The organism is Microbacterium faecale (genome assembly GCF_014640975.1).
In the GTDB taxonomy this organism is placed as follows: Bacteria; Actinomycetota; Actinomycetes; order Actinomycetales; family Microbacteriaceae; genus Microbacterium; species Microbacterium faecale.
The window spans coordinates 2,127,595-2,185,146 of the sequence record NZ_BMHO01000001.1 but is presented as its reverse complement, the minus strand read 5'-3'; the positions used below and the strand labels follow the sequence as shown (position 1 = coordinate 2,185,146).

Sequence of the window (57,552 nt, the reverse complement as noted above, 5' to 3'; positions counted from 1 at the left end):
CCGAGCCGCGTCGACGACCGGACACGCTCGCGGTCGAGGAGCCGCTCGAGATCCGGGTCGCGGGCGAACCCCTGTCGGTGACGATGCGCACGCCCGGGCACGACGTCGAACTCGCGACGGGGTTCCTGCTCTCCGAGGGCGCGATCCGCGCCGGATCCGACGTCGTCGGCGCGATTCACTGCGGCGGCCCCGGAACGGGGGGTGCGGACAACACCTACAACGTCCTCGACATCGCGCTCGCGCCAGGCGTCCCGCTTCCCGGGGCGGAGATGGCTCGCCGCGTCTATATGACGAGCTCGTGCGGCGTGTGCGGCAAGGCATCGATCGACGCGGTGCGCACGGAGTCGGTGTACGACGTGTCGACGGATCCGCTGGAGATCGACGCCGCGATGCTCGCGACCTTTCCCGACGCGCTGCGCGCGCAGCAGGAGGTCTTCGACAAGACCGGCGGGCTGCACGCGGCGGCGCTGTTCGACGGCCGCACGGGCGAGCTCATCGTCCTGCGAGAGGACGTGGGTCGCCACAACGCGGTCGACAAGGTGGTCGGTTGGGCGGCGATGAACGACCACGTCCCCTTGGCGGGGCACATCCTGATGGTCTCGGGGCGCGTGGCGTTCGAACTCGCGCAGAAGGCGGCAATGGCAGGAATCCCGATGATCGCCGCGGTGTCAGCGCCGTCGAGCCTGGCCGTCGAGCTGGCCGCCGAAGCCGGCATGACGCTCGTGGGCTTCCTCCGCGGCGATCGCATGAACGTCTACGCGGGCGCGCAACGCGTGCTCACGCCCGAGGTTTCATCGACGCGTCACGAGCTCGTCACCTGAGCGCGCGTCGACGTTAACCCCTCCGGAGGAGGGTGAGCGAACGGTTCGGATGGAACCGCCCGTCGCTCGCTACCGGAGGACCGATGCCGCACGACGACGCGCCGCTGGCGTGGGTCGAATCGCCCCTGCAGATGATCGGCGCGGCGGAGTGGGCCGCGGCCCATCGCACTCGCGTCGACCTGGCGGCGCGACTCGCACCGCAGGTCGAGAAGACGGCAGGTGTGCTCAATCGACTCGATGCCCTGTTCGGTGAGCAGGCCGGCTATTACGGAATCCCGTGGCGAACGCTGCGTCGTCACGACCATTGGCTTGTCGGTGACGGATTCTCGGGGCAGTTCCGGCTGGCGGTCACCGTGCTGCGCCCGCGCCGACTCACGTTCCTCGACGACGGGCTCGCCACTCTCGACTTCGTCGACGCCATCGCTGGAGCGCGCCCGCTCACGCGCCCGGGCGTTGCCGAGCGCGCTGTGGCACGACGCCTCGCGCCGCTCGCGCTCGACGCGATCCGGCTGCGGGCCGTCGCTGGTGACGCCAGGATCTTCACAACGTTCGACCTGGGCGAGGGGCGCGCGGGTCGGCTGCGGGATCTCGGCGTCCGAGTCCAGCTCCACGCGTTCGAGTGGCTGCGCGCGGCGGCCGCAAGGACTCCAGCGGCTGCCGCAGTGCGCGAGGATCGCGTGATCCTGGGTAGCGCACGCGTCGTCGACCGGCATATGCCGCGAACAGAATACTTACAGTGGGTGCGAGACAGCGCGCGCGGTGCCGACACGGCGTATCTGCCGCACCGTCGCGAGGAAGAGGATGTGCTCGCGGCGGTCGCGGCGCTTCCGCGCGTACGGGTCGTGCGTACGGGACTCCCCATCGAACTCGTTCTCGCCGGTCGACGCGTCCCGCGCGAGATCGTGACGCTGCCGACGAGCGCCGCGACGACGCTGCGGCGAGTGCTCGAGGGATCGCCGGTCGTCGTTCGCGAGCGGCCATTCGTGACGCCGGAAGGGGCGGTGCGATGACGTCGGGTGTCGTCGCGATCATTCCCGCGCGCGGGGGGTCCCGGGGCGTTCCGGGGAAGAACGTCGCCCGCGTCGGCGGCATTCCGCTCGTGGCGCGCGCCGTTCGCTCGGCCCGCGCCGCCGGCATCGATCACGTCGTCGTGTCGACCGACGACGAACAGATCGCGCAGACCGCGCGTGCATGGAGCGCGGAGCTGGTCGCGCGACCCGCGGAGCTCGCGGGGGACGCGGCGACGTCGGAGTCCGCGCTGTTGCACGCACTCGACGTGCTCGCTGACCGCGGCGTACGTCCGCAGGTCCTGGCGTTCCTGCAGGCGACGAGTCCCTTCATCCCCGCAGCCGGCTTGCGCGACGCCGTGGCGCGCGTCTCCTCCGGCGACGCCGACAGCGTGTTCTCCGCGCGCGCATCTGGCGAGTTCGTCTGGACGAGGCGCGGGGGCGCGACAGTGCCAACCGGACACGATGCCCGTGACCGTCCGCGCCGCCAGGACCGGCCGCCGCAGCTCGTCGAGACGGGGGCGTTCTACGTCATGGACGCCGCGGGATTCCGCGCCGCAGCCCATCGGTTCTTCGGACGCCTCGACGCGCAAGAGGTGCCGGCGGAGACGGCGATCGAGATCGACACTCCGGCACAGCTCGAGGTCGCGCGCGCGATCGCGCACCTCGAGCCGGATCCCGCCGACGCGCTCATCGACGTCGACGCCGTCGTCACTGACTTCGACGGTGTCCACACCGACGACACCGTGAGTGTCGACCAGCACGGCACCGAGTCGGTGCGCGTCAGCCGGTCGGATGGGATGGGTGTACGGCTGCTGCGGGAAGCAGGCATCTCGGTCCTCATCCTGTCGACCGAGCGCAATCCGGTCGTCGCGGCCCGCGCGGCGAAGCTCGGCGTGGAGGTCATCCACGCGGTCGAGGACAAGGGCCGCGCGCTCGTGCAATGGGCGGAGCGAGTGGGCGTCCCTCTCGCGCGTATCGCGTACGTGGGCAACGACATCAACGATGCTTCGGCGCTCGATCTCGTCGGATGGCCCGTCGCGGTTCCCTCCGCGCACCCCGAGGCGTCAGCGCGGGCCCGGCTGATCCTCACACGATCGGGCGGCGACGGTGCCATCCGTCAGCTCGCAGAGTTGGTCCTGGCCGCACGCGTCGGAGTTTCGGCGCAACCAGAAGGGAGACGCCGATGAGCGTCATGATCGGTTCTCGTCAGATCGGCGGGGGCGCGCCCGCCCTCGTCATCGCGGAGATCGGGCTCAATCACAACGGGTCTGTCGAGCTCGCCAAACAGCTCATCGACGTTGCCGCGGACGCGGGGGCGGATGCGGTGAAGTTCCAGAAGCGCACGCCGGAGATCTGCACGCCCGAACACATGCGAGACGTCCCGCGAGAGACGCCGTGGGGAACGATGACCTACCTCGAGTACCGACACCGCGTCGAGTTCGGGCGCGACGAGTACATCGAGATCGGCGATCACGCCGTCATGCGCGGTCTCGAATGGTTCGCCTCGCCGTGGGATGTGCCGAGCGTGGAGTTCCTCGAGGAGCTCGATGTCGTCGCGCACAAGGTTGCCTCGGCCAGCGTCACTGACCTGGAGTTGCTCGCCGCGCTGCGCGACACAGGCAAGCCGATCATCCTCTCGACCGGGATGTCGACGATGCCGGAGATCGATCGAGCTGTCGACACTCTCGGCACGAGCGACCTCACGATCCTGCATGCGACATCGACCTATCCGCTCGAGCCGACCGAAGCGAACCTGCGGATGATCCCGGTGCTGCGCGATCGGTTCCCTGGCGTTCCGATCGGCTACTCCGGGCATGAACGTGGCCTGCAGATCTCGCTGGCGGCGGTCGCACTCGGCGCCGTCGCGGTCGAACGTCACATCACTCTCGATCGGACGATGTGGGGATCCGATCACGCCGCCTCGCTCGAGCCCGGCGGTCTCGCGACGCTCGTGCGTGACATCCGCATCATCGAGGCCGCGCGCGGCGACGGTGTCAAGCACGTCTATGCGAGCGAGGAGGCCCCGCGGGCCAAGCTCCGTCGTGTCCTGTCGTGACGTCGCAACGCGGACGAACCGCGGCGGGGAACACAGCGATACGCGTCGTGGCGGTCGCCGACACCGACTCCTATGTGAAGTGGGCGGCCGCCCTCGTCGCGGATCGACGCATCGACGGTGAGCTCGTGGTGCTCGATACGGAGGTCGCCGTCAGCGACGTGCAGCTCCGTGCCGCGCTGACCGGATCCGGGCTGCCCCCCGAGCGGGCGCGACGCGCGTCGTTCACCGACCTGCCCGCCCGGCTTGCGCGCGCCGACGTCGTCGTCGCGGCGGCGCGCGGTCCGGTCGCGCGCGTCGTCGCACGGGAGGCCTCGCGACGAGATCCGTGCCCCGTGATCGTGTCCGGACTACCGGGAATCTCGGTACCCGCGACGTGGCGCGCGCTGCACTTCCGGCGCCGATGCGACCTGATGATCGTGCACTCCCATCGGGAGGTGCGTGAGTTCCGTGCCCTAGCGAAGGAACGCGCCATCGACCAGCGGTTCGCGCTCGCGACGTTGCCGTTCGCTCGCAGGATCGCCGATGCTGATCCGGCGGGCCGGGGTGGCACCGACCTCGTCTTCGCCGCCCAGGCGATCGTGCCGCGAGCGCGAGAAGATCGAAGGCGCGTGGCACGGATCCTCGTCGAGACGGCGAAGGCGACGCCGGATGCCCGCGTCGTCGTCAAGCTGCGCGGGCGTCCGGGGGAGCACGAGACGCATCGCGAGGAGGACGGATACGTCGATCTCCTCACCGAACTCGGACCGCTGCCGGCAAACCTCGTCGTGTCGTACGAACCGATGTCGCGCGCCCTGGACCGCGCCGAGGGGTTGGTGACGGTCAGCTCCACGGCCGCGATCGAGGCGGCCGCACGTGGCATCCCGGTAGTTGCGCTTGATACGTTCGGCGTCGACGAGACCCTCATCAACACGGTGTTCCGCGGAAGCGGACTGCTGGGGACCGCCGACGACGTGATTGCACGCCGGATGCGTCACCCGGATCCCGGCTGGCTCGGCGACAACTATTTCCATGACGTGGAGGACGACACGTGGATCCCCATGCTGCGCGACCTTGTGCGGTGCCGCACCGCGGGAGATCTTGCGCCACGTGCGGTGTCGGAGCCGGTTGGTGGCGCGCTGCGGGACGCATGGCACCGTCGGCTCGCGATCGGTAGCCGTGACCGAACCTTCTCGGGCGCCGTCGCGGTTGCCATCGGTGTCCCCGCGCGGTACCTTATGCACGCGGTGCGCGCGCTCCTCAGGCTTCGCGCGTGAGGACTTCCTCGCCGTCCGCCCGAGGTGGAGAGATCCTCACCTCGCGTGAGTGATCCCACGGCTCTTCCCAGCCGAGCTCCGCGAGCAGGCGATCGATGATTCCGCCGGTGAAGCCCCAGACGAAATAGTCGGTGTCGTGGACCGAGAGATTCCAGGCGGGGCCCCTCAACCTGTCTCCGTCGTGGCTGACGACGCTCGAGACGCGGTTCGCCGGGTCGATCAGGTCGGCGACGGGTGCACGGAAGACGGCCTCGCTCTCCGCCACGTCGACCACGCCGACCGGGGACGGTTGGCGCCACCAGGCGATCACGGGAGTGACGCGGTGGTTGGAATACGGGAGGATGAGCTCGCCGAGCGCCCCGATCACCTCGACGCCTGACGTGTCGAGACCGGTCTCCTCGCGCGCTTCGCGGAGCGCTGCGGCGATCGGGCCGTCGTCCTCGGGATCCACGCGTCCTCCCGGGAATGCCACCTGGCCCGGGTGCGAGCGCAACGTCGAGGCACGGCGCAACAGCAGGAGGTCGAGGTCCTTCGACACGGCCGCGTTCTTCGCCTCGTGCTCGGCGGGGATCGCGTCGAGCATGCCGAAGAGAATCAAGACAGCCGCGGGACGCTTGTTCGTCGCGCCTTCGCGCGGACCGGGCGGGTTCCAGATGGGATCCGAACCCGCCCGGCTCACGAGATCGCGCAGTTGCGCATAAGCGACACGCATGCCTTCGATGCTACGACGACTCCGTGGGGTGGGGCGCCGTGGCCACCGGATCAGCGGAACTCGAGGCTGCCACCCGGGCGGTTCAGGAGCACCACCGGCGTGATCGTCGGGTGACCCGCCTCGCGGATCTTCGCGAGATCGACCCGCACGAGGGGGGTGCCCTCATCGACCAGGTCACCGGTCTTCACGAGGGGCTCGAAGCCGTCTCCGCCCATGCCGACCGTCTCGAGGCCGATGTGTACAAGAATCTCGACGTCGTCGTCGGTGACGATCGCGACCGCGTGGCCGGTGTCGAAGATGTGCCCGACACGACCGGGGGCGGGGGAACGCACGGTGTCTCCGGTCGGCTCGATGGCGAGCCCTGGGCCCATGACCTCGTCGGCGAACGTCGGATCCGGCACGGCGCTCAGGGGCTTCACCTCGCCATCGATCGGCTGCAGCAGACGCACGACCGCGGTGTCCGTCGCGGCAAGCGTCTGCACGCTGTCGGTCGCGGGCGTCGCGGCCGGGACGTCGCCACTCGAGGGAGCGACGCGGCCGGACATGACCTGCTCCATCGCGTCCTTCACGAACTGCACGTTGAGGCCGTAGACGACCTGCACCGAGTGCCCGCCCGGCTTCATGGTCCCGGCGGCTCCGGCACGTTTGAGTGCGCTGTCGTCGACGCGTGAGACGTCGTCGATCTCGAGGCGCAGGCGCGTGGCGCAGTTATCGAGTCTCGTGATGTTCTCCGTGCCGCCGAGGGCGTCGATGAAGCGGCTCGCGGTCGCGACGTACTTCGCGTCGACGTCTGTCTCGTCCTCTTCGTCGGCGATCTCGTCGTCGTCCTCGCGACCGATGGTCTTCAGCTGCCACTTCCGGATGACGAAGGTGAACACGAGGAAGTACACGACGAACCACGCGATGCCGAGCAGCAGGAGCATCCAGGGGTTCTGGGCGAGCGGGTTGTTCCAGCCGAGCCCGAGGTCGATCGCGCCGGCCGAGAACCCGAAGCCCATGCGCGCAGGCAGCAGCGCCGTGATCGCCATCGAAATGCCCGTGAACAGGGCGTGAATGCCGTAGAGCACGGGCGCGAGGAACATGAAGGAGAATTCGAGCGGCTCGGTGATGCCGACGAAGAACGACGCGAACGCGGCGGAGAAGAGGATGCCGCCGGCGACCTTCTTCCGGCTCGAGCGTGCCGTGACGTACATCGCGAGTGCGGCACCCGGCAGTCCGAACATCATGATCGGGAAGAAGCCGGACGTGTACATCCCGGTAATGCCGGGTTCTCCCGTGCCGTTGAGGAAGTTCGAGATGTCGTTGATGCCCGCCACGTCGAACCAGAACACGGAGTTGAGGGCGTGGTGCAGGCCGAACGGGATCAGCAGACGGTTGAAGAAGCCGTAGATGCCAGCGCCGGCGGCGCCCAGGCCGACGATCCACTCGCCGAACGATACGAGGCCCTGGTACACGAACGGCCAGACGAAGAACAGCGCGGTCGCGAGGATGAGGGAGATCCCGGCGGCGACGATTGCCACCGCACGCTTGCCCGAGAAGAATGCGAGCCAGTCCGGGAGCTTGGTCTCGTGGAACCGGTTGTAGGCGAACGCACCGATGAGTCCGCACAGGATGCCGACGAACGCATTCTGGATGTTCGCGAACGCCGGATCGGCATCGGCGACGTCGACGCCGCTGAGGTCGGCAACGCTCTCGGGCGCGAGAAGAACCGTGACGACGAGCCACGACACGAGCCCCGCGAGGGCGGCCACGCCGTCGGACTTCCGCGACATGCCGAAGGCGATGCCGATCGCGAAGAGGACGGCGAGATTGTCGATGACCGCGCCGCCCGCGGCCGAGAGGAATGCACTGACGACATTGACGCCAGCGGTGTTCTCAATCCAGTTGCCGATCCCCATGAGGATTGCGGCGACGGGCATGACGGCGATGGGTAGCATCAGCGACTTGCCGAGGTTCTGCATGAATTTCATTCGGGATCTCCGACGTTCTGTGAGATGGATCGCAGTGACACTACCCCGTCACAAGACCGCCGCGACAGAGGGTGCGCGGAACGACGCGTCGAGGATCTCCTCGCGCAACCGGCCTGAGCGTTCGGCGAGGGCGCGTTGGCGGCGCACGTACTCGGCCTTTCCCTCGGCGGTCTCGATGCGCACGGGATCGACGCCGAAGTCGGAGAGATCGTACGGCGCCGCGGCCATGTCCAGCAGCCGGGCGTCGCTCGCGAGCTCGAACGCGTCGAGCAGGAGTTCGCCCGGAACGAGCGGTCCAAGCTTCACCGCCCACTTGTAGACGTCCATGCCGGCATGCAGGCAGCCGGGCTGTTCGCGCTCCGCCTGATCCTCGCGTTGCAGCGGCTCGCGATTGCGTGGCACGGCCTCCGCGGTGAAGAAGCGGAAGGCGTCGAAATGGGTGCAGCGCAGTTCATGCGCGTCGACGACGGCATCGGTGCCGCTCGTGCCGAGGCGCAGCGGCTGCGGGTGTCGGTGCTCGCTCTGGCGGTAGACCATCGCCCACTCGTGCAGCCCGAAGCAGTCGAACTGCCCTGGCCGTTCGGCGGTCCGTCGCAGCATGATCTCCGCAAGACGCACGATCTGACGCTTCTCGCGCCGGAACGCCGCGTCATCGACGGTCAGGGAACCGGAAGCCGACCCCGTGACGTACCAGCGCCAGGACCCGCGGGCATCGTCGGCGGCGCCCGCGAGCTCGACGCTCGCGCCAGGATGCCAGCGCTCGAGGAGCGAGGGCCGATACCCGTAATAGGTGAACAGGAAGTCCCACACAGGGTGCTTCTCACCGCGCTGACGCCGCGCGCGGTGCTCGCGCGTCAGTTCGCGTGCGCGCTCGATGTGCGCGGCCTCGCGAGCGTGCCAGGCGTCCCGCGTGAGCGTGATCATGTCAGCGCGCGAGCACGGATCCCATCGCGCGCGACAGATACCACGGGTCGAGCACGCTGGTGAGTTCGCGGGCGGAGTGCATCGAGAGGATCGGCACGCCGACATCGACCGTCCGGATGCCGAGGCGCGTCGCCGAGATCGGACCGATCGTCGACCCACACGGCAGTGCGTTGTTCGACACGAACTCCTGCGTCGGGACATCCGCCGACTGACAGGCGGCGTTCCACTCGGCGGCGCCGTGCGCGTCGGTCGCGTAGCGCTGGTTCGCGTTGATCTTCAGGATCGGACCGCCGCCCGCGACGGGCTGGTTCGCCGTGTCGTGACGGTCGGCATAGTTCGGGTGGATCGCGTGTCCGACGTCGCTCGAGATGTGCAGTGAGGCGGCAAAGCTGCGGGCGCGGTCCTCGGCCGTCGCCCCGAACGCCGTGAGGATGCGCGTGAGGACTTCTTCGTGGAACGGTCCGGCCGCGCCGGAGCGCGTCGCGGATCCGATCTCTTCGTGATCGAACGCGGCGAACATTGCGATGGTGTCGGTCGGCCTGATGTCTGCGATCGCGACAAGCCCGGCGTGCGTCGAGAGCAGGTTGTCGAGGCGACCACTCGCGAACAGTGCATCATCGGCGCCGAACGTGCGCGGCGGCTGCGTGTCGGCCGCCACCACGTCGATCCCGCCGATCTGAGCCGGATCCACGTCGGCCTCGCGCGCGAGGACCGCGAGGATGTCGGCGCTCTCGGCCTCACCGAGACCCCACACGGGAGCGGTATGGCGCTGCTTGTCGAGCGTGAGTCCCTCATTGACCTGGCGGTCGAGGTGGATGGCGAGCTGCGGGATCCGGGCGAGTGGGCCGGTGCGCACGCGGTGCTCGGCGCCGTCGAGCATGACGAGGCGCCCGGCGAGGCACAGCTCGCGGTCGAGCCATGAGTTCAGCAGCGGGCCGCCGTACACCTCCCAGCCGAGCTGCCACCAGCCGCCGGGTCCCGTCGTCGTCGGGCGCGGCTTGAGCTTGAACCCGGGGGAGTCGGTGTGTGCGCCGACGATGCGGAACGGCGTCGTCGGCGCGACGGCGGCGGGAAGCGCGAACGCGATGACGGACCCCTCGCGCACGACGACGTAGCGGCCGCCCGCGGACAGCTCCCAGGCGTCGGCCTCGGCGAGGCGGGCGAAGCCGCCGGCCTGCAGCCGGCGCGCTGCCTCCTCGGCGGCGTGGTAGGAGGACGGCGACGCCTCGACGAAGGCGGCGAGGTCGTCGATGTGCGCGCGGGCGTCAGCGGGAATCTCGTGGGTCACGCTGTCCATTGTCTCCCACGTGCACAGGCGCGCCCATCAGGCCGGATCGATGAGGCTCGGCTCGTCGTTGCGCACATTGCCGACAGCCCGGCCGACTTCGTGCCATGCGAAGGCTTCGGCGACGCGCGGGGCGTCTTCGATCGCGGCGTCGAGGACGTCGCGTGGCTCGTCGAGATCGGTGTCGAGCCATGCGTCCGCATGGTCGGCGTCGAGGAACACAGGCATCCGGTGATGGATCGAACCGAGGCCGCCGACGCTCGAGCGCGTGAGGATCGTGAAGCTCAGCACCCACGCGTCGTCGGGGTCGCGCCACCACTCGTACAGTCCCGCGAAGAGCAGCGGATCGCCGGCCTCATGGTGGACGAACAGCGGCACCTTTCCGTCGTCGTCCTTCTTCCACTCGTAGTAGCCCGTGGCCGGCACGACGGCGCGGCGCGCACGGAGCGCGGAGCGGAACATCGGCTTCTGCTCGAGCTCCTCCGATCGCGCGTTGAAGGCGCGTGAGCCGATCGAGAGATCCTTCGCCCATCCCGGAACGAGCCCCCAGCGGGCCGACTCGAGGCGGCGCGTGGGCGGGGTCGTCTTCGCGGAATCGACGACGATCGCAGCGCTCTGCGTCGGGGCGACGTTGTACGAGGGCGCGGGCAGGTCGTCACTGACCAGATCCACCCTGAGCTCGCTCACGAGCTCGCTGCCGACGCGGGCCACGACGAATCGTCCGCACATGCTTCGAGGCTAGGGCACGACCACGCGTTGTGGCAGCCCCACCGCGCGCGGTGGCGACTCCGATGATGCTGGGCGTTCTCGAAATAACGCCCGTCGGTTCGCCTCATACTGCGGCGTTCGCACCTCTCACCGCGGGGTTCTGGGCATAATGGTGAACAGACGGTGAACACCAGGTGACGGCAGCGTGTCGTTGGCGCGGACGGAGGCGATATGGCGATGGCAGTGGCACACGCCGCGACAGCGCGTCTCGGCTCCCCGCGCAGGGCGCTCCGCATCACGCTGCGCGTGATCGGTATCGCAGCAGCAGCTGGTGCGGCCATCGGCGTCGTCGCCACGATGCTGTTCGCGGCGCTCGGTCTGACGCCACGGATCGTCGTGTCCGGCTCGATGGAGCCCGGTCTGCCGATCGGCAGCGTGGTGGTGTCGGAGCGTGTGGACGCGACGGCCGTGTCGGTCGGCGACGTCGTCACGACTGATCGCTTCAACGGGCCGGGCACCGTCACCCACCGCGTCGTGGATGTCTCCCCGGGCGGCGGCCAGACCGTGCTCACCCTCAAGGGCGACGCCAATGGCGGCGTGGATCGCGAGCCGTACGAGGTACGGGAGGTGGGCGTCATGCGCTTGGCGATTCCGTACGTCGGCCTGCCACAGCTCTGGGCGCAGGACCTGCTCGGCATCGATCCGCTCACCTGAAGTCGCGCGATCGGTGATCGACGCCGACGCGCAGATCTTCAAATCCGTCGGCGACGATGTTCACGACCCCCTCCGGCGACCGCTCGAGAATGCCGCGCGCGATGAGCGCTGGCGCATCGCGAACCAGGTGACGATAGCGCTTCCACGCTCCCGTGGAGCAGATGACGTTCACGAGACCGTGTTCGTCCTCGAGATTGAGGAAGGTCACGCCCGATGCGGTCGCAGGGCGTTGCCGGTGCGTGACGAGCCCCGCGACCTCGACGCGACGGCCCGACTCATGCGTGCGCAGCTCGGATGAGGTGAGCACACCGCGCGCATCGAGCGGCCCACGGAAGTGCGCGAGGGGGTGGTCGTCAGTCGAGACGCCGGTCGCCCACAGGTCGTTCGCGAGACGTTCGTAGCTCGAGGGATCCGAGAACAGCGGCGGCTGCACTGAGAGCGCCGTACCGTCGAGGACGTCCGGCCGGTCGTCGGCTGCGGCTCCCGCGAGCCACAGCGCCTCCCGCGTGCCGTGTCCGAACGGGGCGAGTGCGCCGGCCGTCGCGAGCGCCTCGAGCTGCTTCTCGGTGACCCCGGTGCGACGGACGAGGTCGTTCATCGATCGGAATGGCGCGCGGGAACGCTCCTCGACGATCCGCCGGGCGGTCCCCTCGCCGATGCCCGTGACGCCTGCCAGCCCGAGGCGGACGGCGAAGCGGCCGTCTCGCCGATGAGAGCCGGAGCGGTCCGGTGCGGTGCGGTCGAACACGGTCGGCGCGCCCTCGTGGTCGGCGAGACACGCGGCTCTCCCCGTCGTCTCCCGCGCGTCAGGCTCCGTCGGCTCGAGTGTCTCGGTGACGGAGGAGGCGACGATGTCAGGACGGAGTACCTCGACGCCGGCCCGCCGTGCGTCCGCGGTGAGCGTGGCGGGAGAGTAGAAGCCCATCGGCTGCGCCCGCAGCAGGCCGGCGAGGAACGCCGCCGGGTAATGCAGCTTGATCCAGGAACTCGCGTAGACGAGCAGCGCAAAGGAGAGCGAGTGGGATTCGGCGAAGCCGAAATTCGCGAATGCCTGGATCTGTTCGTAGATCCTCGCCGCATCCTCTTTCTCGATCCCGTTGCGCGCCATCCCATCGAACAGCTTCTGTCGCAGGGCGTCGATGCGCTCCCGGCCGCGTTTGGATCCCATCGCCCGCCGCAACAGATCGGCGTCTTCGCCCGTGCAGTCGCCGACCGCCATCGCCATCTGCATGAGCTGTTCTTGGAACACCGGGACGCCGAGGGTGCGCTTCAGGACGGGTTCGAGACGGGGGTGGGGATACGTGACGGCCTCAGCGCCCAGCTTTCGCCGCACAAAGGGGTGGACGGCGCCGCCCTGGATCGGGCCGGGGCGGATGAGAGCGATCTGGATGGCGAGATCGTAGAACGAGCGGGGCTGCAGGCGGGGGAGCAGCCCCATCTGTGCGCGTGACTCCACTTGGAAGACGCCGATCGAGTCGGCCCGGCAGAGCATGTCGTACACGGCCGGCTCCTCACGAGGCAGCTCACGCAGGTCGAAACTCTCTCCCGTCGCCTCCCGGATGAGATCGAAGCAGTGCTGCAGGGCGGCGAGCATCCCAAGCCCGAGCAGATCGAACTTCACCAGCCCCATCCAGGCCGCATCGTCCTTGTCCCATTGGATGACGGTGCGTCCCGGCATCCGGGCATGCTCGATCGGGACGACCTCGCCGACGGGGCGGTCGGTGAGCACCATGCCGCCGGAGTGGATCCCGAGGTGGCGGGGCGCCCCCATGATCTCGGCGGCGTACGAGAGCACCTGCGGGGGGATGCTGTGGCCGGCACTCGACTCGATCGACGCACCCCAGCGCTCGACCTGGCGCGCCCAAGCGTCCTGCTGGCCGGGGGAGAAGCCGAGGGCGCGGGCGACGTCGCGCACGGCGTTCTTCGGTCGATACTGGATGACGTTCGCCACCTGCGCGGCGCGATCGCGACCGTACGTCTCGTAGACGTACTGGATGATCTCTTCGCGCCGGTCGCTGTCGAAGTCAACATCGATATCGGGTTCTTCGTCGCGCATCGCCGAGAGGAAACGTTCGAACGGCAGTCGGAAGAAGATCGCGTCGACGGCGGTGATGCCGAGCAGGTAGCAGACGGCGCTGTTCGCGGCGGATCCGCGGCCCTGACAGAGAATGCCGCGCCGGCTTGCTTCGGCGACGATGTCGTTGACGATGAGGAAATAGCCGGGGAAGTCCTTCTGCTCGATGACGTCGAGTTCATGCGCGATGCGGTCGCGATCCTCGTCCCGCAGCGTCGGGTACCGGTCCGGGACGGCGCTCCAGACGAGCTCGCGCAGGTACGACATCGGGGTGTACCCGTCCGGAACGTGCTGCCGCGGGAGCGCGGGTCGGGCCGAACGGAGGGGGAACGCGAGCTGATCGGCGAGACGCGCCGACGCCTCGACTGCACCGGGGTAGCGCGCGAACAGGCGAGCCATCTCATCGCCGGATCGCAGATGGGCGCGATTCGTCGCGGGGAGCCAGCCGTCGAGGTCGTCCATGCTGCGCGTGGCCCGGATCGCCGCGACCGCCTGGGCGAGCGGCGCTTTCGCCGGCCGGGAGTAGTGCACGTTCCCGGTCGCGATGAGCGGCAGCCCCAGGCGCTCCGCGAGATCGGCGAGGAGGTCATTGCGACGATCGTCTGCGGGGTCGCCGTGGTGGGTGATCTCGACGTGCACGTGATCGCGTCCGAACAGGTCGATGAGTCGCCGCAGCTCGCGTTCTGCCGCGCTTGGCGAGTCGTGTGCGGCAAGCGCCCGGCCGACGGCTCCCTTGCGGCATCCCGTGAGGACCTCCCACGCGCCGCCCGCCTCGTGCGCGAGATCGTCGAGATCGTAGAGGGGGCGGCCACGCTCTCCGCCGCGCAACTGTGCGCGCGTGATGGCGCGAGAGAGGCGGTGGTACCCCTCCTCGCCGCGCGCGAGCACGAGCAGGTGCTGGCCCTGCGGATCCGGGTGCCCTTTCTGCGGCGCGGTGAGGTCGAGTGAGAGCTCGGCGCCGTAGACCGTCTTCAGCGACGTGTGCTCGGCTGCCTCGGCGAAGCGCACGGCACCGTAGAAACCGTCGTGATCGGTGAGGGCGAGTGCCTCCAGTCCCAGCTGTTCCGCCTCTTCGACGAGTTCTTCCGGTGACGAGGCTCCGTCGAGGAAGGAGAAGGACGAGTGTGCGTGCAGTTCGGCGTAACGAGTGCGGTTTCGTTGGCGGACGAGCTGCGGCGGTTCGTAGGCTCCCCGCTTGCGGCTCCACGCAGGGCTATCGCTGCCGTCGGCGTCGGAGGGTGCGGCGGTCGGGCGGCGCCCGCTGAGGGTGCGTTCGAGCTCGTGCCAGGAGATCGGAGGGTTGTTGAAGCCCATCAGGCATACCTCCCTTCGAGGTGCCAGGTTTCGTCTTCGAGGACGGCGAGCCACGCGGAGCGGCGATCGTCGACCAGCTGAAAGCGGTGTGTCCGGCGTGCGCGCTGCGGGTCCCAGCCGCGTTCGACGAGCGGCCAGGGACCGGCCCACGAGATGATGCCGCGCCCGTCGATCCGGGCAGGGTCTGCGGAGACGAACCCGCGTTCGTCGACCGTGACGATCGTGCCGTCTGCGGCGGTCACGCTCACGCGGTGCGGGTCGCGATACACCTCGGAGGGCAGCGGCGGGGGAAGCGCCCCCGGCCAGGGGAGGTCACGGGAACGGGAGGGCACGGCGGCCTCACCCCAGGGGACGAGTTCCTCGCGATCGGCCGGGGTCCGTCCGCCGCCGAGTGCAGGCGTCAGCACGCCGCGGTGCCCGAGCAGCGTCTGCACGCGAGACATCGCGTGGTGCGAGCGTTCGTCGGGCCCCTGCCCGATCAGCGCGGGCTGATGCGACGCGGCATCGTCGACGGCGTCGGGCTCGATGACGATGCGCGAGACGCCGCCGGTGAATGCCGTTTCGCCGGGTGCAGGCTGCAGCTGCCAGCGCACCCGGTCGACGACGCTCGTCGCGTCGAAGCTCGCCGGGTGTTGCCACACTCGTTCGCTGCGTTCGTCGCGGTCGGTCTCGAGCGTGATGCGTACCGCCGTGCACACGAGGGACTGCGCGCCGATGCCGTCACAGAAGGTCTCGGCCGTCTGACGCACAGCGAATGCCACCTGATCGGCGATCTCGAGCGGCGGCTCGAGATCGAGCACGCGGGCCGTCTCGGGAGGCGGGGTGCGGGGGGTGACGGTGCGCGAATCGCGTCCGGACGCGAGCGCCTGCAACCAGGATCCGCGTACCCCGAGTCGTTCGTGCACGCGCGCGGCGGGAATCGCGGCGAACTCGCCGAGGGTCTGTACGCCGAGCCGAGCGAGCAGGAGTGCGAGCTCCCGGTCGCCGAGCGAGAGGGCGGGGAGCGGCGAGAGGAAGTCGGAAGCGCCTCCGGGGGGAACGAGGGTGACCGGCTCGCCGGAGGGTGCTCGCGCCGCCTGCTCTGCCGTGAACAGTCCATCGGCGACCCCGGCGCGGGCGGTGAGGCCGATGTCGGCGAGGGAGCGCAGGAGGGATTCGGCGGCCTGTTGCTCTCCGCCGTAGAAGCGTGCCGGGCCGCGGGCGCGGATTGCGGCGAGGCCGGGACGGAGGGGCTGCACGCCGGGGACGAGTTCTTCGAGGTGCGTCAGGACGTCGTGGAACGCTCTGCTGTCGCGGGCCTCGTCATGGGGGAGGAGTCGCAGCTGCGCGCATGCTCCCTGCGCGTCGCGCCGTCGCTGTCCCTTCGTCACGCCGTCCGCGCGCGCTGCCGCGGAACAGGCGACGACCTGGCCGTCGTGGATGATCGCGAGCGGACCGTCGGCGTGCACGCGATTGGCGGCGGACACCTCGCGCGCCTGTGTGCGCAGGAAGGCCGTGATGGGCCAGTCGGGGAACCACAGTACGATCGTGCGCTCGGGGAAGGGCGTCATGCGCTCACCGCCGTGAGGTGGCCACGCTGCGTGGGGATGCTGGCCGACGGGAGCGATTCGACTCCGCCCGTCGGACCGGGCAGGAGCAGTCGTACGCGACGCGCGACGGGGCTGATTCGGCCTGAGGCCGCGACCGTGACGACCCGTGAGCTGAGGGCCCCGTGTCCGCTGCCGATTCCGCGCCACTCGGGTTCGCCCATGGTGAAGGACAGGTCAGCGCCCGGCCAGGGGCCGATCGCGAGGAGCGCGCTGCCACGTTCGCGCAGCCGCGCGGAGAGGCGCGCGGTCTCCGCCGGCGCTGCGGTGCGAGGAATCCGGGCGGCGACGAGGGGGAAGACGTCGGCAGCGGCGGAGATCGTCTGTCGCCACCTGTCGCCCGGTCTCGGGATGTGGGCCAGCCGATTCGGGGCCACGCCGTAGCCCTCTGCGGCCTCGAAGGAGAGGTCGGGAAGGCCGATGAACGCGCACCACGCGCCGTCGCGCGAGGCGGAGCCGAGGAGGGCGAAGAGCAGCGCGGGGGAGTCGGGGAGCGCGTAGGCGGCGCCCGGGCGCAGCCCACCGGAGGGGAGGAGAGGCGCCAGGGCGTCATCGACCGGCAGCGCATCGGGTTCTGCCGTGCGCCGCTGCATCCGACTGATCTCCGCGCGTAGCCGCGTGATGTCGGACAGCTGCTCGTATGCTGCCATCGCCACACCCCCAGGATAGAAACTATGTTCGAATATGCCAAGTGGCACTCGAACACTAGTTCGAACCCCCGACACGAGAACCCACCGCCGTGCCGCCACGTCGCCCTGCGTCGCCTCCGCGAGGGCGCGCCCGACCGCGCGCCCGTTCGAGAGTGCTTTCCTGCCCCGTTTTCACGTGGAAAGGGCGTGTCGACACTCGCGAACAGGGATGGAGTGTTCACCGCGCACCGGCGTGACGGCGCCGCGGTGCACGTCGGCACTCGCGAAGGTGTGGCCTGTGGATAACCTCTGCGACGAAGGGCGCGCTCTGCGAGGGTCGTCGCATGAACCCGCGATTCGCGCTTCCCGATCAGCTCGGCGAGGCATTCTCGGTGCGCGCGGCGCGCGAAGCGGGCGTCAGCGAGAAGCGACTCCGCGGACCACAATTCGAGGTTCCCTTCCGTGGAGTGCGATCGCGTCCCGTCGCGGCGGCGTTTCCCACGACTGCCGAAGCCGAACGCGACGACGCGTGGCGACGGATCCGCGCGTACAGCCAGATCATGCCCGAGCACGCATTCTTCGTCGGTCCGACGGCCGCGCTCATCGGCGGCGTTCCGCTGCCAACCGGCTTGCACCGAGACCTCTACGTCGGAGTCGAGTTCCCCCGCACTCCGCCCCGCCGTGCGGGAGTCCGTGGTCGACGGGTCAGCACGTCCGGGCATACCGTGACCGTCTCTGGCCTCCGCGTCGCCGACCCGATCCTGACGTGGGCGACACTCGGTGAGCACCTCGGCGAGTACGACCTCGTCGCGGCGACGGACCACATCATTCGAGTACCGCGGTCTCCTGGCGGGCTCGTGCGGCTCACGCGCACCCGACCGTATGCGACCCGCGAGCGACTCGAACAGATCCTCCTGGCCAATCGATGGCGCGCGGCGCCGAAGCTGCGTCGAGCGCTTGCCCGGGCGCGGACGGGCGCGTCGTCCCGTCCTGAGACGTGGACGCGGCTCCTCATCGTCGATGCTGGTCTGCCGGAGCCCGTGCTCGATCACGACATCTTCGACGAACGCGGCACCTTCGTCGCGTGTGGCGATATGGCGTATCCGCATCTCAAGGTGCTCATCGAATACGAGGGGGATGGGCACCGGGAGCGTGCCCAGTTTGAGCGCGACATCGACCGCTATTCGGACGTGATGGAGCTCGACTGGCGCGCGGTCCGTCTCACGTCGGCGCACGTCTTCCGCGCGCAGAGCGAGGTGGTACGGCGGGTCTGCGCCGCCGCGGCCTTCCGAACGCCGATCGGATGACCGCATCACGCGGTCACGTTGCGTCGCTCGTGCCGCTCATCTGTCTCGACGCCGTCGGGCCAGGTCCGCTCATGTGGCGTGGCGAATGAGAAGATCGCCGAATGCGACGAACCGCTCTCGTGATCCGGATGCCTCGCGTGGACGCCATTGTCGGCGCCCAGCGCGGCAGGTTGGCGAGCGACGCGCCCCTGGGCGTCCCTGCCCACTTCACGGTGCTCTTTCCCTTCATGCCGCTCGACGAGATCGATGACGATGTGCGGCGGCACTTGTCCGTCGCGCTCGAAGCCATTGCCCCATTCTCAGTTGAGTTGGCCCGCACCGCATGGTTCGGCGACGCTGTGCTGTGGCTCGCGCCGACATCGGACGCGTCGCTTCGTGCTGTGATCGAGGCCGTCGAGGGCATGTTCCCGTCGCTTCGCCCATACGGCGGGGCGTATGACGAGACGATCCCGCACCTCACGATCGGCGACGGAAAGCCACGCAGCGTGCTCGCCGAAGCGGAAGCAGCCGTGGCCAGGTTGTTGCCCATCACCGATCACGCCGATGCGGTGACGTTGCTCGCCGAGCGTTCAAATGGAACATGGCGCCCCATCGACGTCTTCCCCCTCGGTGGATAGCGCTCGCGTTCACCACCTCCGCGAGTGCCCATCTGCCCTTCCACCGCCTGGAAAGGGCGCGTAGGCACTCGCGACCGCGTCGAGAGGCGGTCCCGCACTCGCGGACGCCCACCGCGCGCACCGGCGCCCACCGGTGCCCGCGCGCGGGCCCTTGCGTTAGGACAGGAGACCGAGGCGCTCGAGGCGCTTGGCGAGACCGGCGCCGTCGACCGACGAGACCCAGGGAACGCCCGCCGCCGAGTGGTCGTCGACCGACATGCGGCCCCCCGCGAGCACGGCTTCCGCGGCGGTCAGACGGCGGATCGCGACGCCTGCGACGGACGAGGGATGCTCGGCGGTGAACGTCGTGTAGATCTCATCGTCGTGCTGGCCGTCGTCGCCGATGAGCAGCCAGGTGATCTGCGGGAACTCCTGGGCGAGCCGCCGGAGGTTCGACTCCTTGTGGGCGCGTCCACTGCGGAACCACCGGTCGTGCGTGGGGCCCCAGTCGGTGAGCAGCATCGAGCCGCGCGGGAACAGGTTGCGGTGCAGGAACCGGTTGAGCGTCGGCGCGACGTTCCACGCGCCCGTGGAGAGATAGATCATCGGCGCCCCGGGATTCTCGCGCATGAGCCGATCGAGGAGCACCGCCATGCCGGGGACGGGCTGACGTGCGTGTTCGTTGACGACGAACGAGTTCCATGCCGCGAGCAGCGGACGGGGGAGCGCCGTCACCATCACCGTGTCGTCGACGTCGCTGACGACGCCGAAGCGCACGTCTGGATCCACGATGAACGCGTGGGCCTCGACGCTCGAGCCCTCGACGGTCATCTGAAACGGCTGCCATCCCGGCGGCAGATGGGCTGGCAGAGTCACGTCGATCACGCCGCCGCGGTCGGCGACCACGTTGTGCGTGTTGTCACCGATCGTGACCGTCACGGTCGCGTATCCGACGGCGATCCCGACGAATGAGCGCCACCCGCGCACGCTGTCGCCGCGCCTCTTCGACCGCACGGAAGGCAGGATCAGAACGCGCCCGACGACACGCACCCACCCATCGCCGCCGTAGCCGGGGAACGGAAGGACGGTCGGCGTGCGCCCGCGCTTGCGCGCCATACGCTCACGCCATGCATGGAAGCGGCGTTCGAAGCGTGCGATCCACAGGATTTTGCGGGCGGGATCGTGTGCGGGCTGCGCTGGTCGGGATGCCATCGCGCTCAGTCTTTCATGTGCCGGCGCTCGAACCAGCCCAACAGCTTCTTTCCGGCGAAGACGAGCAGCAGTCCGGCGACGATGATGCCGATGAAGGCGTAACCGGCCCAGTGGGCGCTGCCCGCGAGCTCTCGGTAAGTTTCGGCGGCGCCTGCGGCGATCGAGATGTAGATGGCGGACCACAGCACGCACGCGGGTATCGTCCAGGCCACGAACTTGCGGTACGGGTATCCCGACATGCCCACGGTGAGCGGCACGACGGAGTGCAGCACCGGAAGGAAACGCGACAGGAAGATCGCGATCCCCCCTCGCCTCTGCAGATAGGTCTCGGCGCGGTCCCAGTTGCGGCGCCCGATCCAACGGCCCAGGCGCGACTCGCGTAGCCACGGTCCGGCCCAACGCCCGATCGCGTAGCCGATGCTCTCGCCCGCGAACGCCCCCGCGACGACGAACGCACCGAGGATCAACGCCTCGGGGACCGAGGTGACGCCGGTTGCCGCGACGATCACGATCGTGTCGCCGGGCACGATGAGTCCGATCAGCACGCTCGTCTCGAGCATGATTGCGATGCTGGCGATGAGGATCCGCAGCCACGGCGCGACGCTCTGCACGACGTCGAGAATCGTGGACAGGACCTCGTTCAGCACGTTGTCGATCCTACGGCGGAGATGCTGAGGAGCGCGCGGTAACCTGGAACCATTCGTTTCCTCGCGCGCTCGCTCGCGCGATTCCCTCATCGATTGGCTTCCTTCGACGTGTCAGAGCCCACCGCCCCCGAGACCAGCGCCGCCGAGAGCGACCGGATCCACGAGATCCAGCAGAAGTGGCAGCAGTACTGGGAAGAGCACGGCACCTTCCACGCGGGCGGATCCGCCGACGACCGGCCACGCAAGTACGTGCTCGCGATGTTCCCGTACCCCTCGGGCGACATGCACATGGGGCACGCCGAGAATTACCTGTACAGCGACATCGTGGCCCGATTCTGGCGTCACCGCGGCTACAACGTGTTGCACCCGATCGGCTGGGATTCGTTCGGCCTCCCCGCCGAGAACGCGGCGATCCAGCGCGGTGCGGATCCCCGCGAGTGGACGTACGACAACATCGCGCAACAGCGCACGAGCCTGAAGCGCTACGGATCGTCGTTCGACTGGTCGCGCGTGCTGCACACGTCGGATCCCGAGTACTACGAGTGGAATCAGTGGCTGTTCCAGCAGCTGTACGACAGAGACCTCGCCTATCGCAAGGAGAGCCCGGTCAACTGGTGCCCGAACGACCAGACGGTGCTCGCGAACGAGCAGGTCGTCGATGGCGAGTGCGATCGCTGCGGTGCCGCGGTCATCAAGCGAAAGCTGACGCAGTGGTACTTCAAGATCACCGACTATGCCGACCGCTTGCTCGACGACCTCAACCAGCTCGAGGGCGCCTGGCCGAGCAAGGTGCTGCAGATGCAGCGCAACTGGATCGGCCGTTCGATCGGCGCCGACATCGACTTCGTCATCGAGGGCCGTACCGAGCCGGTGACGGTGTTCTCCACGCGTCCGGACACGCTGTACGGCGCGACGTTCATGGTGGTCGCACCCGACAGCGACCTCGCCGCCGAGCTGGTCGCCGACGCGTCACCCGAGACGAAGACGCGGTTCGATGAGTACCTGACGCGAACGCAGAAGCAGACTGAGATCGAGCGGCAGTCCGTCGACCGGGAGAAGACGGGCGTTCCGCTCGACCGCTTTGCAATCAACCCCGTCAACGGCGAGCGGCTGCCCATCTGGGCGGCCGACTACGTGCTCGCGGACTACGGACACGGTGCCGTCATGGCCGTCCCCGCCCACGACCAGCGTGACCTCGATTTCGCGCGCACTTTCGACCTCCCGGTGCGCGTCGTCGTCGACACGACCGCTCCCGTCACCGGCGTCGTCCCCGTCATCGAGACCGATGCCGACGGCGCTGCGATCGACCCGGATCCGCTGCCCGACCCCGTCGTGACGGGCGAGGCGCTCGCGGGCGAGGGCCGGATGATCAACTCGGGCGAGATCAACGGCCTGTCGAAGCGCAACGCCATCGCGCGCGTCACCGAGATCCTCGAGGCCAAGGGCGCGGGCCGCGCCGCGAAGCAGTTCCGCCTGCGCGACTGGCTCATCTCCCGCCAGCGTTTCTGGGGCACGCCGATCCCCATGGTGCACACGGAGGACGGCCGCATCGAGAAGGTCCCGGCGGAGCAGCTCCCGGTGACGCTCCCGGTGGCCAAGGACATCGATCTCACGCCGAAGGGCACCTCGCCGCTCGGCGGTGCGACCGAGTGGGTCACTACGACCACAGCCTCCGGCGAGCCGGCGCGCCGCGACCCCGACACGATGGACACGTTCGTCGACAGCTCGTGGTACTTCCTGCGCTTCCTGTCGGCGCGTGACGAGACGGTCGCATTCGACCCGGCCGAGGCGCGACGCTGGGCGCCCGTCGACACGTACATCGGCGGCGTCGAGCACGCGATCCTCCACCTGCTGTACGCGCGGTTCATCACCAAGGTGCTGTTCGACATGGGCCTCGTCGACTTCACGGAACCGTTCTCGAGCCTGATCAACCAGGGCATGGTGCTCCTCGACGGGGCGAAGATGTCGAAGTCGAAGGGCAACCTCGTCTCGGTGTCCGAGCAGCTCGACGAGCACGGATCCGACGCGGTTCGGGTCGCGCTCGCATTCGCCGGTCCCGTAGAGGACGACAAGGACTGGAAGGACGTGCACACCGCGGGGGCGAAGAAGTTCCTCGCGCGGGCGATGCGCGCTGCCGAGGACGTCGCGAGCGCTCCGGGCGTCGACTTCTCGACGGGTGACGAGGCGCTCCGGCGCGTCACGCACCGCGTGCTGGCCGACGCGCCAGGCATGATCGAGCAGACGAAGTTCAACGTCGTCGTCGCTCGGCTGATGGAGCTCGTCAACGCGATCCGAAAGACGATCGACCAGGGCGCGGGCGGAGCGGATCCGGCCGTGCGCGAGGCCGTCGAGACGGTCGCGGTGGTGCTGGACTTGTTCGCCCCGCACACGGCGGAGGAAGTGTGGCACCGCCTTGGCTTCGAACCGTCCGTCGGGCTGGCTCCGTGGCGTGAGGCGGATCCCGCACTGCTCGTCGAGGACACCGTCACGGCGGTCGTGCAGGTCAATGGCAAGGTCCGCTCGCAGCTCGAGGTCTCGGCGACGATCGATCCCGAGGAGCTCGAGCAGCTCGCTCGCGCGGATGAGAAGGTGCAGCGCTTCGTCGGCGACGGACAGATCGTCAAGGCCATCGTGCGGGCGCCGAAGATCGTCAGCCTCGTCGTGAAGTAACGAGCCGACACCGCGCGGCGACACGCGCGGTGTCGGCTCGTCCACAAGCAGAGATCTCCGCCCGTTCTCTGAGGATCCGGGAGCGGGCGCCCCCGCGCGTGCGCGGTCGGTGCCTAGCCTCGCGGCATGTCGGATCTCGATGCCTACCGCCGCGCATCCCCTCGCGCGCGGCTGGGAGTGGGGGCGGCGATCGTCCTCGTGCTCGTGGCCCTCGCGGCAACGGTGGGCATCGGGATCTGGCGGTCAGCGGCAGCTCCCGCCCAGCCGGTCCCGCCCCAACCGATCGTCACGGATACCCCGGCATCGGCCGCCGTCGCGGGGGAGCTGTATATCCACGTCTCCGGCGCCGTCGAGCGTCCGGGGCTCTACGTCGTCGCCGCCGATGCACGCGTGATCGACGCCGTATCGGCGGCGGGTGGGCTGACCGATGACGCGGCCGGGGAAGGGGTCAATCTCGCGCGGCCCGTGACCGACGGCGAACAGCTCGTCGTGCCGCGTGAGGGAGAGGAACCCTCGGCTCCCGGCCCCGACACGTCACCCCTGATCGACCTCAACACCGCAGACGCCGCGACTCTCGAGACCCTCACGGGGGTCGGCCCGGCGCTCGCATCGCGCATCATCGACTGGCGCGAGACCGAGGGTCCGTTCGGATCCGTGGAGGACCTGCTTGCGGTCTCGGGGATCGGCCCGAGCGTCTTGGGGTCGGTGCGCGATCAGGTGACGGTGTGAGCGTGCCGTCAGCGAGCGCGGCGATGCTGTCGCGGGCGACCGACGCCGAGAGCCGGGTGTCGCGGCTTCCCGCATCGCGCGACCTACGGCTTCTGCCGGTGGCGATCGCGACCTGGGCGGGGGCTCTCGCGTCGATCCTGTGGCCCGACGCTGCGTTCGCGATCGCCGGCGGCGCGTGGGCGTCCGCGGTGGGTCTCCTCATCCTCGTCAGCGGGCGACGCGGCTGCCGGAGGCCAGGGCCGCGCGTCAGACGGGCTGCGTTCCCTCGCGTGCGTGCACCTCGCCCGCATTCGAGCCGCCGAAAACCTCCTCGACCGCGGATCCGTTCGCCCGATTCGTTCCGCGGACCGAGCACGCGTCCGCCGCACGGGATCGCGTCGCGCGCCGCCCTTATCGCCGTCGCGTGCGCAGCGGTGGGCACGGTCGCGGCGCACGTCGCCGCGGCGCAGCCGGGGCGCGAGGCCGCACGCCAAGCTCTCGACACCGCCGCGGTCGAGGTCGTCGTGGAGGTCGCGACGAAGGTCGAGCAGACACCGTGGGGCACGCGCTTCGCGGGAAGCGCCCGCACATCTGCGGGCGAAGCACCCGTCACGGTCCAGTGGCGTGGCGATGACCCGCCCATCGGCCTCGACCTCGGCGCGCGCGTCGTCATCACGGGCGAAGCCGAGGCATCGGGTCCGGGCGAGGCGGCCGTCGCGACGGTGTTCGCCGACGAGGTGAGCGTCACGGAGTCGCCGGCGCACGTCTTTGGCGTCGCGAGCTCCCTGCGCCGCGGCTTCGTGGCTGACGTCTCCAGCTCCCTCCCCGGGGCGGGAGGCGACCTGCTTCCGGGTCTCTCGGTGGGAGAGACGAGCGCTGTGACGCCGGAACTGGACGCCGCGATGAAGGCCTCGTCCCTGAGCCATCTGACCGCCGTCTCCGGCAGCAACTGCGCGCTCGTGGTCGGCCTCGCGTTCGCCGCGAGCGCCGCGTGCGGAGCGGGACGGCGCACCCGAGTCGTGATCGCTCTGGCGGTGCTGGGGCTGTTTGTGCTGCTCGTCACGCCGGAGGCAAGCGTCATCCGCGCGGCGACGATGTCCGCCATCGCGATGCTCGCGCTACTGCTCGGGCGACGAGGATCCGGCGTCGCGGTCCTGTCGCTCGCCGTCGTCGTGCTGCTGGCGATGGATCCGTGGCTCGCCGCCTCTTACGGCTTCCTGCTGTCCGCAAGTGCGACGGGAGCGCTTCTGCTCCTGACACCGCCTCTCGCGCGCGGTTTCGAGCGATGGATGCCCCGTGTGGTCGCGCTCGCGATCGCCGTTCCGCTCGCCGCCCAGCTGGTCTGCGGCCCGATCATCGCGCTCTTCGCTTCCGAGGTCGCGCTCTACGGCGTCGTCGCGAACATCGTGGCCGGCCCCGCCGCGCCAGCGGCTACCGTTCTCGGTCTCATCGCCTGCCTGGCGCAGCCCCTGCCGCTCCTGGCCTCGGGGACGGCGGCGCTCGCGTGGTTGCCGTCGGCGTGGGTTGCGCGCACGGCAGAGACGTTCGCCGGGCTGCCGTCGGCGCGACTCGGCTGGTGGGAAGGCGCGCTCGGAGGAGTGACGCTCGCGCTGGTGGGCGTCATCGTCACCGTCGCGATCGCCGGGCTCCCGGCGTCACGCGTCGGCGAGCGGTCACGTTCCCGATGGGTGCGGCTCGCCGTCATGGCGCAGCGTCTCAGTGCGGGTGCGGTCGCGCTCATCCTCGGCGTCGGTACGGGAACAGCGGCGTTGGGAGGAATCGCTGCGCCGCTCACGGCGCCCCGCGAGTGGAGCATCGCGTTGTGCGACGTCGGACAGGGAGATGCGATCGTCATCCGATCGGGGGCGCAGGTCGCGCTCATCGACACCGGGCCCGATGCGGCGGCGCTGCGACGGTGCCTGTCGCGGCTCGGGGTCGACAGCATCGACGTGGCGTTCATCACCCACTTCGACATGGACCACGCCGCGGGGCTTCCGGCGCTGGAGGGACGCGTTGCGACGATCGTGCACGGGCCGGCAGAACGGGAGGCCGATCTCGCCCCGGCCCGCGCCGCCGCCGACGACGTGCGCGCGGGACATGCGGGCATGCACGGCCGCGTGGGGGAGGCGTCGTGGCGGATCCTGTGGCCGGCGGGCGAGACGCGCGCGTTCCCGCCGGGAAACGACACCAGCCTCGTGCTCGAGATCGGTGGCGGCGCGGTGCCGCGAACGCTGCTGCTCGGAGACCTCGGCGCCGACGCACAGCGGATCCTGGTGGACGGAGGCACGGTCGCCGGCACGTTCGACGTCGTCAAGGTATCGCACCACGGCAGCCGCGACCAGTTCCCGGCGCTCTACGAGCGAATCCGGCCGCGTGTCGCACTCATCGGCGTGGGGGAGAACGACTACGGCCATCCGCACCCCGATGCGCTCGCCGTGCTCGCGCGATCCGGGGCGGTCGTCGCACGCAGCGATACGGATGGCCTCGTGCTGGTGAGCGACACCGAGCGCCTCGCCGTCTGGCGGGATGAGCCCCCGCCCTGACGCGGCGCGGCGGGCGGGCGCACCGTCGCGTGTCGGTGCGCCCGGCTACGCTGGAACCATGGCCGCGCGACGCACATCCGGATCTTCGAAGGCGACGGTCATTCCGCAGCTCGATTGGCGGGAACCCCGCCCCGCGCCCATTGTGCTCGTGTTCGGGCCCGAGGAGGTGCTGGCGGAGCGCGCGACGGCAGCGATCCGTGAGCGGCTGAAGGCCGACGATCCCGCGGTGGAGGTCTCCGACGTCCGCGCCGATGACTACACCGCGGGCACATTGCTCAATGTGACGTCCCCTTCGCTGTTCGGCGAGCCCCGTCTTGTACGGGTGGGCGGCGTCGAGAAGTGCACCGATGCGTTCCTGCAGGAGGCGCTCGCGTACCTCGATGCCCCGCAGGACGGCGCGACGCTCGTGCTGCGGCATACGGGCGCGAGCGTGCGGGGAAAGAAGCTCCTCGAGGCGGTCCGCGGGGGCACGGGCGGCGGGGTCGAGATCCCGTGCGTGGCGATCAAGCGTGACCGCGACCGCGAAGAGTTTGCGGCGGGGGAGTTCCGCCACGCGAACCGGCGCATCCGGCCGCAGGCGCTGCGCGCGCTCACCCAGGCCTTCTCCGGAGATGTGACGGAGCTCGCGGCCGCCTGCCAGCAGCTCATTCAGGACACCGAGGGCGACATCGACGAGAAGATCGTCGATCGCTACTATGGCGGTCGCGTCGAAACCACGGCGTTCGAGGTGGCCGACGCGGCGATCGCGGGCGACCACGGTCGTGCGCTCATCGCGCTGCGTCATGCACTCGATTCGGGCGCGGATCCGGTGCCGCTGGTCGCGGCGTTCGCGATGAAGCTGCGGACGATGGCGCGCGTCGGCGGTAAGCGCGGTCCGTCGCGACAGCTCGCGCGCGACCTCGGAATGCCGGACTGGCAGGTCGAGCGCGCACAGCGCGACCTCGCGGGGTGGACGGGCGGCACGCTCGGGCTCGCGATTCAGGCGGTCGCCCGTGCCGACGCCGAGGTCAAGGGCGCGTCCCGCGATGCGGTGTTCGCACTCGAGCGAATGGTGACGGTCGTCGCGACCCGCGCGCCGTTCGCCGCGACACGCTGACGCGACGGCCGGACACCGCGCCTGTCGCTGGTTCACGAGCCAACCGGATCCGCGCCCAGACATGCGAAAAGCCCGCCCCGAGGGGCGGGCTCGTCACGCGTGCGTCAGAGCGCGGCGATCTGCTTCGCCAGGGCGCCCTTGCGGTTCGCGGCCTGGTTCTTGTGAATCACGCCCTTCGACACGGCCTTGTCGAGCTTCTTCGAGGCCTTCGCGAAGGCGGTCTCAGCGGCGCCCTTATCGGCGGCGGCGATCGCGCGCCGCGTGGCGCGGACGAACGTCCGCAGCTCGCTCTTCACGATGCGGTTACGCTCGCGCGCCTTCTCGTTGGTCTTGTTGCGCTTGATCTGCGACTTGATGTTTGCCACGTTTATACAGGCTTTCGTTCTGGGTGTGCGTCGGAAGGTGTCGCCGGACAGTAGAGGGGCTGGCCGGAAACGTGTGCGGGCGTGGGAACCCGCACGCAAGCCAAGAAGCAATGTTACCAGGTGGCAGCTGAGCGCACGGCTTCCGCGATGGCCACGTCGATGACGGCGCTCATCACGCGCGGACGCATCGCGGTGATGAGGTGCGTGGTGCGCGGCACGACGATGAGCTCCGCGCCGGGCACGAGTCGCATGAAGGCACGCTCGTTCAGACGCAGCTGATCCCACTCGCCATTGACGAACCACACCGGGATATCCCGCTTCTGCAGGCGTGCGAGCGCGCGCGGAATTGCGAGCGAGGCGAGACTGGCGAGCGCCTCGTCCTCGGCGGCGAGGGCGTACCCACCCGCACCGAAGTCGCGGCGTGTCTCCGGCGGCAATTGCGCTGCGAGTGCGCGCCGGACGAACCACATTCCGTTTCCTGGAAGACGGCGCATGCCCGTGAGCAGCGCGCGATAGGCGGCGACTCCGGCTCCCAGGGGGAAGGACGTGGCACCAGCCGCAACGAACGCGCGCACCGGCGGAGCGTCGCCGGTGCGGCCGAGATACGCAGCCGAGAGGAGCGCGCCCATCGAATGCGTCGCGAGGACGACCGGGCCACGCTCCGCTGCACGGAGTACCGCGCGATCGATAGTCGCGAGCGCCTCGTCGACAGACCAGGGCTCTCCCATGCGCGACCCGTGACCGGGCAGATCCACCGCTTCTGCCGCGATACCGCGCTCCTGCAGGTGCACGACCTGCGCGCGCCACATGGTCGCCGACGTGCGGATGCCGTGCACGAACACGAGCTGAGGGTCCATGGCTCCACGATACGAAAGCGGGGCCGGTGCACGATGCACCGACCCCGCGTTCAGGAACGGGCGATTACTCAGCAGCCCACCCGAAGTTCTCCACCGGCTGGATGCCGAAGAGGTCCAGGCCCGTGTAGGGCTCGGGGGTGAGGTTCGCCAGGCCGTTCTTGACCGTGCTGATCGACGGACCCGAGTACAGCGGGAAGATGCCCCACGTCTCAGCCATGATCTCGGCCTCGAGCTCCATCGCGGCCGGGATCTGCTCCTCGGCCGTCGGCAGCGCCTCGACCTCGTGAATCCGCTCGTCGATCGACTCGTCCATCGTGCTGGACAGGTTCAGCTGGTTGTTGCCGTCGGAGTAGCAGTAGAGCTGGCACATCCACATCACGCCGAAAGCGTCAGACGAGCTGAAGCCGAGCATGACGATGTCCCAGTCCTTCGACGTCAGCACGTCGGAGAACTCGTTCGCGGCGCGCTGGTCGACCTGCAGGTCGAAGCCGATCTGCTTGAGCTGCTGCTGAACGACGCGCACGCGCGCCTCGGCGATCGGGTCGTCGCCGAAGTTCGGCAGCGTGCCCTCGAAGCGCACACCATCGCGGGTGCGGACCTCGTCGTCGCCCATCTCCCAGCCGGCCTCGTCGAGGATGGCGTTGGCCTCTTCGACGTTGAACTCCCAGCCGGCGTTCGACAGCGCGTCCTCGTAGCCGTCCTGGAACGGGTAGAGGTTGAACGAACCTGCGGGCTCCTCGGTGTAGCCCAGGCCGTCCCAGACGACGTCGGTGATCTGCTCGCGGTCGATCGCCATCATGACGGCCTTGCGCGTCTCGAGATCAGTGAACTGCTCGCGCTCGGCGTTCAGCTCGAGGAGGTTCGTCGCCGTGCGCGCCGCACGGTAGGTGGTGACGTCGTCCATGTCCGCGACCTGCTCGAGGCGGTCGGCGGTGCCGGTGGCGACCTGGTCGATCTCACCTGCACGGAAGGCGTTCATCGCCGCCGTGGGCTCCATCACGCGGAACGTGACCGAGTCGAGCATCGGCTCGTCGCCCCACCACTTCTCATTCGGCACGAAGGTGGCGACGCCGCCATCGAGATCCATCGTCTCGATCTTGTACGGACCGGCGCCCCAGTCGGGGTTCGCCTCCTCGACGTATGCCGTGTTGAACTTCTCAGCCGAGTCGACCGCGGGGTGCGTGACGTTGAAGAACAGTGCGTCGACCCATGCGAAGGTGCCGTCGAAGGTGACGACCGCCTGCTTGTCGGTCTCGCCCGCCTCGACGGAGGCGATGTTGCGGTAGCCCTCCGTGCTGTTCGGTGCGTAGTCGTCCTGGCTGCGGTTGGCGATCCAGGTGTTCTCGATCGTCTTCCAGTCCATCGGCGTGCCGTCATTGAACTCGGCCTCATCGGTGAACGTGAGAGTGAGGACGGTGTTGTCGTCGACCGTCTCGACCGTCTTGTCGGAGATGTACGCCGGGTTCGGGTACGCCTCGCCCTCGGGCGTCGAGAGGATGATCTGCGGGTTGTACCACGTCCAGATCATCTGCGTGTCGACCGCGCCGTCTCCGTGCATGGCGTTCATCTGCTCGGTGAGCTCGCCGATCGGGAGCGTGACGTCGCCGCCCTGCTGCATCTCCTCGCGGGGAACGGGGTTGTAGTCGGCACCCGTGATGCCTTCCGCCTGGCCTTGCTCGGCCGAGCCTCCGCCGTTGTCGGTGTTACCGTCGTCGGTGCCACCGCCGCACGCCGTGAGAACCAGCGAGAAGCTCGCCACAAGTGCGGCGGCCCCCAGCCACTTCTTCTGCTTACTCATTGGTGCTCCTTCCGCGCTTTCGCGCTTGTTAGGGATCAAAAGGGGGAGATTACCGGTAGTGGCACGCGTTGGTGTGAACACCCTCACGGCCCGTCAGCTGTGGAACCTCACCCTCGCAGCGAGCCTGGCTCGCCGTATCAAGAGTCTGATACAGCGGGCACCTGCTCACGAAGGGACAGCCCGAAATCTTGTCGGTCGGGCTGGGTAGATCCCCCGTCAGGACAATGCGCTCTCGTGTGCGTTCCACATGAGGGTCCGGGACGGGGATGGCAGACAGCAGCGCCTGCGTGTACGGGTGCTGCGGGTCGTCGAAGACGGCATCGACGTCCCCGAGCTCGACGAACTGGCCGAGATACATCACGGCGACGCGGTCGGCGAGGTGTCGGACGACGGAGAGATCGTGCGCGACGAAGAGATAGGAGATGCCGAGCTTCGCCTTGAGTTCGTCGAGCAGGTTGATGACGCCGGCCTGGATCGAGACGTCGAGTGCCGAGACCGGTTCGTCGAGCACCAGCAGGCGCGGCTCGGTCGCGAGCGCGCGGGCGATGCCGATGCGCTGGCGCTGGCCGCCCGAGAACGCCTGGGGGAACCGGTCGCCGTGCGCGGGATTCAGGCCGACGAGGTTCATCAGCTCGTCCACGCGCTCGTGCGTGCGTTCCTTGCCCGCGCGAATCGTGCGCAACGGCTCCGCGATGATGTCGAAGACCGTCATGCGCGGGTCGAGCGCGCCCATCGGATCCTGGAACACGATCTGGATGTCGCGCCGGATCTTGCGCTCCTGGCGACGCGAGCGGATATCGGCGACGCTCGTGCCATTGATGACGATGTCGCCCTCGTGCTGCTTCGCGAACTCCATGATCTCGAGCAGCGTGGTCGTCTTGCCGGATCCGGATTCGCCCACAATCGCGAGCGTCTCGCCTTCGCGGATGTCGAACGAGACGTTCTTGACGGCGTGGACCTCGCCGACCTTTCGCTTGGCGAGCGCGCCCTTCAGAAGCGGGAAGGTCTTCGTCAGGTTCTCGACCCGCAGCGTCTCGGTCCGCTCCTCGCGCGGACGCGCGGCCAGCGGGCTCTCCGGGATTGCGGGCGGGGGATAGACGGGGGAACCGTCGATTTCGCCGTTGCGGATCTCGTCGGTACGAATGCACGCTGCGACGTGATCGGATCCGCCCTCGTCGACGGGCAGGAGCTTCGGCTCGCCCTGTCGGCACGCCGCGACCGCGATGGGGCATCGGTCGACGAAGGGGCACTCATCAGGCAGGTCGATCAACAGGGGCGGGTTGCCCTTGATCGGGATGAGCGGTTCCTTCTCCTTCTTGTCGACGCGCGGAATCGCGCCGAGGAGGCCGATCGAATAGGGCATCCGCGTGTCGCCGAAGAGGTTGTCGACCGGAGCGTGCTCGACCGGCTTGCCGGCGTACATCACGAGGACGTCGTCCGCGACGGAAGCGACCACGCCCATGTCGTGCGTGATCATCATGACGGCGGCGCCCGTCTCCCTCTGCCCCTTCTTGATGACGTCGAGAATCTGGGCCTGGATCGTCACGTCGAGAGCCGTTGTCGGCTCGTCGGCGATGATGAGCTTCGGGTCGTTCGCGATCGCGATCGCGATGACGACGCGCTGGCGCATGCCGCCGGAGAACTCGTGCGGGAAGCTGCGCATGCGCGCCTCGGCGTTCGGAATGCCGACCGTCTTCAGCAGCTCGATGCCGCGCGCCCAGGCTTTCTGACGCGAGACGCCGCGGTGGGCGGTGATCGCCTCGACGAGCTGGTCGCCGATCGTGAACACGGGCGTGAGTGAGGTCAACGGATCCTGGAAGATCATCGACAGACCGTTGCCGCGGATCCGCGACATCTGCTTGTCGGACTTGCCGAGCAGCTCCTGGCCATCGAACATCACGGATCCGCCGATGCGGGCGTTCTCATCGAGGAGGCCCATGATCGCGAGCGACGTGACGGACTTGCCGGAGCCGGACTCGCCGACGATGCCGATCGTCTTGCCGGGGTGCAGGTCGAAGCTCACGCCGCGCACGGCATCGACGCGGCCGGCCTCGCTCGCGAAGGAGACCGTGAGGTCGTTGACGGAGAGAATCGGATCGGTCATGCTCGGCCTCCCGCGGACGAAGTCGGGTCAAGGGCGTCGCGCAGGCCATCGGCGACGAACGCCATGGACACCGTCAGCAGCGTCAGGATCGCACCGGGGAACAGGAAGATCCACGGGGCGGAGGTGATGATGGTCGCGCCGGCCGCGATGAGCGTACCCAGGGAGATGTCGGGGATCTGCACACCGAACCCGAGGAAGGACAGGCTGGTCTCGGCGTTGACGGCGGTGACGAGCCCGAGGGTGAAGTTGATAATGAGCAGCGACGCCATGTTCGGGAGCATGTGACGCAGCACGATCTGGAAGCTGCCCACGCCCATGTAGCGGGCCGCCTGCACGTACTCGCTCTCGCGAATCGACAGGGACAGCGTCCACACGGTACGAGCCAGCACCATCCAGCCGATGAGGATCAGCATGAGGGCGAGCACGAGCCATTCACCGCCGGACCCGACGGTCACCAACGCGACGATGAGGAAGCCGGGAACGGCCATCATGAAGTGGATCACCCAGAGGATCACGCGTTCCGACCAACCGCCGAAGTACGCGGCGGCCGCACCGAGGACCGCAGAGATTACGGTGGTGCCCGTGGACACGGTGAGGGCAATGAGCAGCGAACGGCGCAGTCCCTCGACGGTCATCGCGTAGAGGTCGTTGCCGGCGCCGGTCGTGCCGAACCAGTGCTCGGAGCTCGGGGGATCCGACAGCGCGAAGAAATCGAGCTCGACGTGGTCCCACTTCTGGAACAGCGAGCCGAACAGGGCGAACAGCACGAGTGCCACGAAGATGCCCAGGCCGATCGTGGCGGGGACGTTGCGGAAGAAGCGGCGCGTGTAGAGCCGCGTCTTCGACATCGGCTTCGAGCGCTGCATTTCAGAGGTTTCGGTGGTCGTCATGTCAATTCACCCGCACTCGTGGGTCGAGGGCGACGACGGCGATGTCGGCGAGCAGCGCGCCGATCGCCGTGAGGAACGCGCCGAACGCCGCGATCGCGACGGTGCCGTGGACGTCGCTCGAGCCGATGGTCTGGACCAGGTACTCACCGAGGCCGTGCCAGGCGAAGATCGCTTCCGACAGCACGGCGCCGAGGAAGACCGTGGGGATCGTGAAGGCGATCTGGGTCGCGATCGGGATCAGCGAGGTGCGGAGCGCGTGGCGACGGATCGCGGTGCGCTTGGTGAGACCCTTGGCGCGGGCCGTGCGCACGTAGTCGGCGTTGATGTTGTCGAGCAGCAGCGCGCGCTGCAGGAAGTGTGTCGTCGCATAGCCGACGAGCGACATCGCGAGCGTCGGGAGGATCAGCCGGTGCAGAGTGTCGAGCACAACCTCCCACCAGTGATCGAGTCCGACGCCGGTGGGCCCCGTCACGTAGAAGATGCGCGTGCCGACGACATCATTGAGCCAGATCGCGATGAGGACGAACCCGAGGGCGGCGACGACCGGGGGGATGTTCATCGTGATGGTCGACGTGAAGTGTCCGATGCGGTCGGCGACCTTGTACTGCCGGTTGGCGGTGTACACGCCGAGCGCGATCCCGGCGACGGTCGTGATGACGGTGGCGCCCGTGACGAACTCCGCCGAGATCCACATCCGGTAGGCCATCTGACCGTTGACGCTGCCGCCCGTGGGGGAGACGCCCCAGTCCCAGCGGAGGAGGACGCCCGTGAGCCAGGTCCACCAGCGTTCGAGCAGAGGCACCGAGTCGCTGAGGTTTCGAGGCTCAAGGAGTGCGGTGATCTGGTCCGGGGACAGGGGCGGACGCCGACCGACGTAATTGCTGCGTGGATCCATGAAGTTCCACGCCAAGAAATACGTAATGTTGGTCGACACCACGATGATCACTAGCCACGAAACGACGCGGCGAGTCAGATATCGGAACAAGGTGTCAGTTGGCTTTCTCAGAGGAGCACAGGCTGAGAGGTGACTCTAACCCGCACTCGGGCGCCTCCGCCACAGTGGGTGCCCGTGGCGATAAAGCGTTATCAATCTGTGTTGGTTTCTACGTTTCTTTCGTATGAGTGCCTGCTGGCTGAGCAGACTGCTCACCGGCTTCGTTGCTGGTCCGTTCTAGTGTGCACACTTTTCCTCCAGATGTCATGCACACCTCGCCGTCGTGTCTCGGTCCTCCTCGTTCGCGGCGGGCCACGTAGACTGTCTCAGATATGTCGCCCCGTGCCTCTCAGCCGCTCGCGCCCGCCGCAACGCCGCCCGAGCGACTTCGTAACTTCTGCATCATCGCCCACATCGACCACGGCAAGTCGACCCTTGCCGACCGCATGCTCCAGCTGACCGGGGTCGTGGCCGATCGCGAGATGCGTGCGCAGTACCTCGACCGGATGGACATCGAGCGCGAGCGCGGCATCACGGTGAAGAGCCAGGCCGTGCGGATCCCGTGGGAGCTCGACGGCGACACGTTCGCGCTGAACATGATCGACACGCCGGGCCACGTCGACTTCAGTTACGAGGTCTCGCGCTCGCTTGCGGCCTGCGAAGGGGCGATCCTGCTCGTCGACGCCGCGCAGGGCATCGAGGCGCAGACGCTCGCGAACCTGTATCTCGCCCTCGAGAACGACCTCACGATCATCCCCGTGCTCAACAAGATCGACCTGCCCGCGGCCGACCCCGAGCGGTTCGCGAAGGAGCTGGCCGACCTCATCGGTGGAGATCCGGCCGACGTGCTGCGCGTGTCGGGCAAGACCGGCCAGGGCGTCGAGGAACTTCTCGACCGCCTCGTGAGCGAGATCCCCGCGCCGACCGGCGACGCCGATGCGCCCGCGCGTGCCATGATCTTCGACTCGGTCTACGACACGTACCGCGGTGTCGTGACCTACGTGCGCATGATGGACGGCGCACTCTCCCCGCGCGAGCGGATCCAGATGATGTCGACGCGAGCGACGCACGAGCTCCTCGAGATCGGCGTGTCGAGCCCCGAGCCGGTGGAATCGAAGGGGCTGGGCGTCGGCGAGGTCGGCTATCTCATTACGGGCGTGAAGGACGTGCGGCAGTCGAAGGTCGGCGATACCGTCACGGGTGCCCGCATACCGGCCGCCGAGGCGCTGCCCGGCTACGTCGAGCCGAAGCCCATGGTCTTCTCCGGCGTGTACCCGATCGACGCGAGCGACTACCCGGTGCTCCGCGATGCGCTCGACAAGCTGAAGCTCTCCGATGCGGCGCTCGTCTACGAGCCGGAGACGTCGGTCGCGCTCGGTTTCGGCTTCCGCTGCGGGTTCCTCGGTCTGCTTCACCTGGAGATCATCACCGAGCGGCTGCGCCGCGAGTTCGACCTCGACCTCATCACGACCGCACCGAGCGTGATCTACGAGGTCGAGACGGAGTCCGGTGAATTGATCACGGTGACGAACCCGAGCGAGTATCCCGACGGCAAACTCGCCGCCGTCACGGAACCGGTCGTCGACGCGTCCGTCCTCGCGCCGAAGGAGTACGTTGGCGCGGTGATGGAGCTGTGCCAGTCGCGCCGCGGGACGCTGCAGGGCATGGACTACCTGTCCGAGGAACGGGTCGAGCTCAAATACACGATGCCGCTCGGCGAGATCGTCTTCGACTTCTTCGACCAGCTCAAGAGCCGCACCCAGGGGTACGCGAGCTTCGACTACGAGCCGTCCGGTTCCCAAGAGGCCGACCTCGTGAAGGTGGATATTCTGCTGCAGGGCGACCGCGTCGACGCCTTCAGTGCGATCGTCCACCGTGAGAAGGCGTATAGCTACGGCACGCTCATGGCCGAGCGTCTCCGCAAGCTCATCCCTCGTCAACAGTATGAAGTGCCGATCCAGGCGGCCATCGGCGCGCGGGTCATCGCGCGTGAGACGATTCGTGCGATCCGTAAGGACGTGCTCGCCAAGTGCTACGGCGGCGACATCAGCCGTAAGCGCAAGCTGCTCGAGAAGCAGAAGGAAGGCAAGAAGCGCATGAAGATGGTCGGCCGCGTGGAAGTACCGCAGAATGCATTCATCGCGGCGCTCTCTGGCGACGTCGAATCGTCAGGGAAGAAGTAGGCCGCGCCGGTTAGGCTGAACAGCATGCGCAGGGCGACCTTCCGAGACCAGACGGTCGACTATGCGGCGGTCGGTGCCTCCCAGGCGGCCGATCTGCTGCAGTTTCCGCCGGAGAAGTCCATCCCCGCCGTCAATTCGTGGCGGATCGGGAGCGGCGAGGAACGCTTCCGCAAAGCGGCCGACGACCTGCTCTCCTGGCGCGTCGTCACGGGCGCCGGTCTGGAGCTCACCGACGTCCGCCCCTCGTCGGGGCCCGGTTATACGGGCGTGAGCTTCGCCCCCGACGGCGCCCCGGTGGCCCCGACGAAGAGCGACGCGGATCAGCCGTACACCCAAGACGGCGTGCCGTACGTCACGGCGGGGGCGACCGCGCACCTGACCGGGCGTGCACGCGGGCGCAAGGCCAACGGCGACTACCGCGTCATCTTCGTTGCGGAGGAGTCGCGGCGCACGGCGTTCGCGATCGGCACCGTCGACGCGACGATCGTCAGCGGTGAGGTGCTCTTCAGCGTCGAATGGCGCGGCGACGACGAGGTCTGGTTCGAAGTGCGGGCGTTCGACGTACCGGTCGGCTGGGTGTACCGAGTGTTCCGTCGTCTCGTGCGGCGCCGACGCCGCCTGATGAACTCCGCCTACCTGCGCGCGGTCTCACCGCTGTTCGCGTAATGGCCTCGCGGCTCCCGCTCGGCGACCCCGCCCCACACGACGGACTGCTGCCCCCGAGTGCGCGCGTCGATGCCGACACCGATTTCGGCGTCTACCTGCACGTTCCCTTCTGTCGCGTGCGGTGCGGGTACTGCGACTTCAACACCTACACGTCCACGGAACTGCGCGGCGCGCGTCAGGACCAATACGCCGACACGCTCCTCGACGAGGTGGCGCTGGCGCGCGACGTGCTCGCTGACGCCGGTCCGGCCCGCCCTGCCCGCACGGTCTTCTTCGGAGGCGGAACGCCGACGCTGTTGCCGGCCGGCGACCTCGCGCGGATGCTCGACGGCGTGCGGGACGCCTTCGGCGTGCACGATGACGCCGAGATCACGGTCGAGGCAAACCCGGACACCGTGACCGCGGAGGTCGTCGACCGTCTCGCCGTGGCCGGCGTGACCCGAATGTCGGTCGGGATGCAGTCGGCCGTGCCGCACGTACTCGCCGCGCTCGACCGCACGCACGACAGGGAGAACGTCGGCACCGCGGTCGAGCTCGCCCGTGGCGCGGGCCTCGAGGTGAGCGTCGATCTCATCTATGGCGCGCCCGGGGAGACGCTGGACGACTGGCGCGAATCGGTCGAGACCGCACTGTCTCACCGTCCGGACCATATCTCGGCGTATGCCCTCATCGTGGAGGAGGGAACGAAGCTGCACCGTCAGATCGCACGCGGCGACGTGGTCGCTCCCGACGACGATCTCCAGGCCGATATGTATGAGCTCGCCGACGACGCGTTCCAGGCCGCCGGTCTCGAGTGGTATGAGGTGTCGAACTGGTCCACCAGCGTCGGGAAGCGCTCGCGACACAATCTCGCGTACTGGCGCGGAACGGACTGGTGGGGCTTCGGTCCGGGGGCGCACAGCCATGTGGCCGGGGTGCGCTGGTGGAACGTCAAACATCCGGCGGCCTACGCACAGCGACTGGCCTCCGGATCCTCGCCAGCTGCGGGCCGCGAGACGCTGGACGACGGCCAGCGCGCCCTCGAGCGGGTGCTGCTGCAGACGCGGATCCGCGAGGGCATGCCGACCGCGGAGCTCGCCGCCGCCGCGCGTCCGGCCGTCGCCGGTCTCGTGGCCGACGGGCTCGTCGACGGGCGCGCCGCTATCGGCGGACGCGTCGTCCTCACGCGTCGCGGGCGGCTGCTTGCCGACGCGGTCGTGCACGCCCTCACCGAGGGGTGAGGCCCCAGCGAGTAGACTTGGCACTCGAACCGAGCGAGTGCCAGGAACGAGAGGAGCGCCCATGGTCAGCGATCGCGGACTCCAGGTGCTGCGCGCCATCGTGACTGACTACGTCGATACACACGAACCCGTCGGCAGCAGAGCGATCGTCGATCGCCACTCCTTCGGTGTCTCCGCGGCGACGATCCGCAATGACATGGCGGCGCTCGAGGAAGAAGAGCTGATCGCTCAGCCGCACACGTCGTCGGGCCGCGTGCCGACCGACAAGGGCTACCGCGCGTTCGTCGACCACCTCGCGGATGTCCGTCCGCTGTCGCCCGCCCAGCGCGTCGCGATCGAGTCGTTCCTCGCGGATCCGGCTGATCTCGATGATCTGCTCTCGCGCACCGTGCGCCTGCTGACGCAGCTCACCGGGCAGGTGGCGCTTGTGCAATACCCGTCGTTCGCACGAGCGACCGTGACGCACCTGCAGCTGGTCGCGCTCGACGTGCGACGCGTGCTCGTAATCCTCGTGACCGACACCGGTCGCGTCTCGCAGCGGCTCACCGTGCTCGAGCACGACATCGACGCGGTGGCGCTCGACCGGATCCTCGCACGGCTGCAGCCCCTGGTCGTCGGCCGCCTCGCGGGCGAGTCCGCTGACCTGGCCGCAGGCGCTCACGCCCAGGCGTCCACGACCGACACCGGAGAGATGGCGCTGACCGCCATCACCTCGGCGATCGCGGAAGAGCTGGACGAGTTCCGGCAGAACCGCCTCGTGATGGCGGGCAGCGCCACGCTCGCGCGGCGCGGCGCCGACTTCCGCGGCAGCATCCATCCGCTTCTCGAGGCCATCGAAGAGCAGGTGACGCTGCTGCGCCTGATGAGCGAGATGGCGGCCGATGACAATGGCCTCGCGACGAGCATCGGACGCGAGAACGAGCCGTTCGGGCTCGGCGAGGCGTCGATCGTGGCGAGCGAGTACGACGCGACCGTCGGACGCGCCCGCGTCGGGCTCATGGGGCCGACGCGCATGGACTATCCCCGCAACCTGGCCTCGGCCCGCGCGGTCGCGCGGTACCTCACCAGGGTGCTCGAAGAGGACGAGAGTCGCTGAGCGCGGCTCCAGACGACAGACACGAGGCAGAACACGCGGATCCTCCGCGGAAAGGTGACCTGTGGCAGACCATTACGACGTGCTGGGCGTTTCGCGCGAGGCGAGCGCCGAGGAGATCAAGAAGGCGTATCGCAAGCTCGCCCGACGCCTCCACCCGGATGTGAACGCGACGCCCGAAGCAGCGGAGGAGTTCAAGAACGTCACACACGCGTACGACGTGCTGAGCGACCCCGAACAGCGTCGCCGCTACGACATGGGTGGCGACGAGCAGATGGGCGGCTTCGGCGGATTCGGGGGCTTCGGCGACGTCTTCGAGGCGTTCTTCGGAGCCGCTGGCGGGGGTGGTCGGCAGGGCCGGCCGCGGTCCCGCCGCGCGAAGGGCGAGGACGCGCTCGTGCGGCTTTCGCTCGAATTGGGCGACGTCGTGTTCGGCACGCGCCGCGAGGTCGAGATCGATACTGCGGTGCTCTGCGACACCTGCCAGGGATCGTGCTGCCAGCCCGGCACCGAGCCCGAGCGCTGCGACGTCTGCGGTGGCTCCGGTCACGTCCAGCGTCAGGTGCGCAGCCTCCTCGGTAACGTCGTCACGCAGCAGCCGTGCGGGTCCTGCCAGGGCTTCGGCACCCGCATCCCGCACCCGTGTACGACCTGCCAGGGACAGGGACGCGTGCGCTCGCGTCGCACGGTCGGGCTCGACATCCCCGCGGGTGTCGAGACGGGGCTTCGCCTGCAGTTGCCTGGTTCGGGCGAGGTCGGCCCGGCCGGCGGCCCGAACGGAGACCTGTACGTGGAGGTCCACGTCGAACCGCACGCAGTCTTCAGCCGCGAGAGCGACGACCTCCTCGCGACGCTCGAGGTGTCGATGACCGACGCGATCCTTGGAACGACCACCTCAATCGACGGCCTCGACGGCGCGGTGGAACTCGAGATCCGACCGGGCATCCAGTCAGGCGATGTGCTCAAGATCGCCGATCGCGGTATCACGGGCCTGCGCTCGAAGCGCCGCGGTGACCTGCGGGTCGCCGTGCAGGTCGTGACACCGACGAAGGTTGACCACAAGACGCGGCAACTCGTCGAGGAACTGGCCACCCGCACGAAGGCCCCGGATCCCCGGCTTGCCGAGCACCAGCAGGGTCTGTTCTCGAAGCTCCGCGACCGATTCCGCGCCTGAGACGCCGATGGCCCTCCACTTCATCGACGAATCCGTCACCGCTGTCGCTGGCGACACGATCGCGCTGGCGGGCGCGGAGGCGCACCACGCCGCGGCCGTGCGCCGCGTGCGACCGGGGGAGACGGTGACGATCACGGATGGCCGCGGCGCGTGGATCGAGGGGGAGGTACTGTCGGTCGATCCGAGCCGCGTCGAGATCCGCGTCGTTCGACGCGAGAACATCGCGCGTCCGACCCCACGGATCCAGCTCGCGCAGGGCCTCGCGAAGGGCGACAGAGACGAGCTCGCGGTGCAGGCCGCCACCGAGCTCGGCGTGGACGCGATCGTGCCGTGGCAGGCGGCGCGCAGCGTGTCGCGTTGGCAGGGTGCCAAGGCGGAGAAGGGCCGCGCGCGCTGGCAGCGCATCGCCCGCGAGGCGGCGAAGCAGGCGCACCGGGCGTGGATCCCTGAGGTCGACGACGTCGTGACGACCGCCAAGCTCGCGGCGCGTACGCAAGACGCCGACGTCGTCGTGCTCGACCCGCGCGCCGAGCTTCCCCTCACGCGCGCCGAACCGTCGCACGATCGCGACCTGCTGATCGTCGTCGGCCCCGAGGGGGGCATCGCTCCGGAGGAACTGCACGCGCTCATCTCGGCGGGCGCACGGGCCGCGCAGCTCGGCGATACCGTCCTGCGCACGTCGACGGCGGGGCCGGCGGCCCTTGCCGTTCTCAACGCGGTGAGCGGACGCTGGTGACGCCCGCCGCCACCGCGACATGATCGGTAGACTTCTGCCATGAGCGAGCCGACCGTCTTCACGCGCATTCTGAACGGCGATATCCCCGGGGAGATCGTCGCGGAGTCCGAACGCGTCTTTGCGATCACCGACATCAATCCGCAGGCCGCCGTGCACGTGCTGGTGATCCCCAAGACGGAGCGTTACCGTGACGTCGCCGAGCTCGCCGCCGGCGACCCGAGCCTCCTCGCGGAGGTCATCACCATGGCGCACGACGTCGCTCGTGAGAAGGCGGGCGGCGAGTTCCGCCTGATCTTCAACACGGGGGCGGCCGCGGGACAGACCGTATTCCACGTGCACGCGCATGTGCTCGCTGGCAATCTCGAGGAGAAGACACTCGTTGGCTGACGATACCGACGCGACGACCGTCACCATCACGGCAGACGGCGTCGCCATGGTCCAGCTTCTCGGACCGCAGGACAAGCTTCTGCGCATGGTCGAGGGGCGCCACCCCGACGTGGACGTGCACGTCCGCGGCAACGAGATCACGCTCTCGGGCGCCGCGAGCGACGTCGCGGCGGCGCGGCTGCTCGTCGACGAGCTCATCGCCCTCGCGCGCAGCGGCCACACGCTCGACCCGTCTGACGTCGAGACCGCGAACCGGGTGATCCGCCAATCCGGTGAGCAGCCGGCCCGAGGGCTGGGCGAAGCGATCGTCCAGGCGCGAGGGAAGGGCATCCGTCCGAAGACACCGGGACAGCGCGATTACGTCGACGCGATCGACCTCAACACGATCGTCTTCGGCATCGGTCCGGCCGGAACGGGCAAGACCTATCTCGCGATGGCGAAGGCCGTCCAAGCGCTCCAACGGCGCGAGGTGAGCCGCATCATCCTCACGCGCCCAGCCGTCGAGGCGGGGGAGAGACTCGGCTTTCTGCCCGGGTCTCTGACAGACAAGATCGACCCATATCTGCGGCCGCTCTACGACGCGATCAACGAGATGATGGATCCGGAGATCGTGCCGAAGCTCATGGCGTCCGGCACGATCGAAGTCGCACCGCTCGCGTACATGCGTGGTCGCACCCTCAACGACTCCTTCGTCGTGCTCGACGAGGCGCAGAACACGACGCCCGAGCAGATGAAGATGTTCCTGACTCGTCTCGGCTTCGGCACCAAGATGGTCGTCACCGGTGACGTGACGCAGGTCGACCTCCCCGGCGGCACGAGCGGCCTGCGGGTCGTGAATCGCGTCCTCGGCGACGTCGACGACATCCATTTCGCCCACCTCTCGAGCGACGACGTCGTGCGCCACGCCCTCGTCGGCCGCATCGTCGACGCATACACGGTCTACGACGAGTCGCGTCAGGCACGGCGCGTCGAACTCGATGAGGCGCGCGAGTTCGCGAACCGAGCGGATCGCCGTCGCGGCGCGACCCCGAGAGCCCGGAACGCCAAGCGAGGACACCCATGATCGACATCAACAACGAGTCCGGCGTCGAGGTCGACATCGACCTCGTGCTGCGCCTTCTGCAACACGACCTGCAGGCCCTCCACGTCAGCCCCGATGCCGAGCTGGCCGTCGTGTTCGTCGACGAGGGGGCGATGGAACAGCTGCACGTGCAGTGGATGGACGAGCCCGGCCCGACCGACGTGCTCAGCTTCCCGATGGACGAGCTCCGACCGGGCACGGCCGACCGACCCACGCCCCCTGGACTGCTGGGCGACATCGTCGTGTGTCCTCAGGTCGCCGACGTGCAGGCGAAAACAGCCGGCCACACGATGATGGACGAGATCGCGTTGCTGACCACGCATGGTCTGCTGCATCTTCTCGGATACGACCACGCGCTGCCGGAAGAGGAACGCCGCATGTTCGGTCTCCAGCGTGAACTGCTGGCGTCTTTCGCGGCACGTGAGAGGCGGAACCGACGCCCATGATCGAGGCGTTTCTTCTCGGAGGGGCGGTCGTGCTCCTCCTCATCGCGGCGTACATGACTGCCCTCGACGCCGCTCTCGGCGTCACATCCTCCGCAGATCTCGTCGATATGGCGGCAGAAGGCCACGCCCCGCGCGCCCTCGCCCGGATCTCCGCGAACAAGCCCGCCCACGAGGCCGCCGTGACGTTCGCGCGGATCCTCGGGGACGTCGCCGCGGTCGCGTTCGTCGCGGCCGCGTTCCACGAACTGTTCGACTCCGTGGGCTGGGGCGTGCTCGTCTCGGTGACCGTGATGGCGATCGTCACGTTCATTGTCGTGGCGACGGCGCCCGGGATCCTCGGCCGCCGGTATGCCGAGAAGGTTCTCACGTCGGGCGCCCGGATCGTGCGCGCAACGAGGATCGTCTTCGGTTTCGTATCGCAACCGCTCGCGACCGCGCTGGAACGGATCATCCCCGGAGGCCGACGCCGGGGGTTCGAATCCGAGGAGCAGCTGCTCTCGATCGTCGACGAAGCGGCGTCGCAGGCGCTCATCGAGGACGACGACCGTGCGCTGATCCACTCGGTGTTCGACTTCACCGATCAGGTCGTGCGGGCGGTGATGGTGCCGCGCACCGAGATGGTGTCGATCGACGCCAGCGCGCAAGCGTCGGAAGCGATGGATGAGTTCCTCTCGAGCGGCCTCTCGCGTCTGCCCGTCATCGATGATGACGTCGACGACATCGTCGGCGTGCTCTACCTCAAGGACCTCGTGCAGCACGCCTTCCGCGAGACGCCGGGCTGGCGCGCCACCGCGGTGAGCGCCTACGCGCGCCCCGCTGTGTTCGTCCCCGAACAGATGCGCGCTGAGAGTCTGCTGCAGCAGATGAAGCGTGACCAGGTGCACGTCTGCCTTGTCGTCGACGAGTACGGCGGCATCGCGGGCATCGTGACGCTCGAGGATCTCCTCGAAGAGCTCGTCGGAGAGATCGATGACGAGTATGACGCCCGCACGAACGAGATCGTCGAGCTGCCCGACGGCAGCTTCCGCGTGAGCGCAGGGCTCGGGACGACCGAGGTCGGCGAGCTGTTCGGCATCGACATCGACGATGAAGACGTCGATTCCATCGGCGGACTCATGTCGAAGCACCTGGGCCACATGCCGCAACCGGGCGAGCAGGTCGAGACCGAGGGCCTGCTGCTCACGGGTGGCACCTCGCGCGGACGCGGGCGGGGGATTGCGACGGTGTTCGTGGATCGTACTGCCGCGCTGCGCGCCGTCGACGAGGCGCTCGGACGCCACCCCTCGACCGGGGAGAGTCCGATCGCCACAACGGAGGACCGCGCGCACAGTCGCCGGGGAAGGAACGGAAGCGAGTGACCGAGGAGAGCACGCGAAGCGGGTTCGTGACGTTCGTCGGACGGCCGAACGTCGGCAAGTCGACGCTCATGAATGCGCTCGTCGGCGAGAAGATCGCCATCACGAGCGAGAAGCCGCAGACGACGCGGCGCGCGATTCGCGGCATCGTGAATCGTCCGGGCGGGCAGCTGATCGTCGTCGATACCCCAGGCGTCCACCGGCCACGGACGCTGCTCGGTCAGCGACTCAACGATCTCGTCGATACCGTTCTCGGGGACGTCGACGTCATCGCATTCTGCGCGCCCGCCGATGAGAAGGTAGGCCCGGGAGACCGACGTATCGCGCAGAGTCTGGACGGATACCCGCGGGCGCGGAAGATCGCGCTGGTGACGAAGACCGACGCCGCGAGCCGAGACGAGGTCATGGATCGCCTGATCGAGGTCGACGCGCTGCGCGAAGACTGGGACGCCGTCATCCCGATCTCGAGTGAGACAGGGGACCAGCTCGACGTGGTGGCCGACGAGGTGCTCGCGCGGATGCCCGAGGGCCCGCCGCTGTATCCCGATGACGTCGTGACCGACGAATCGCTCGAGGACCGCATCGCCGAGATCATCCGCGAGGCCGCGCTGCAGGACGTACGGGAGGAGCTCCCACACTCGATCGCCGTGCAGATCGATGACATCGCGCCGCGCGAAGACCGCGACGACCTGACGGACGTGCACGCGAGCGTCGTCGTCGAGCGCGACAGCCAGAAGGCGATCATCATCGGGCGGAAAGGCTCGCGCCTGAAGGAAATCGGTGCGCGCGCTCGGTCGGAGATCGAACCGCTCCTCGGCACGCGCGTTTTCCTCGGACTCCACGTGCGCGTCGCGAAGGAATGGCAGCGCGATCCGAAGCATCTGGGCCGGCTGGGGTTCTGAGCATTGTGCTCGACGCTCGACCGGTTTCCTCGCGGACGACTGTGCACGATGCGTGATATCGTGAGCGGGTGCGACAGTTGAGTCTGCTTCTCCTTCCCTGCCGCGACGAGACCTCGTAGTCTGGGCCTTCTCGTCGCGGAGATTCGCGTGGCCCCATATCCACGACGCGAAGGAAGCAACAAGATGCAGAACAACCAGAAGCCGAGCGGGATGCCGGTACAGAAGTACACCCCGTTCCATGAGCAGATCACGGTCGACCTCCCTGACCGCACCTGGCCCTCGAAGCGCATCGAGCAGGCACCACGCTGGTGCGCCGTCGATCTGCGCGACGGCAACCAGGCCCTGATCGATCCCATGACGCCCGAGCGCAAGCGCATCATGTTCGAGCTGCTCGTCAAGATGGGCTACAAAGAGATCGAGGTTGGGTTTCCGTCGGCGAGCCAGACCGACTTCGATTTCGTCCGCCAGCTCATCGAGGAGGATCTGATCCCCGATGACGTCACGATCCAGGTGCTGACGCAGGCACGCGAGCATCTCATCGCGCGCACTTACGAATCGATCCGTGGCGCGAAGCAGGCCATCGTTCACCTGTACAACTCGACGAGCATCGTGCAGCGCGAGGTCGTGTTCCGCACGGACAAACAGGGCATCATCGATATCGCCCTCGAAGGCGCGCGACTCTGCAAGAAGTACGAAGAGACGATCCCGGACACGACTGTCTACTACGAGTACTCGCCCGAGTCGTACACCGGCACCGAGCTCGAGTTCGCTGCCGAGATCTGCAATCAGGTCATGACGGTTCTCGTTCCCACGGCCGAGCGCAAGATCATCCTGAACCTCCCCGCGACCGTCGAGATGGCGACGCCCAACGTCTACGCCGACTCGATCGAGTGGATGAACCGCCATCTCGACAACCGCGAGAACGTCATCCTTTCGCTGCACCCGCACAACGACCGTGGCACCGCGATCGCGGCCTCGGAGCTCGGCTACATGGCCGGCGCGGACCGTATCGAGGGCTGCCTCTTCGGCAACGGCGAGCGCACGGGCAACGTCGACCTCGTGGCACTCGGCATCAACCTGTTCACTCAGGGGATCGACCCGCAGGTCGACTTCAGCGACATCGACCAGGTCAAGCGCACCGTCGAGTTCTGCAACCAGCTGCCCGTCCCCGAGCGCAGCCCCTGGGCCGGTGACCTCGTGTTCACCGCGTTCAGCGGCTCCCACCAGGACGCCATCAAGAAGGGGTTCGAGGCGATGGCCGCGAAGGCCGACGCACAGGGTGTCTCCGTCGAGGACATTCCGTGGGCGGTTCCGTACCTGCCGGTCGACCCGAAGGACCTCGGTCGCTCTTACGAGGCCGTGATCCGTGTGAACTCGCAGTCGGGTAAGGGCGGCGTCGCCTACCTCCTCAAGGCCGACCACAACCTCGACCTGCCGCGTAAGCTGCAGATCGAGTTCTCGGGTGTCGTGCAGTCGCGCACCGACGCCGAGGGCGGCGAGATCACGAGCGACGAGATCTGGAATATCTTCCAGGACGAGTACCTGCCCTCCGGTGCACCCGACACGTCGTGGGGACGCTACGAGCTGCTCAGCACGACGACCCGCAGCTCCTCGGAAGGCGAGAGCGAGCTCGAAGCGACCCTGCGCGAGAACGACGACGAGATCATCGTGACCGCCACGGCGAACGGGCCCGTCGCAGCGTTCCTGGACATCATGCGCGGCCGCGGCCACGACGTGACGCTGTACGACTACACCGAACACACCCTCAGCGCATCGGGTGACGCCGAGGCCGCCGCCTACGTCGAACTCCACGTCGACGATCAGCGGCTGTGGGGGGTCGGCGTCGACGGTGACATCGCCACGGCCTCACTCAAGGCGATCGTGTCGGCGGTCAACCGGTCGGTGCGCGTGCACGAGCAGGCGCTCGTGTCGGCGTAGTCTGGCGTTTTCTCCCGGGCAGTGACTCGGTAGCGCTGCGCGCGTACCTTGCCGGCACCGCAGTCCCCCGGATCCGCGGAAGCGGATCCTCCCGCCAGGCCCGTTGCCAGCGGCGCCGACAAGGTACGCGCTTCGCTTCGGTGCTGCCTGCGAGCGCCCGGTCAGCGCGCGTTACTTCGCTCGCAGGCCGGCGGGGACGCCCGGTGATATCAGGCGTGCGGCGCATGCCCTGTGGACGCGAGATAATGTCTCTGTGCCCACTTATCGTGACGACGCGGTCGTCCTCCGCACACACAAGCTGGGGGAGGCCGATCGGATCCTGACGCTGCTCACGAGGCAGCACGGCAAGGTCCGCGCGGTCGCGAAGGGCGTGCGCCGCACCTCGTCGAAGTTCGGGGCGCGTCTCGAGCCTTTCATGGCCGTCGACGCGCAGCTGTACATCGGCCGGAACCTCGACATCGTGCAGCAGGTGGATCAGACCGGCGCATATGGCGCCGCGATCGCGTCCGACTACGACCGTTATCTCGCGGCGAGTGCGATGGCCGAGGCAGCCGACCGACTCGTTGGAGAGGGCGACGCCCAGCCGCAACAGTTCTTCTTACTCGTCGGCGCCCTGCGTTCGCTTGCTCGCGGCGAGCATTCCGCCCAGGCGACGCGCGACTCCTATCTGCTGCGTGCCCTCGGGCTCAGCGGGTGGACCATCCAGCTCGACGCGTGCGCGCGGTGCGGCGAGGAGGGTCCTCACGGCCGATTCTCCGCCCATGTGGGTGGCGTCGTGTGCGAGGCATGCGCACCGGCGGGAACCCCGCGGGCGGATCACCTGACGCTCGATCATGTCGCCGCGCTCCTCGCCGGTGCGTGGGCGACCGTGGACGCGGCAGATCCCGGCGTCGCGGACCGGGCGAGCGGTCTCGTCGCGGCGTATGCCCAGTTCCACCTCGAGCGCGCGATTCGCTCGCTCGGTCGGCGCTGAGCGTCCCGTCAGGACGGGCGCCGGGGCGGCGCGCGATAATGGCGGCATGCCGAAGCCGTACACTCACCCCGACGCCGAGCCGTATAAGCCGCTCAACTGGACGGGGCTCGAGCCTCCGGCGTTCGCCGGCCCCGTGCCGCATCACGTTGCCGTGGTGATGGACGGCAACGGCCGCTGGGCGAACCGGCAGGGCCTGCCGCGCACGGAGGGACACCGCGTGGGCGTCGATGCGATGCTCGACGTCATCGCGGGCGCCGTTCAGGCCGGTGTGAAGCATCTGTCGGTGTACGCGTTCTCAACGGAGAACTGGAAGCGGTCGCCGTCGGAGGTGCGCTTCCTGATGGGCTTCAACCGCGAGGTGCTGCACCGTCATCGCGACCAGCTCAACGAATGGGGCGTGCGCGTGCGATGGGCCGGTCGCCGACCCAAGCTGTGGGGATCCGTCATCAAGGACCTGGAGATCGCCGAGGAACTGACCAAGGACAACACGCGGATGACCCTCGCCATGTGCATCAACTACGGCGGACGCTGGGAGGTCGTCGACGCCATGAGGAAGATGGCTGAAGACGTGCAGTCGGGGCGACTGAAGCCGTCAGCGATCAGTGAGAAGACGATCGCGAAGAACCTCTACCTGCCGAATATGCCCGACGTGGACCTCTTCATCCGTTCCGGCGGCGAACGCCGCACGAGCAACTTCATGATGTGGGAGGCGTCATACGCGGAACTCGTCTTCGACGACGCGCTCTGGCCGGAGTTCAGTCGCGAGAACCTCTGGCGGGCGATCCAGACCTTCCATGCGCGCGACCGCCGCTACGGCGGCGCCGTGGACGTGCCGCGCGCCTGACGGACGCTTCCTGGCAGGGGCGTCAGCGGGGGAGGTGCTTCTCGATGAGTTCGACGATCGCCGGGTCGTCAGGCGTCGTCTTCGGACGGAACCGCTCGACCTCTCCGGAGGGAAGGATCACGAACTTCTCGAAGTTCCACGCGACCGGGCCGCCGAGCCCCGCGTGATCCTTCGTCTTCTTCAGCGCCTTGTAGAGCGGCGCGGCCTGTGAGCCGTTGACGCGGACCTTGTCGGCGATGGGGAAGGAGACCCCCCACGTCGTCGCGCAGTAGTCGAGGATCTCCTCCATCGATCCGGGCTCCTGCCCCATGAACTGGTTGCAGGGGAACCCGATGACGCGCAGCCCACGGTCTCCGTAGGTGCGCTGGAGCTGCTCGAGCTGCTCGTACTGCGGCGTGAGGCCGCACTTGCTCGCGACGTTCACGACGAGAATGACCGCGTCGCCGTAGTCGGCGAGGGTCGTCGAAGCGCCGTCGGCGTCCGTGAACGCAATGCTGCGGGGATCGAGATCGGTGGCCATATCCACAGGCTAACCGCACTCGGATCCGCTCAGGCGAAAGGTGAGAAGATGGGTGGGTGACGATCGCCCTCGAAGCAGCACCCCTCGCGCCAGCCGTGCGCGACATGCCGCCACTTCGCATCGGTCCGCTCACCGTCGACGTGCCCGTGGTGCTGGCACCGATGGCCGGTGTGACGAATATGGCGTTCCGTCGACTGTGCCGCGAATACGGCATCGGCCTGTACGTGACCGAGATGATCACCACACGTGCCCTCGTGGAGCGCAACGACGTCACGATGCGCCTCATCCAGCACCATGAGTCCGAGACCCCGCGCTCCATCCAGTTGTACGGTGTCGACCCCCGATACACGGGCGAGGCCGCGCGGATCGTCGCGGGGGAGGACCACGCCGACCACATAGACCTCAATTTCGGGTGCCCCGTCCCGAAGGTGACGCGCAAGGGCGGGGGATCCGCCCTCCCCTGGAAGCGCGACCTGTTCCGCGACATCGTCGCTGCCGCGGTCGATGGGGCGGGTGACGTGCCCGTGACCGTGAAGATGCGCACGGGCATCGACGCCGAGCATTCGACCTTCCTCGAGGCTGGTCGGATCGCGGAAGACGTCGGTGCCGCGGGCGTCGCGCTGCACGCGCGGACTCTCGAACAGTCCTACTCCGGAACAGCCGACTGGTCGGCGATCGCCGAGCTCAAACAGCACGTGACGAGCATCCCCGTGCTCGGAAACGGCGATATCTGGAGCGCGGCCGACGCCGTGCGCATGGTCGAGGAAACGGGCTGCGACGGCGTCGTGGTCGGCCGCGGATGCCTCGGTCGCCCATGGATCTTCGGTGAGCTCGCGCGCGCGTTCGGCGGCGACGCTCCGCTCGTGGATGCCTCGCTCGCGTTCGTCGCCGCCGCGTTCCGCCGCCACGCGGAACTGCTCGTGGAGTTCTACGAGGACGAGTTACGGGGGTGCCGTGACATCCGCAAGCACGCCGGCTGGTACTTCAAGGGGTACCCGGTCGGCGGCGAGATGCGCGGCCGTTTCACACAGGTCGACTCCCTGGCTCAGATCGACGACCTGATCGGCGAGCTCGACCTGACCGTTCCGTTCCCAGGCGACAGCGTGGAAGGTCCCCGCGGTCGATCCGGACGCTCCCGGCGCGCGATCCTACCCGAGGGCTGGCTCGACTCGCGAGAGCTGGCGTCGGCCGAGTCGGCGGCACTGCACGAAGCGGAGCTGGATACCAGTGGCGGCTGACCGGGCGGCGGGCTACACGGACGCCGACGTCGAACGCTTCATGCCAGAACGGCGTTCGCAGCGCGGCGAGTTCGCACGCGACCGGGCGCGAGTGCTGCATTCGGCGGGCCTGCGGCGCCTCGCCGCGAAGACCCAGGTGCTCAGCCCCGCGAGCGACGCCGATTTCGCGCGGAACCGGCTGACCCACTCGCTCGAGGTCGCCCAGATCGGGCGCGAACTGGCGTCGGCACTCGGTCTCAGCGACGACGTCGTCGATGCGGCCTGCCTCAGCCACGACCTCGGCCACCCACCGTTCGGCCACAACGGCGAACGCGCGCTGAACGCCTGGGCGTCCGACATCGGCGGCTTTGAGGGCAACGCCCAGTCGTTGCGGATCCTCACGCGACTCGAGCCGAAGATCACCGGCGATGATCGCTCGGTCGGGCTCAACCTGACACGGGCCACGCTCGACGCGACGTGCAAGTACCCGTGGACGATCGACGACCCCGCACACGATCCCGGTGGGCGGCTGAAGTTCGGCGTGTATCCGGAGGACGAGGAGATCTATCGCTGGATGCGCGGTGGCGCACCGGCACGCGCCCGTTGCATCGAGGCGCAGGTGATGGATCTCGCCGACGACATCGCGTACTCCGTGCATGATTTCGAGGACGCGGTCGTCAACGGCTACGTCGACGTGCCACGCCTCGCAGACCCCGCCGAACACGACGCGTTCGTCGGTCGGATTCAGGCGTGGGTCGGTTATGACTACAGTCGCGACGAGCTCGCGGAAGCGCTCTCCCGCCTGACGCGTCAGCCGATGTGGCTCACGCGGTTCGAGCGTTCGCGTGCCGACCTCGCACGCCTCAAGAACCTCACGAGTGACTTCATCGGACGTTTCGCGAGCGCCTCCGTGGACGCGACGCGGGCCGCGTATGCCGACGCATCACTGACCCGCTACGGCGCCGACGTGGTCGTGCCACGCGAGATCGAGCTCGAGATCGCCGCGCTCAAGGGCATCATGGGGGCCTCCATCGTGACGATCGAGGCGCGGCGCAACGTGTACGTCGAGCAGCGACGCGTGCTGACGCGGATCGCCGACGCGCTGTGGAACGCCGACACGCTGTGGTCGTCGGGAGCCGACCAGCTCGACCCGTCCCTCGCGGCAGACTTCCTCGAGGCGGGCTCCGACGCCGAGCGCAAACGCGTGATCGTCGATCAGGTCGCGAGTCTCACCGACCAGACGGCCGTCGCGTGGCACTCGCGCCTCGTCGGCGACATCGACCCGGCCTCGGTCGGCATCTGGATGCGCGCGGCGCAGGCGGCACCGCTCGGAGCGCACTGATGCCGCGGATCCGCCAGGCCGACGTCGAGGAGGTCAAGGGGCGCATCAACATCGCCGACGTGATCGGCGAGCGCGTCGCGCTGAAGACCGCCGGCATCGGGTCGCTCAAGGGCCTGTGTCCGTTCCACGATGAGAAGAGCCCGAGCTTCAATGTGCGGCCGAGCCAAGGCTTCTACCACTGCTTCGGCTGCGGTGAATCCGGCGACGTCTACACGTTCCTACGCGAGATGGACCACCTGACGTTCACCGAGGCGGTCGAGCGCATCGCGCAGCGGGTCGGTTACCAGCTCACCTACGAGGAGGGCGGCGGACCCGCGCCGGCGGCGAGCGGACGGTCCCGTCTCTACGCGGCGAACACGCAGGCGGCCGAGTTCTTTCGTGAGCAGTTGCTGTCGCCGGAGGCTGAGCGTGCCCGGGCATTCCTCGGCAGCCGCGGCTTCGACCCCGGCGCCGCGAGCCATTTCGGCGTCGGGTACGCGCCGAAGGGCTGGGACGGTCTGCTGAACCACCTCGAGAAGCAGGGCTTCACCCGCGACGAGCTCATCACATCCGGTCTCGTTTCGACGAATCAGCGCGGTGGCGTCTACGACCGCTTCCGTGGGCGCCTGGTGTGGCCGATTCGCGACGTCACGGGGCAAACGATCGGCTTCGGCGCGCGCAAGCTCTTCGACGAGGACCAGGGCCCGAAGTACCTCAACACGCCTGAGACGCCGATCTACAAGAAGAACCAGGTGCTCTACGGCCTCGACCTCGCCAAGCGCGATATCGCGCGAGGGGATCCGAAACGTGTCGTCGTGGTGGAGGGCTACACCGACGTTATGGCGTGTCACCTCGCGGGAGTGACGACGGCCGTCGCAACCTGCGGCACGGCCTTCGGCAGCGAGCACATTCGGATGCTGCGGCGCGTGATGGGCGATGACTCCGCGACGGGCGAGGTGATCTTCACCTTCGACGGCGACGAGGCCGGCCAGAAGGCGGCGCTGCGCGCGTTCGCCGACGCCGACCGCTTCTCCGCCCAGACGTTCGTGGCGGTCGCGCCCGACGGGCTCGATCCGTGTGACCTGCGCCTGCAGCGCGGCGATCAGGCGGTTCGCGGGCTGCTCGATCGTCGCGCGCCGATGTTCGAGTTCGTCATCGATCGCAAGATCTCAGACTTCCCGTTGACGAGCGTTGAGGGCCGAGTCGGGGCGCTGCGAGCCGCGGCACCGATCGTGGCGGAGATCCGTGACCGTCTGCTGCGGCCCGGATACGAGCGGGTCCTCGCACAGCGGCTCGGCATGGATCCGATGGACGTGCACCGTGAGGTCGAAGACGCCGCGCGCGGGCGCCGATCCGATCGGGACCGAACAGCTCCTGCCTCGGCGGCGCCTGCCGCGGCCCCGGCCGTGACGCTCGCGGCCCTTCCCCGCACGACCGACGTCGTCGTCGAACGCGACGCATTGACGGGTGTCCTGCAGTACGGCCACCGCATCGACCCGTCGCTCCTGCAACGGGCGCTGTCGCTGCCCTTCCGCACCCCGGCCCTCGACACCGTGCGGGCTGCCATCGCGAGTATCGATCGGACGAAGCCGGGCTGGGGGCAGGCGGCGATCGACGAGCTGCCACAGGCACTGAAACAGCTCGGGGGAGAGGTGCTCATGCGCGACTTCCCCGCGCGGAACGAGGAACTCGCGGCGCGATCGGCGAACGATCTGTGTCGGCGCTTGATCGTCCGCGCGCTCGATGCGCAGAAGCATGAGCTGCTGGGCGCGGTGCAACGCGTCGCCCCGGAATCCGAAGAGGGCCGCGCCGTGCGCATGCGGCTGCGGGACCTCGACCTGGAACGGCGCCGTCTCGTCGAGGACTGACCCGACACCGGGTGCACACCCGGTTACGACGCGTCAGATGACGTTCTCTGCTCGACAGTTCTGAGAAGATGTCTCCATGCGTGTTCCCGAGCTGACCGACCACGCGTTGCGCCTCGACGATCTCAGCGTCGCCCGCGGCCGCGGTTCGTCCCGTGTGCGGGCGGTGGATGGAGTGACGCTGGCACTGCCGTTCGGTGGCGCGTGGTGCGTGTCCGGGCCGACGGGCGCCGGAAAATCTTCGCTTGGCGCTGCGCTGTCCGGACAGTTTCGCCGTGACGTGAGCATCGTCGGCGGATCCGCTCTCGTCTGCGGCATCGACGCACGTCGCCCCGGGCGCGCGCGGAGCGTGCTGACCTATCGGACGGGCTATCTGTCGCAGGACGACGGCCCGGCTCTCGACCCCGATCGCACGGTGGGCGAGACGATCGTCCTGCCGATCGTCGCGCGCGAACCGCGCGCCGACCGCCGCCGCCTCGCCGAGCGCATCGCGCATCTCCTCGACGAGGTGCGCCTGCCGCTCGGCGCCGCGGACAAGTTCCCGCACGAGCTGAGTGCCGGCATGCGCCAGCGCGTCGCACTCGCACGCGCGCTGGTGATGGATCCGCGGCTCCTGATCGCGGACGAACCACTGGCCGGAATCGACGTCGAGGTGCGCCACGTGGTGCGCGACGCGATCCTGCGCCGTCGCGAGGAGTGGGGCATGGCCGTGCTCGCGATGACCAACGACACCGGTTTCGCCGACGACATCGGCGCTGGTCGCCTCGTGCTGGATCAGGCCGTCGTCGTCGCACAGCGCGCGCCGACGGGCGAGCCGATCGTCACTCCGGGAAACGAGGGCGCACTGGCATTCCTCGAGGTGTGAGGCCCGCGAGACCGACGCGCCCGGACCATCGCCTGGTTTCGAGGTGACGCCATGGATTTGATAGGCTTGTCGGGTTGCGCCACGCGCAGCACGAGGTGATCCTCGGTAGCTCAATGGCAGAGCAGCCGGCTGTTAACCGGCAGGTTATTGGTTCGAGTCCAATCCGGGGAGCGAAAAGGCCCCCACCGCACTGCGGTGGGGGCCTTCGTCGTGACAGCAGCCGGAGCGCCCTCAGCCCCGTTCGTCGTCTCGGTTCGAGTCGCCGAACTTGTCGGCGAGGTCGTCCTTCAGCTCTTTGGCTCTGTCCTTGACGTCCTCGAACGCCTCTTTCGTCTCTCCTTTGGCCTGGTCGGCCTTACCCTCGGCGACGGCGCTCTCGTCGTCGGTGGCCTTACCGTAGGTCTCCTTGGCTGAGCCCTTCAGCTTGTCGGCCTTGGCGGAGATCCTGTCATCGAGTCCCATGATTTCCTCCTTCTGATCGACGGATAGCCGGTCGTGCCGAGCATGTCAGGATGGCTGTACCGCATGCAAGGGCGACGTCGATAATCGCAGGACGCTGGTCAATGGGTGAGGAAGCTGGTATGAGCCGTTCCTCCCAGAGCTGGCATCAGCCGATCGCTCCGACACATCGACACGGACCGTAGCGAAACGCAGTTGAACGTCAAGGGACTTGTCCTTGAACGAGAGACGTTTGATTCTCGAAGCATGTTGCGAAAGACAACCGCCATCGTGGCGCTGGTCATGTCGTTCACCGCGCTCACAGCCTGCGCATCCATCCCTGCAGATCCCGACGGGACTCTGGAACAGATCCGAGACACGGGCGTCCTGCGCGTCGGGGCGTCCCCGGCGGCGCCGCTCGTGGACACGTCCGGCTCAGAACCACGCGGCATTCTTCCCGAGACCGTGCGCGACTACGCCGCGTCCCTCGGCGTCGACGTGACGTGGTCGGTCGACAGCGAGGAGCGGCTCGTGGCCGCTCTGGAGCGCGACGAGGTCGACCTCGTCATCGGCGGGATAACCGATGCCTCTCCGTGGTCGAGCCGCGCCGGGATCACGCGCAGCTATCCGTCCTTGGCGCCGAACGGAAGCGACCCGATCTCCATGCTGGTGCCGATGGGCGAGAACGCTCTCCTCGTGTCACTCGAGGAGTACCTTGATGAGGTGACGCGATGACACACCGACTCGGGCGAACCGAGCTTCCACGAGAGCAATCGGAAGCACTGCGCAAGGCCGTCTTTTGGGAGTGGTTCACCATCGCTTACACGGGCGTCGGGATCGTTCTCGTCGCTTTCGTGGTCGGCGGCTCTCAGGCGATGAAGGCGGCATGGATCGAGGACATGCTGACGCTCGTATCGCAGCTTGCATTCCTCATCGCGTTGCGATTCGTGCGACGACCACCGTCGGGGCGCTTCCCGTACGGCAGGCATCGTGCGATGGCGGTCGGGCACCTCGTTTCAGGAGTCGCACTGTTCACTGTCGGTGCGATCCTCGCCGTCGATTCCGCTTCGAGCCTGATCATGGTCGAGCACCCGTCGATCGGATCCGTTCGCCTGTTCGGGCAAACGATCTGGCTTGGCTGGCTCATGATCGCCGTCATGGTCGTCGTGGCTATCGGGCCCCTGATCCACGGGCGACAGAAGGCACGACTCGCCCCCGTGCTCCATGACAAGGCGCTCCACGCTGACGCGGACATGGCGAAAGCCGACTGGACGACGAGCCTGGCGACAATCGTCGGCGTGCTCGGGGTCGGCATCGGGCTCTGGTGGCTCGACAGCGCGGCGGCCCTCTTCATCTCTGCCGGAATCGTGATGGACGGAGTCCGGAACGTGCGCGCCGCGGTATCCGACCTGATGGACCAGCGCGCGCGGACGTTCGACTCGACGAAGCCAGAGCCTCTGATCGACGCCGTCTTGACGCGCACGATGCTTCACCGCTGGGTGCGAGCCAGCGGAGTGCGGATGCGGGACATGGGCCATGTCTTCC

50 protein-coding genes and 1 tRNA gene (2 of these 51 cut by a window edge) are annotated in these 57,552 nt (G+C 68.4%); 33 read left to right on the top strand and 18 right to left on the bottom strand.

The window, feature by feature from the left end:
- The 5 genes in view from fdhD to IEW87_RS10295 are tightly spaced (at most 47 nt apart) and all read left to right on the top strand, a layout consistent with a single transcriptional unit that may run on beyond the window.
- Positions 1 to 821, top strand: the 3' portion of a protein-coding gene (fdhD, locus tag IEW87_RS10315) for a formate dehydrogenase accessory sulfurtransferase FdhD (protein WP_188712136.1). The gene continues 49 nt to the left of window position 1, outside the view; only the last 821 of its 870 coding nucleotides appear in the window; the start codon falls outside the window, past its left edge; the stop codon is at positions 819 to 821.
- 32 nt (positions 822 to 853) lie between these two features.
- A complete protein-coding gene (locus IEW87_RS10310; protein ID WP_229731085.1) occupies positions 854 to 1,831 on the top strand; it encodes a hypothetical protein in 978 nt (325 codons plus the stop codon).
- The gene (locus IEW87_RS10305; RefSeq protein WP_188712135.1) at positions 1,828 to 3,018 is read left to right on the top strand and encodes an acylneuraminate cytidylyltransferase; all 1,191 of its coding nucleotides are present in this window, start codon (positions 1,828 to 1,830) and stop codon (positions 3,016 to 3,018) included. The genes IEW87_RS10310 and IEW87_RS10305 overlap by 4 nt, the downstream gene beginning before the upstream one ends.
- The gene (locus tag IEW87_RS10300) at positions 3,015 to 3,887 is read left to right on the top strand and encodes an N-acetylneuraminate synthase family protein (RefSeq protein WP_188712134.1); all 873 of its coding nucleotides are present in this window, start codon (positions 3,015 to 3,017) and stop codon (positions 3,885 to 3,887) included. Before IEW87_RS10305 ends, IEW87_RS10300 begins: the two co-directional genes overlap by 4 nt.
- Positions 3,888 to 3,934: 47 nt before the next feature.
- A complete protein-coding gene (locus IEW87_RS10295) occupies positions 3,935 to 5,140 on the top strand; it encodes a DUF6716 putative glycosyltransferase (protein WP_188712133.1) in 1,206 nt (401 codons plus the stop codon).
- On the opposite strand, the gene IEW87_RS10290 is transcribed toward IEW87_RS10295, so the two are convergent.
- The 5 genes from IEW87_RS10290 to IEW87_RS10270 are packed head-to-tail and all read right to left on the bottom strand — an operon-like array spanning position 5,124 to position 10,760.
- Entirely contained in the window at positions 5,124 to 5,852 is a 729-nt protein-coding gene (locus tag IEW87_RS10290) for an NUDIX hydrolase (protein ID WP_188712132.1), read from the bottom strand. The two genes, IEW87_RS10295 and IEW87_RS10290, sit on opposite strands and share 17 nt — an antisense overlap.
- A gap of 50 nt (positions 5,853 to 5,902) precedes the next feature.
- Positions 5,903 to 7,822: an N-acetylglucosamine-specific PTS transporter subunit IIBC gene (gene nagE / locus IEW87_RS10285; RefSeq protein ID WP_188712131.1), complete on the bottom strand. Its 1,920-nt coding sequence runs from the start codon at positions 7,820 to 7,822 to the stop codon at positions 5,903 to 5,905.
- Positions 7,823 to 7,870: 48 nt separating this feature from the next.
- A complete protein-coding gene (locus IEW87_RS10280) occupies positions 7,871 to 8,746 on the bottom strand; it encodes a 3-methyladenine DNA glycosylase (protein ID WP_188712130.1) in 876 nt (291 codons plus the stop codon).
- 1 nt (position 8,747) lies between these two features.
- The gene (locus IEW87_RS10275) at positions 8,748 to 10,034 is read right to left on the bottom strand and encodes a M18 family aminopeptidase (RefSeq protein ID WP_229731084.1); all 1,287 of its coding nucleotides are present in this window, start codon (positions 10,032 to 10,034) and stop codon (positions 8,748 to 8,750) included.
- Between the two features lie 36 nt (positions 10,035 to 10,070).
- Positions 10,071 to 10,760: an SOS response-associated peptidase gene (locus IEW87_RS10270; RefSeq protein WP_188712128.1), complete on the bottom strand. Its 690-nt coding sequence runs from the start codon at positions 10,758 to 10,760 to the stop codon at positions 10,071 to 10,073.
- A gap of 216 nt (positions 10,761 to 10,976) precedes the next feature.
- On the opposite strand from IEW87_RS10270, the gene IEW87_RS10265 reads away from it, so the two are divergent.
- Complete coding sequence (locus tag IEW87_RS10265; RefSeq protein ID WP_188712127.1) at positions 10,977 to 11,453, top strand: signal peptidase I; 477 nt, start codon at positions 10,977 to 10,979, stop codon at positions 11,451 to 11,453.
- Here the strand turns inward: IEW87_RS10265 and IEW87_RS10260 are convergent.
- The 3 genes from IEW87_RS10260 to imuA' are packed head-to-tail and all read right to left on the bottom strand — an operon-like array spanning position 11,446 to position 17,077.
- A complete protein-coding gene (locus IEW87_RS10260) occupies positions 11,446 to 14,841 on the bottom strand; it encodes an error-prone DNA polymerase (protein WP_188712126.1) in 3,396 nt (1,131 codons plus the stop codon). The genes IEW87_RS10265 and IEW87_RS10260 overlap by 8 nt on opposite strands.
- On the bottom strand, positions 14,841 to 16,391 hold the full coding sequence (locus IEW87_RS10255) for a DNA polymerase Y family protein (protein ID WP_188712125.1): 1,551 nt from the start codon (positions 16,389 to 16,391) through the stop codon (positions 14,841 to 14,843). The genes IEW87_RS10260 and IEW87_RS10255 overlap by 1 nt, the downstream gene beginning before the upstream one ends.
- Positions 16,388 to 17,077, bottom strand: coding sequence for a DnaE2-dependent mutagenesis accessory factor ImuA' (gene imuA', locus IEW87_RS10250; RefSeq protein WP_505712400.1), 690 nt, complete (start codon positions 17,075 to 17,077; stop codon positions 16,388 to 16,390). Before imuA' ends, IEW87_RS10255 begins: the two co-directional genes overlap by 4 nt.
- Before the next feature lie 323 nt (positions 17,078 to 17,400).
- On the opposite strand from imuA', the gene IEW87_RS10245 reads away from it, so the two are divergent.
- Positions 17,401 to 18,363 (top strand): putative endonuclease domain-containing protein, encoded by a 963-nt coding sequence (locus IEW87_RS10245; protein ID WP_188712123.1) that lies wholly within the window; start codon positions 17,401 to 17,403, stop codon positions 18,361 to 18,363.
- Positions 18,364 to 18,464: 101 nt separating this feature from the next.
- Positions 18,465 to 18,980: a 2'-5' RNA ligase family protein gene (locus IEW87_RS10240; RefSeq protein ID WP_188712122.1), complete on the top strand. Its 516-nt coding sequence runs from the start codon at positions 18,465 to 18,467 to the stop codon at positions 18,978 to 18,980.
- Positions 18,981 to 19,136: 156 nt separating this feature from the next.
- Here IEW87_RS10240 and IEW87_RS10235 read toward each other — a convergent pair whose 3' ends face one another.
- Together IEW87_RS10235 and IEW87_RS10230 are read right to left on the bottom strand one after the other, a co-directional pair.
- Entirely contained in the window at positions 19,137 to 20,171 is a 1,035-nt protein-coding gene (locus IEW87_RS10235) for an App1 family protein phosphatidate phosphatase (protein ID WP_188712121.1), read from the bottom strand.
- A gap of 5 nt (positions 20,172 to 20,176) precedes the next feature.
- Positions 20,177 to 20,815: a DedA family protein gene (locus IEW87_RS10230; protein ID WP_188712748.1), complete on the bottom strand. Its 639-nt coding sequence runs from the start codon at positions 20,813 to 20,815 to the stop codon at positions 20,177 to 20,179.
- 111 nt (positions 20,816 to 20,926) lie between these two features.
- Here IEW87_RS10230 and leuS point away from each other — a divergent pair, with 111 nt between their 5' ends.
- From leuS to holA, 4 genes are all read left to right on the top strand, one after another.
- Positions 20,927 to 23,488, top strand: a complete 2,562-nt coding sequence (gene leuS, locus IEW87_RS10225) for a leucine--tRNA ligase (RefSeq protein ID WP_188712120.1) — start codon at positions 20,927 to 20,929, stop codon at positions 23,486 to 23,488.
- A gap of 126 nt (positions 23,489 to 23,614) precedes the next feature.
- Positions 23,615 to 24,217 (top strand): ComEA family DNA-binding protein, encoded by a 603-nt coding sequence (locus IEW87_RS10220; RefSeq protein ID WP_188712119.1) that lies wholly within the window; start codon positions 23,615 to 23,617, stop codon positions 24,215 to 24,217.
- A 2-nt stretch (positions 24,218 to 24,219) separates the two neighbouring features.
- The gene (locus IEW87_RS10215) at positions 24,220 to 26,739 is read left to right on the top strand and encodes a ComEC/Rec2 family competence protein (protein ID WP_188712118.1); all 2,520 of its coding nucleotides are present in this window, start codon (positions 24,220 to 24,222) and stop codon (positions 26,737 to 26,739) included.
- A gap of 58 nt (positions 26,740 to 26,797) precedes the next feature.
- Complete coding sequence (holA, locus tag IEW87_RS10210) at positions 26,798 to 27,835, top strand: DNA polymerase III subunit delta (RefSeq protein WP_188712117.1); 1,038 nt, start codon at positions 26,798 to 26,800, stop codon at positions 27,833 to 27,835.
- A 104-nt stretch (positions 27,836 to 27,939) separates the two neighbouring features.
- Here the strand turns inward: holA and rpsT are convergent, their stop codons facing one another.
- The 6 genes from rpsT to IEW87_RS10180 form a co-directional block, all read right to left on the bottom strand.
- A complete protein-coding gene (gene rpsT, locus IEW87_RS10205) occupies positions 27,940 to 28,200 on the bottom strand; it encodes a 30S ribosomal protein S20 (RefSeq protein ID WP_188712116.1) in 261 nt (86 codons plus the stop codon).
- A 113-nt stretch (positions 28,201 to 28,313) separates the two neighbouring features.
- Positions 28,314 to 29,057 (bottom strand): alpha/beta fold hydrolase, encoded by a 744-nt coding sequence (locus tag IEW87_RS10200; protein ID WP_188712115.1) that lies wholly within the window; start codon positions 29,055 to 29,057, stop codon positions 28,314 to 28,316.
- A 64-nt stretch (positions 29,058 to 29,121) separates the two neighbouring features.
- The gene (locus IEW87_RS10195; protein WP_188712114.1) at positions 29,122 to 30,855 is read right to left on the bottom strand and encodes an ABC transporter family substrate-binding protein; all 1,734 of its coding nucleotides are present in this window, start codon (positions 30,853 to 30,855) and stop codon (positions 29,122 to 29,124) included.
- Positions 30,856 to 30,904: 49 nt separating this feature from the next.
- Positions 30,905 to 32,959 (bottom strand): ABC transporter ATP-binding protein, encoded by a 2,055-nt coding sequence (locus tag IEW87_RS10190; protein ID WP_188712113.1) that lies wholly within the window; start codon positions 32,957 to 32,959, stop codon positions 30,905 to 30,907.
- Positions 32,956 to 33,849, bottom strand: coding sequence for an ABC transporter permease (locus IEW87_RS10185; protein ID WP_188712112.1), 894 nt, complete (start codon positions 33,847 to 33,849; stop codon positions 32,956 to 32,958). Before IEW87_RS10185 ends, IEW87_RS10190 begins: the two co-directional genes overlap by 4 nt.
- 1 nt (position 33,850) lies before the next feature.
- Positions 33,851 to 34,783 (bottom strand): ABC transporter permease, encoded by a 933-nt coding sequence (locus IEW87_RS10180; protein ID WP_229731083.1) that lies wholly within the window; start codon positions 34,781 to 34,783, stop codon positions 33,851 to 33,853.
- 332 nt (positions 34,784 to 35,115) lie between these two features.
- Between IEW87_RS10180 and lepA the strand changes: the two genes are divergently transcribed.
- The 14 genes from lepA to IEW87_RS10110 all read left to right on the top strand — a co-directional run bounded on the left by lepA (position 35,116) and on the right by IEW87_RS10110 (position 49,781).
- Positions 35,116 to 36,966 (top strand): translation elongation factor 4, encoded by a 1,851-nt coding sequence (lepA, locus tag IEW87_RS10175; protein ID WP_188712110.1) that lies wholly within the window; start codon positions 35,116 to 35,118, stop codon positions 36,964 to 36,966.
- Positions 36,967 to 36,990: 24 nt separating this feature from the next.
- Complete coding sequence (locus IEW87_RS10170) at positions 36,991 to 37,632, top strand: DUF1990 domain-containing protein (protein ID WP_188712109.1); 642 nt, start codon at positions 36,991 to 36,993, stop codon at positions 37,630 to 37,632.
- Entirely contained in the window at positions 37,632 to 38,852 is a 1,221-nt protein-coding gene (hemW, locus tag IEW87_RS10165; RefSeq protein ID WP_188712108.1) for a radical SAM family heme chaperone HemW, read from the top strand. Before IEW87_RS10170 ends, hemW begins: the two co-directional genes overlap by 1 nt.
- Positions 38,853 to 38,913: 61 nt before the next feature.
- Complete coding sequence (hrcA, locus tag IEW87_RS10160) at positions 38,914 to 39,948, top strand: heat-inducible transcriptional repressor HrcA (RefSeq protein ID WP_188712107.1); 1,035 nt, start codon at positions 38,914 to 38,916, stop codon at positions 39,946 to 39,948.
- Between the two features lie 61 nt (positions 39,949 to 40,009).
- Positions 40,010 to 41,119, top strand: coding sequence for a molecular chaperone DnaJ (gene dnaJ / locus IEW87_RS10155; protein ID WP_188712106.1), 1,110 nt, complete (start codon positions 40,010 to 40,012; stop codon positions 41,117 to 41,119).
- A gap of 7 nt (positions 41,120 to 41,126) precedes the next feature.
- Entirely contained in the window at positions 41,127 to 41,855 is a 729-nt protein-coding gene (locus IEW87_RS10150; protein WP_188712105.1) for a 16S rRNA (uracil(1498)-N(3))-methyltransferase, read from the top strand.
- Positions 41,856 to 41,894: 39 nt separating this feature from the next.
- The gene (locus IEW87_RS10145) at positions 41,895 to 42,242 is read left to right on the top strand and encodes an HIT domain-containing protein (protein ID WP_188712104.1); all 348 of its coding nucleotides are present in this window, start codon (positions 41,895 to 41,897) and stop codon (positions 42,240 to 42,242) included.
- 46 nt (positions 42,243 to 42,288) lie between these two features.
- Positions 42,289 to 43,305 carry a PhoH family protein gene (locus IEW87_RS10140; protein ID WP_229731195.1) on the top strand — a complete coding sequence of 339 codons (1,017 nt, stop codon included), beginning with the start codon at positions 42,289 to 42,291 and terminating at the stop codon, positions 43,303 to 43,305.
- Entirely contained in the window at positions 43,302 to 43,769 is a 468-nt protein-coding gene (gene ybeY / locus IEW87_RS10135; protein ID WP_188712102.1) for an rRNA maturation RNase YbeY, read from the top strand. The genes IEW87_RS10140 and ybeY overlap by 4 nt, the downstream gene beginning before the upstream one ends.
- Entirely contained in the window at positions 43,766 to 45,127 is a 1,362-nt protein-coding gene (locus IEW87_RS10130) for a hemolysin family protein (protein WP_188712101.1), read from the top strand. Before ybeY ends, IEW87_RS10130 begins: the two co-directional genes overlap by 4 nt.
- Positions 45,124 to 46,026: a GTPase Era gene (gene era / locus IEW87_RS10125; RefSeq protein ID WP_188712100.1), complete on the top strand. Its 903-nt coding sequence runs from the start codon at positions 45,124 to 45,126 to the stop codon at positions 46,024 to 46,026. The genes IEW87_RS10130 and era overlap by 4 nt, the downstream gene beginning before the upstream one ends.
- 183 nt (positions 46,027 to 46,209) lie before the next feature.
- Complete coding sequence (gene leuA / locus IEW87_RS10120) at positions 46,210 to 47,964, top strand: 2-isopropylmalate synthase (RefSeq protein WP_188712099.1); 1,755 nt, start codon at positions 46,210 to 46,212, stop codon at positions 47,962 to 47,964.
- Positions 47,965 to 48,217: 253 nt separating this feature from the next.
- On the top strand, positions 48,218 to 48,937 hold the full coding sequence (gene recO, locus IEW87_RS10115) for a DNA repair protein RecO (RefSeq protein WP_188712098.1): 720 nt from the start codon (positions 48,218 to 48,220) through the stop codon (positions 48,935 to 48,937).
- 46 nt (positions 48,938 to 48,983) lie between these two features.
- Positions 48,984 to 49,781, top strand: a complete 798-nt coding sequence (locus IEW87_RS10110) for an isoprenyl transferase (protein ID WP_188712097.1) — start codon at positions 48,984 to 48,986, stop codon at positions 49,779 to 49,781.
- A gap of 22 nt (positions 49,782 to 49,803) precedes the next feature.
- Here the strand turns inward: IEW87_RS10110 and IEW87_RS10105 are convergent, their stop codons facing one another.
- A complete protein-coding gene (locus IEW87_RS10105) occupies positions 49,804 to 50,301 on the bottom strand; it encodes a glutathione peroxidase (protein ID WP_188712096.1) in 498 nt (165 codons plus the stop codon).
- A gap of 104 nt (positions 50,302 to 50,405) precedes the next feature.
- On the opposite strand from IEW87_RS10105, the gene dusB reads away from it, so the two are divergent.
- The 5 genes from dusB (at position 50,406) to IEW87_RS10080 (ending at position 55,740) form a co-directional block, all read left to right on the top strand.
- Entirely contained in the window at positions 50,406 to 51,539 is a 1,134-nt protein-coding gene (gene dusB / locus IEW87_RS10100; protein WP_188712747.1) for a tRNA dihydrouridine synthase DusB, read from the top strand.
- Positions 51,523 to 52,860, top strand: coding sequence for a deoxyguanosinetriphosphate triphosphohydrolase (locus IEW87_RS10095; protein ID WP_373285129.1), 1,338 nt, complete (start codon positions 51,523 to 51,525; stop codon positions 52,858 to 52,860). Before dusB ends, IEW87_RS10095 begins: the two co-directional genes overlap by 17 nt.
- Entirely contained in the window at positions 52,860 to 54,707 is a 1,848-nt protein-coding gene (dnaG, locus tag IEW87_RS10090; RefSeq protein WP_188712095.1) for a DNA primase, read from the top strand. The genes IEW87_RS10095 and dnaG overlap by 1 nt, the downstream gene beginning before the upstream one ends.
- Before the next feature lie 76 nt (positions 54,708 to 54,783).
- The gene (locus IEW87_RS10085; protein ID WP_188712094.1) at positions 54,784 to 55,569 is read left to right on the top strand and encodes an ATP-binding cassette domain-containing protein; all 786 of its coding nucleotides are present in this window, start codon (positions 54,784 to 54,786) and stop codon (positions 55,567 to 55,569) included.
- 99 nt (positions 55,570 to 55,668) lie between these two features.
- Positions 55,669 to 55,740: transfer RNA gene (locus tag IEW87_RS10080), tRNA-Asn, on the top strand.
- A gap of 60 nt (positions 55,741 to 55,800) precedes the next feature.
- On the opposite strand, the gene IEW87_RS10075 is transcribed toward IEW87_RS10080, so the two are convergent.
- Entirely contained in the window at positions 55,801 to 56,031 is a 231-nt protein-coding gene (locus tag IEW87_RS10075) for a CsbD family protein (protein ID WP_188712093.1), read from the bottom strand.
- A gap of 243 nt (positions 56,032 to 56,274) precedes the next feature.
- Between IEW87_RS10075 and IEW87_RS10070 the strand changes: the two genes are divergently transcribed.
- Together IEW87_RS10070 and IEW87_RS10065 are read left to right on the top strand one after the other, a co-directional pair.
- Positions 56,275 to 56,742, top strand: coding sequence for a transporter substrate-binding domain-containing protein (locus tag IEW87_RS10070; protein ID WP_188712092.1), 468 nt, complete (start codon positions 56,275 to 56,277; stop codon positions 56,740 to 56,742).
- Positions 56,739 to 57,552 carry the 5' portion of a cation diffusion facilitator family transporter gene (locus tag IEW87_RS10065; RefSeq protein ID WP_188712091.1) on the top strand. Its footprint extends 158 nt past the window's final position, so only the first 814 of its 972 coding nucleotides appear in the window; the start codon lies at positions 56,739 to 56,741; the stop codon falls past the right edge of the window. Before IEW87_RS10070 ends, IEW87_RS10065 begins: the two co-directional genes overlap by 4 nt.

What these genes read in the sequence shown, in the direction of transcription:
- IEW87_RS10305 (WP_188712135.1), top strand. Translation starts at nt 1,828, where the DNA reads ATGACGTCGGGTGTCGTCGCGATCATTCCCGCGCGCGGGGGGTCCCGG.
- IEW87_RS10300 (WP_188712134.1), top strand. Translation starts at nt 3,015, where the DNA reads ATGAGCGTCATGATCGGTTCTCGTCAGATCGGCGGGGGCGCGCCCGCC.
- IEW87_RS10290 (WP_188712132.1), bottom strand. Translation starts at nt 5,852, where the DNA reads ATGCGTGTCGCTTATGCGCAACTGCGCGATCTCGTGAGCCGGGCGGGT.
- nagE (WP_188712131.1), bottom strand. Translation starts at nt 7,822, where the DNA reads ATGAAATTCATGCAGAACCTCGGCAAGTCGCTGATGCTACCCATCGCC.
- IEW87_RS10280 (WP_188712130.1), bottom strand. Translation starts at nt 8,746, where the DNA reads ATGATCACGCTCACGCGGGACGCCTGGCACGCTCGCGAGGCCGCGCAC.
- IEW87_RS10270 (WP_188712128.1), bottom strand. Translation starts at nt 10,760, where the DNA reads ATGTGCGGACGATTCGTCGTGGCCCGCGTCGGCAGCGAGCTCGTGAGC.
- IEW87_RS10265 (WP_188712127.1), top strand. Translation starts at nt 10,977, where the DNA reads ATGGCAGTGGCACACGCCGCGACAGCGCGTCTCGGCTCCCCGCGCAGG.
- IEW87_RS10260 (WP_188712126.1), bottom strand. Translation starts at nt 14,841, where the DNA reads ATGGGCTTCAACAACCCTCCGATCTCCTGGCACGAGCTCGAACGCACC.
- IEW87_RS10255 (WP_188712125.1), bottom strand. Translation starts at nt 16,391, where the DNA reads ATGACGCCCTTCCCCGAGCGCACGATCGTACTGTGGTTCCCCGACTGG.
- imuA' (WP_505712400.1), bottom strand. Translation starts at nt 17,077, where the DNA reads ATGGCAGCATACGAGCAGCTGTCCGACATCACGCGGCTACGCGCGGAG.
- IEW87_RS10245 (WP_188712123.1), top strand. Translation starts at nt 17,401, where the DNA reads ATGAACCCGCGATTCGCGCTTCCCGATCAGCTCGGCGAGGCATTCTCG.
- IEW87_RS10240 (WP_188712122.1), top strand. Translation starts at nt 18,465, where the DNA reads ATGCGACGAACCGCTCTCGTGATCCGGATGCCTCGCGTGGACGCCATT.
- IEW87_RS10235 (WP_188712121.1), bottom strand. Translation starts at nt 20,171, where the DNA reads ATGGCATCCCGACCAGCGCAGCCCGCACACGATCCCGCCCGCAAAATC.
- IEW87_RS10220 (WP_188712119.1), top strand. Translation starts at nt 23,615, where the DNA reads ATGTCGGATCTCGATGCCTACCGCCGCGCATCCCCTCGCGCGCGGCTG.
- holA (WP_188712117.1), top strand. Translation starts at nt 26,798, where the DNA reads ATGGCCGCGCGACGCACATCCGGATCTTCGAAGGCGACGGTCATTCCG.
- IEW87_RS10200 (WP_188712115.1), bottom strand. Translation starts at nt 29,057, where the DNA reads ATGGACCCTCAGCTCGTGTTCGTGCACGGCATCCGCACGTCGGCGACC.
- IEW87_RS10195 (WP_188712114.1), bottom strand. Translation starts at nt 30,855, where the DNA reads ATGAGTAAGCAGAAGAAGTGGCTGGGGGCCGCCGCACTTGTGGCGAGC.
- IEW87_RS10190 (WP_188712113.1), bottom strand. Translation starts at nt 32,959, where the DNA reads ATGACCGATCCGATTCTCTCCGTCAACGACCTCACGGTCTCCTTCGCG.
- IEW87_RS10185 (WP_188712112.1), bottom strand. Translation starts at nt 33,849, where the DNA reads ATGACGACCACCGAAACCTCTGAAATGCAGCGCTCGAAGCCGATGTCG.
- lepA (WP_188712110.1), top strand. Translation starts at nt 35,116, where the DNA reads ATGTCGCCCCGTGCCTCTCAGCCGCTCGCGCCCGCCGCAACGCCGCCC.
- IEW87_RS10170 (WP_188712109.1), top strand. Translation starts at nt 36,991, where the DNA reads ATGCGCAGGGCGACCTTCCGAGACCAGACGGTCGACTATGCGGCGGTC.
- hemW (WP_188712108.1), top strand. Translation starts at nt 37,632, where the DNA reads ATGGCCTCGCGGCTCCCGCTCGGCGACCCCGCCCCACACGACGGACTG.
- hrcA (WP_188712107.1), top strand. Translation starts at nt 38,914, where the DNA reads ATGGTCAGCGATCGCGGACTCCAGGTGCTGCGCGCCATCGTGACTGAC.
- IEW87_RS10150 (WP_188712105.1), top strand. Translation starts at nt 41,127, where the DNA reads ATGGCCCTCCACTTCATCGACGAATCCGTCACCGCTGTCGCTGGCGAC.
- IEW87_RS10145 (WP_188712104.1), top strand. Translation starts at nt 41,895, where the DNA reads ATGAGCGAGCCGACCGTCTTCACGCGCATTCTGAACGGCGATATCCCC.
- IEW87_RS10140 (WP_229731195.1), top strand. Translation starts at nt 42,289, where the DNA reads ATGGTCCAGCTTCTCGGACCGCAGGACAAGCTTCTGCGCATGGTCGAG.
- ybeY (WP_188712102.1), top strand. Translation starts at nt 43,302, where the DNA reads ATGATCGACATCAACAACGAGTCCGGCGTCGAGGTCGACATCGACCTC.
- IEW87_RS10130 (WP_188712101.1), top strand. Translation starts at nt 43,766, where the DNA reads ATGATCGAGGCGTTTCTTCTCGGAGGGGCGGTCGTGCTCCTCCTCATC.
- leuA (WP_188712099.1), top strand. Translation starts at nt 46,210, where the DNA reads ATGCAGAACAACCAGAAGCCGAGCGGGATGCCGGTACAGAAGTACACC.
- IEW87_RS10110 (WP_188712097.1), top strand. Translation starts at nt 48,984, where the DNA reads ATGCCGAAGCCGTACACTCACCCCGACGCCGAGCCGTATAAGCCGCTC.
- IEW87_RS10105 (WP_188712096.1), bottom strand. Translation starts at nt 50,301, where the DNA reads ATGGCCACCGATCTCGATCCCCGCAGCATTGCGTTCACGGACGCCGAC.
- dusB (WP_188712747.1), top strand. Translation starts at nt 50,406, where the DNA reads ATGCCGCCACTTCGCATCGGTCCGCTCACCGTCGACGTGCCCGTGGTG.
- dnaG (WP_188712095.1), top strand. Translation starts at nt 52,860, where the DNA reads ATGCCGCGGATCCGCCAGGCCGACGTCGAGGAGGTCAAGGGGCGCATC.
- IEW87_RS10085 (WP_188712094.1), top strand. Translation starts at nt 54,784, where the DNA reads ATGCGTGTTCCCGAGCTGACCGACCACGCGTTGCGCCTCGACGATCTC.
- IEW87_RS10075 (WP_188712093.1), bottom strand. Translation starts at nt 56,031, where the DNA reads ATGGGACTCGATGACAGGATCTCCGCCAAGGCCGACAAGCTGAAGGGC.
- IEW87_RS10070 (WP_188712092.1), top strand. Translation starts at nt 56,275, where the DNA reads ATGTTGCGAAAGACAACCGCCATCGTGGCGCTGGTCATGTCGTTCACC.